At 66.4% G+C, this 54,848-nt stretch carries 57 protein-coding genes and 1 tRNA gene (1 of these 58 running past the window's edge); 24 read left to right on the top strand and 34 right to left on the bottom strand.

What is annotated here, in order from left to right; genetic code table 11:
- The 6 genes from ACW177_RS14075 to ACW177_RS14050 all read right to left on the bottom strand — a co-directional run.
- Nucleotides 1-778 carry the 5' end (the start) of an autotransporter family protein gene (locus ACW177_RS14075; RefSeq protein WP_492026301.1) on the bottom strand. Its footprint begins 2,630 nt before the window's first position, so 778 of the gene's 3,408 nt are visible here — the first part of the coding sequence; its start codon is at nt 776-778; the stop codon falls past the left edge of the window.
- A 144-nt stretch (nt 779-922) separates the two neighbouring features.
- Nucleotides 923-1,129, bottom strand: a complete 207-nt coding sequence (locus ACW177_RS14070) for a hypothetical protein (RefSeq protein ID WP_492026300.1) — start codon at nt 1,127-1,129, stop codon at nt 923-925.
- A complete protein-coding gene (locus ACW177_RS14065) occupies nt 1,098-1,703 on the bottom strand; it encodes an RNA polymerase sigma factor (RefSeq protein WP_492026299.1) in 606 nt (201 codons plus the stop codon). Before ACW177_RS14065 ends, ACW177_RS14070 begins: the two co-directional genes overlap by 32 nt.
- A gap of 107 nt (nt 1,704-1,810) precedes the next feature.
- A complete protein-coding gene (locus tag ACW177_RS14060) occupies nt 1,811-2,227 on the bottom strand; it encodes a flagellar protein FliS (RefSeq protein WP_492026298.1) in 417 nt (138 codons plus the stop codon).
- Nucleotides 2,217-3,908 carry a flagellar filament capping protein FliD gene (gene fliD, locus ACW177_RS14055; protein WP_492026297.1) on the bottom strand — a complete coding sequence of 564 codons (1,692 nt, stop codon included), beginning with the start codon at nt 3,906-3,908 and terminating at the stop codon, nt 2,217-2,219. The genes ACW177_RS14060 and fliD overlap by 11 nt, the downstream gene beginning before the upstream one ends.
- A 66-nt stretch (nt 3,909-3,974) precedes the next feature.
- A complete protein-coding gene (locus ACW177_RS14050; protein ID WP_492026296.1) occupies nt 3,975-4,799 on the bottom strand; it encodes a flagellin in 825 nt (274 codons plus the stop codon).
- A 191-nt stretch (nt 4,800-4,990) separates the two neighbouring features.
- Between ACW177_RS14050 and ACW177_RS14045 the strand changes: the two genes are divergently transcribed.
- From ACW177_RS14045 to ACW177_RS14015, 7 genes are all read left to right on the top strand, one after another.
- Nucleotides 4,991-5,653: a flagellar hook assembly protein FlgD gene (locus ACW177_RS14045; RefSeq protein ID WP_492026295.1), complete on the top strand. Its 663-nt coding sequence runs from the start codon at nt 4,991-4,993 to the stop codon at nt 5,651-5,653.
- Between the two features lie 10 nt (nt 5,654-5,663).
- Nucleotides 5,664-6,929, top strand: a complete 1,266-nt coding sequence (flgE, locus tag ACW177_RS14040) for a flagellar hook protein FlgE (protein WP_492026294.1) — start codon at nt 5,664-5,666, stop codon at nt 6,927-6,929.
- On the top strand, nt 6,929-7,249 hold the full coding sequence (locus tag ACW177_RS14035) for a hypothetical protein (RefSeq protein ID WP_492026293.1): 321 nt from the start codon (nt 6,929-6,931) through the stop codon (nt 7,247-7,249). Before flgE ends, ACW177_RS14035 begins: the two co-directional genes overlap by 1 nt.
- Complete coding sequence (gene flgK, locus ACW177_RS14030) at nt 7,246-8,940, top strand: flagellar hook-associated protein FlgK (protein ID WP_492026292.1); 1,695 nt, start codon at nt 7,246-7,248, stop codon at nt 8,938-8,940. The genes ACW177_RS14035 and flgK overlap by 4 nt, the downstream gene beginning before the upstream one ends.
- Nucleotides 8,937-9,803 (top strand): flagellin, encoded by an 867-nt coding sequence (locus tag ACW177_RS14025; RefSeq protein ID WP_492026291.1) that lies wholly within the window; start codon nt 8,937-8,939, stop codon nt 9,801-9,803. Before flgK ends, ACW177_RS14025 begins: the two co-directional genes overlap by 4 nt.
- Nucleotides 9,804-10,094: 291 nt before the next feature.
- The gene (locus ACW177_RS14020; RefSeq protein WP_492026290.1) at nt 10,095-10,775 is read left to right on the top strand and encodes a response regulator; all 681 of its coding nucleotides are present in this window, start codon (nt 10,095-10,097) and stop codon (nt 10,773-10,775) included.
- Nucleotides 10,776-10,779: 4 nt separating this feature from the next.
- Nucleotides 10,780-12,177, top strand: a complete 1,398-nt coding sequence (locus ACW177_RS14015) for an ATP-binding protein (RefSeq protein WP_492026289.1) — start codon at nt 10,780-10,782, stop codon at nt 12,175-12,177.
- A gap of 56 nt (nt 12,178-12,233) precedes the next feature.
- On the opposite strand, the gene ACW177_RS14010 is transcribed toward ACW177_RS14015, so the two are convergent.
- Nucleotides 12,234-14,339, bottom strand: a complete 2,106-nt coding sequence (locus tag ACW177_RS14010) for a sensor histidine kinase (protein WP_492026288.1) — start codon at nt 14,337-14,339, stop codon at nt 12,234-12,236.
- Between the two features lie 283 nt (nt 14,340-14,622).
- On the opposite strand from ACW177_RS14010, the gene ACW177_RS14005 reads away from it, so the two are divergent.
- Entirely contained in the window at nt 14,623-14,826 is a 204-nt protein-coding gene (locus tag ACW177_RS14005; protein WP_492026287.1) for a hypothetical protein, read from the top strand.
- A gap of 188 nt (nt 14,827-15,014) precedes the next feature.
- Here the strand turns inward: ACW177_RS14005 and ACW177_RS14000 are convergent, their stop codons facing one another.
- The 4 genes from ACW177_RS14000 to ACW177_RS13985 all read right to left on the bottom strand — a co-directional run bounded on the left by ACW177_RS14000 (nt 15,015) and on the right by ACW177_RS13985 (nt 20,174).
- Nucleotides 15,015-15,191, bottom strand: coding sequence for a hypothetical protein (locus tag ACW177_RS14000; protein ID WP_492026286.1), 177 nt, complete (start codon nt 15,189-15,191; stop codon nt 15,015-15,017).
- 100 nt (nt 15,192-15,291) lie between these two features.
- A complete protein-coding gene (locus tag ACW177_RS13995; protein WP_492026285.1) occupies nt 15,292-15,801 on the bottom strand; it encodes a GNAT family N-acetyltransferase in 510 nt (169 codons plus the stop codon).
- On the bottom strand, nt 15,798-17,891 hold the full coding sequence (locus tag ACW177_RS13990; protein ID WP_492026284.1) for a S46 family peptidase: 2,094 nt from the start codon (nt 17,889-17,891) through the stop codon (nt 15,798-15,800). The genes ACW177_RS13995 and ACW177_RS13990 overlap by 4 nt, the downstream gene beginning before the upstream one ends.
- Nucleotides 17,892-18,086: 195 nt before the next feature.
- A complete protein-coding gene (locus tag ACW177_RS13985) occupies nt 18,087-20,174 on the bottom strand; it encodes a S46 family peptidase (protein ID WP_492026283.1) in 2,088 nt (695 codons plus the stop codon).
- A gap of 211 nt (nt 20,175-20,385) precedes the next feature.
- On the opposite strand from ACW177_RS13985, the gene ACW177_RS13980 reads away from it, so the two are divergent.
- From ACW177_RS13980 to ACW177_RS13970, 3 genes are read left to right on the top strand one after another with little or no spacing between them, the layout of a single operon-like run.
- Nucleotides 20,386-21,558, top strand: a complete 1,173-nt coding sequence (locus tag ACW177_RS13980) for an ABC transporter permease (protein ID WP_492026282.1) — start codon at nt 20,386-20,388, stop codon at nt 21,556-21,558.
- Entirely contained in the window at nt 21,555-22,322 is a 768-nt protein-coding gene (locus tag ACW177_RS13975) for an ABC transporter ATP-binding protein (protein WP_492026281.1), read from the top strand. The genes ACW177_RS13980 and ACW177_RS13975 overlap by 4 nt, the downstream gene beginning before the upstream one ends.
- A 35-nt stretch (nt 22,323-22,357) precedes the next feature.
- Nucleotides 22,358-23,362 (top strand): HlyD family secretion protein, encoded by a 1,005-nt coding sequence (locus ACW177_RS13970; RefSeq protein WP_492026280.1) that lies wholly within the window; start codon nt 22,358-22,360, stop codon nt 23,360-23,362.
- 9 nt (nt 23,363-23,371) lie between these two features.
- Here ACW177_RS13970 and ACW177_RS13965 read toward each other — a convergent pair whose 3' ends face one another.
- Together ACW177_RS13965 and ACW177_RS13960 are read right to left on the bottom strand one after the other, a co-directional pair.
- Complete coding sequence (locus tag ACW177_RS13965; protein ID WP_492026279.1) at nt 23,372-24,169, bottom strand: crotonase/enoyl-CoA hydratase family protein; 798 nt, start codon at nt 24,167-24,169, stop codon at nt 23,372-23,374.
- Between the two features lie 115 nt (nt 24,170-24,284).
- Nucleotides 24,285-24,437, bottom strand: a complete 153-nt coding sequence (locus tag ACW177_RS13960) for a hypothetical protein (protein WP_183196055.1) — start codon at nt 24,435-24,437, stop codon at nt 24,285-24,287.
- Nucleotides 24,438-24,651: 214 nt separating this feature from the next.
- Between ACW177_RS13960 and ACW177_RS13955 the strand changes: the two genes are divergently transcribed.
- Together ACW177_RS13955 and ACW177_RS13950 are read left to right on the top strand one after the other, a co-directional pair.
- Complete coding sequence (locus tag ACW177_RS13955) at nt 24,652-24,813, top strand: DUF1289 domain-containing protein (RefSeq protein ID WP_492028125.1); 162 nt, start codon at nt 24,652-24,654, stop codon at nt 24,811-24,813.
- A 69-nt stretch (nt 24,814-24,882) separates the two neighbouring features.
- The gene (locus tag ACW177_RS13950; protein ID WP_492026278.1) at nt 24,883-25,407 is read left to right on the top strand and encodes a retropepsin-like aspartic protease family protein; all 525 of its coding nucleotides are present in this window, start codon (nt 24,883-24,885) and stop codon (nt 25,405-25,407) included.
- 7 nt (nt 25,408-25,414) lie between these two features.
- Here ACW177_RS13950 and pgsA read toward each other — a convergent pair whose 3' ends face one another.
- The 4 genes from pgsA to ACW177_RS13930 are packed head-to-tail and all read right to left on the bottom strand — an operon-like array spanning nt 25,415 to nt 27,462.
- A complete protein-coding gene (gene pgsA, locus ACW177_RS13945; RefSeq protein ID WP_492026277.1) occupies nt 25,415-26,062 on the bottom strand; it encodes a CDP-diacylglycerol--glycerol-3-phosphate 3-phosphatidyltransferase in 648 nt (215 codons plus the stop codon).
- On the bottom strand, nt 26,059-26,514 hold the full coding sequence (locus ACW177_RS13940) for a PIN domain-containing protein (RefSeq protein WP_492026276.1): 456 nt from the start codon (nt 26,512-26,514) through the stop codon (nt 26,059-26,061). Before ACW177_RS13940 ends, pgsA begins: the two co-directional genes overlap by 4 nt.
- On the bottom strand, nt 26,511-26,798 hold the full coding sequence (locus ACW177_RS13935; RefSeq protein WP_492026275.1) for a type II toxin-antitoxin system ParD family antitoxin: 288 nt from the start codon (nt 26,796-26,798) through the stop codon (nt 26,511-26,513). The genes ACW177_RS13940 and ACW177_RS13935 overlap by 4 nt, the downstream gene beginning before the upstream one ends.
- A 43-nt stretch (nt 26,799-26,841) precedes the next feature.
- Complete coding sequence (locus ACW177_RS13930) at nt 26,842-27,462, bottom strand: carbonic anhydrase (RefSeq protein WP_492026274.1); 621 nt, start codon at nt 27,460-27,462, stop codon at nt 26,842-26,844.
- A 68-nt stretch (nt 27,463-27,530) separates the two neighbouring features.
- On the opposite strand from ACW177_RS13930, the gene ACW177_RS13925 reads away from it, so the two are divergent.
- Nucleotides 27,531-27,767 carry an antitoxin gene (locus tag ACW177_RS13925; RefSeq protein WP_492026273.1) on the top strand — a complete coding sequence of 79 codons (237 nt, stop codon included), beginning with the start codon at nt 27,531-27,533 and terminating at the stop codon, nt 27,765-27,767.
- 11 nt (nt 27,768-27,778) lie between these two features.
- Nucleotides 27,779-28,156: a PIN domain-containing protein gene (locus ACW177_RS13920; protein WP_492026272.1), complete on the top strand. Its 378-nt coding sequence runs from the start codon at nt 27,779-27,781 to the stop codon at nt 28,154-28,156.
- 6 nt (nt 28,157-28,162) lie between these two features.
- Here ACW177_RS13920 and uvrC read toward each other — a convergent pair whose 3' ends face one another.
- The 5 genes from uvrC to ACW177_RS13895 all read right to left on the bottom strand — a co-directional run bounded on the left by uvrC (nt 28,163) and on the right by ACW177_RS13895 (nt 32,938).
- Nucleotides 28,163-30,028: an excinuclease ABC subunit UvrC gene (gene uvrC, locus ACW177_RS13915; RefSeq protein ID WP_492026271.1), complete on the bottom strand. Its 1,866-nt coding sequence runs from the start codon at nt 30,026-30,028 to the stop codon at nt 28,163-28,165.
- Between the two features lie 209 nt (nt 30,029-30,237).
- The gene (locus ACW177_RS13910) at nt 30,238-30,684 is read right to left on the bottom strand and encodes a DMT family transporter (protein WP_492026270.1); all 447 of its coding nucleotides are present in this window, start codon (nt 30,682-30,684) and stop codon (nt 30,238-30,240) included.
- 31 nt (nt 30,685-30,715) lie between these two features.
- Complete coding sequence (locus ACW177_RS13905; protein ID WP_492026269.1) at nt 30,716-31,570, bottom strand: alpha/beta hydrolase; 855 nt, start codon at nt 31,568-31,570, stop codon at nt 30,716-30,718.
- 52 nt (nt 31,571-31,622) lie between these two features.
- The gene (locus ACW177_RS13900) at nt 31,623-32,096 is read right to left on the bottom strand and encodes an NUDIX domain-containing protein (RefSeq protein WP_492026268.1); all 474 of its coding nucleotides are present in this window, start codon (nt 32,094-32,096) and stop codon (nt 31,623-31,625) included.
- 29 nt (nt 32,097-32,125) lie between these two features.
- Complete coding sequence (locus tag ACW177_RS13895) at nt 32,126-32,938, bottom strand: sulfotransferase (protein WP_492026267.1); 813 nt, start codon at nt 32,936-32,938, stop codon at nt 32,126-32,128.
- Nucleotides 32,939-33,200: 262 nt separating this feature from the next.
- On the opposite strand from ACW177_RS13895, the gene ACW177_RS13890 reads away from it, so the two are divergent.
- From ACW177_RS13890 to ACW177_RS13870, 5 genes are all read left to right on the top strand, one after another.
- A complete protein-coding gene (locus ACW177_RS13890; protein WP_492026266.1) occupies nt 33,201-33,962 on the top strand; it encodes an SDR family oxidoreductase in 762 nt (253 codons plus the stop codon).
- Nucleotides 33,963-33,966: 4 nt separating this feature from the next.
- Nucleotides 33,967-34,365: a dihydroneopterin aldolase gene (gene folB, locus ACW177_RS13885; protein WP_492026265.1), complete on the top strand. Its 399-nt coding sequence runs from the start codon at nt 33,967-33,969 to the stop codon at nt 34,363-34,365.
- 308 nt (nt 34,366-34,673) lie between these two features.
- Nucleotides 34,674-35,114, top strand: coding sequence for a hypothetical protein (locus ACW177_RS13880; RefSeq protein ID WP_492026264.1), 441 nt, complete (start codon nt 34,674-34,676; stop codon nt 35,112-35,114).
- A 10-nt stretch (nt 35,115-35,124) separates the two neighbouring features.
- Nucleotides 35,125-35,508 carry a hypothetical protein gene (locus tag ACW177_RS13875; RefSeq protein ID WP_492026263.1) on the top strand — a complete coding sequence of 128 codons (384 nt, stop codon included), beginning with the start codon at nt 35,125-35,127 and terminating at the stop codon, nt 35,506-35,508.
- Nucleotides 35,509-35,568: 60 nt separating this feature from the next.
- Nucleotides 35,569-35,853, top strand: coding sequence for a GNAT family N-acetyltransferase (locus tag ACW177_RS13870; RefSeq protein WP_492026262.1), 285 nt, complete (start codon nt 35,569-35,571; stop codon nt 35,851-35,853).
- Between the two features lie 129 nt (nt 35,854-35,982).
- Here the strand turns inward: ACW177_RS13870 and ACW177_RS13865 are convergent, their stop codons facing one another.
- The 8 genes from ACW177_RS13865 to msrA form a co-directional block, all read right to left on the bottom strand.
- On the bottom strand, nt 35,983-36,969 hold the full coding sequence (locus ACW177_RS13865) for an SDR family oxidoreductase (protein WP_492026261.1): 987 nt from the start codon (nt 36,967-36,969) through the stop codon (nt 35,983-35,985).
- Between the two features lie 67 nt (nt 36,970-37,036).
- Complete coding sequence (locus ACW177_RS13860) at nt 37,037-37,354, bottom strand: hypothetical protein (RefSeq protein WP_492026260.1); 318 nt, start codon at nt 37,352-37,354, stop codon at nt 37,037-37,039.
- Nucleotides 37,355-37,472: 118 nt separating this feature from the next.
- Nucleotides 37,473-39,437 (bottom strand): glucans biosynthesis glucosyltransferase MdoH, encoded by a 1,965-nt coding sequence (gene mdoH / locus ACW177_RS13855; protein ID WP_492026259.1) that lies wholly within the window; start codon nt 39,435-39,437, stop codon nt 37,473-37,475.
- Between the two features lie 151 nt (nt 39,438-39,588).
- Nucleotides 39,589-41,436 carry an acyltransferase family protein gene (locus ACW177_RS13850; protein WP_492026258.1) on the bottom strand — a complete coding sequence of 616 codons (1,848 nt, stop codon included), beginning with the start codon at nt 41,434-41,436 and terminating at the stop codon, nt 39,589-39,591.
- Nucleotides 41,437-41,499: 63 nt separating this feature from the next.
- Nucleotides 41,500-41,799 (bottom strand): HigA family addiction module antitoxin, encoded by a 300-nt coding sequence (locus ACW177_RS13845; RefSeq protein WP_492026257.1) that lies wholly within the window; start codon nt 41,797-41,799, stop codon nt 41,500-41,502.
- Nucleotides 41,799-42,086 (bottom strand): type II toxin-antitoxin system RelE/ParE family toxin, encoded by a 288-nt coding sequence (locus ACW177_RS13840; RefSeq protein WP_492026256.1) that lies wholly within the window; start codon nt 42,084-42,086, stop codon nt 41,799-41,801. Before ACW177_RS13840 ends, ACW177_RS13845 begins: the two co-directional genes overlap by 1 nt.
- A gap of 58 nt (nt 42,087-42,144) precedes the next feature.
- On the bottom strand, nt 42,145-43,467 hold the full coding sequence (locus ACW177_RS13835) for a 2-oxoadipate dioxygenase/decarboxylase family protein (RefSeq protein ID WP_492026255.1): 1,323 nt from the start codon (nt 43,465-43,467) through the stop codon (nt 42,145-42,147).
- 94 nt (nt 43,468-43,561) lie between these two features.
- Nucleotides 43,562-44,212, bottom strand: a complete 651-nt coding sequence (msrA, locus tag ACW177_RS13830) for a peptide-methionine (S)-S-oxide reductase MsrA (protein WP_492026254.1) — start codon at nt 44,210-44,212, stop codon at nt 43,562-43,564.
- 140 nt (nt 44,213-44,352) lie between these two features.
- Between msrA and ACW177_RS13825 the strand changes: the two genes are divergently transcribed.
- The 4 genes from ACW177_RS13825 (at nt 44,353) to ACW177_RS13810 (ending at nt 50,428) form a co-directional block, all read left to right on the top strand.
- Nucleotides 44,353-44,442, top strand: a tRNA-Ser gene (locus ACW177_RS13825).
- Between the two features lie 341 nt (nt 44,443-44,783).
- Nucleotides 44,784-46,952 (top strand): TonB-dependent receptor, encoded by a 2,169-nt coding sequence (locus ACW177_RS13820; RefSeq protein WP_492026253.1) that lies wholly within the window; start codon nt 44,784-44,786, stop codon nt 46,950-46,952.
- Between the two features lie 73 nt (nt 46,953-47,025).
- Nucleotides 47,026-48,372, top strand: coding sequence for an MFS transporter (locus tag ACW177_RS13815; protein WP_492026252.1), 1,347 nt, complete (start codon nt 47,026-47,028; stop codon nt 48,370-48,372).
- A gap of 97 nt (nt 48,373-48,469) precedes the next feature.
- Entirely contained in the window at nt 48,470-50,428 is a 1,959-nt protein-coding gene (locus ACW177_RS13810; RefSeq protein ID WP_492026251.1) for a cellulase family glycosylhydrolase, read from the top strand.
- A gap of 16 nt (nt 50,429-50,444) precedes the next feature.
- Here ACW177_RS13810 and ACW177_RS13805 read toward each other — a convergent pair whose 3' ends face one another.
- The 4 genes from ACW177_RS13805 to ACW177_RS13790 all read right to left on the bottom strand — a co-directional run bounded on the left by ACW177_RS13805 (nt 50,445) and on the right by ACW177_RS13790 (nt 54,756).
- On the bottom strand, nt 50,445-51,680 hold the full coding sequence (locus ACW177_RS13805; RefSeq protein ID WP_492026250.1) for an amidohydrolase: 1,236 nt from the start codon (nt 51,678-51,680) through the stop codon (nt 50,445-50,447).
- Nucleotides 51,670-52,377, bottom strand: a complete 708-nt coding sequence (locus tag ACW177_RS13800) for a TetR/AcrR family transcriptional regulator (RefSeq protein WP_492026249.1) — start codon at nt 52,375-52,377, stop codon at nt 51,670-51,672. The genes ACW177_RS13805 and ACW177_RS13800 overlap by 11 nt, the downstream gene beginning before the upstream one ends.
- Nucleotides 52,374-53,936, bottom strand: a complete 1,563-nt coding sequence (locus ACW177_RS13795; protein ID WP_492026248.1) for a carboxylesterase/lipase family protein — start codon at nt 53,934-53,936, stop codon at nt 52,374-52,376. The genes ACW177_RS13800 and ACW177_RS13795 overlap by 4 nt, the downstream gene beginning before the upstream one ends.
- Before the next feature lie 211 nt (nt 53,937-54,147).
- The gene (locus ACW177_RS13790; protein WP_492026247.1) at nt 54,148-54,756 is read right to left on the bottom strand and encodes a hypothetical protein; all 609 of its coding nucleotides are present in this window, start codon (nt 54,754-54,756) and stop codon (nt 54,148-54,150) included.
- Nucleotides 54,757-54,848: the final 92 nt, after the last annotated feature.

The raw sequence follows: 54,848 nt of genomic DNA, 5'->3' as shown, positions 1-54,848 counted from the left end.
TGGCGTCGTCCTCGTCCAGATCCGCAACCGCGGTCGGTTGGTAGGTGTATCGGTAGCCGTTGCTGGTGACGGTGGACTGGATCTGGAGGGCGCCGGAGACCGCGTTCTCGACCGACACGCCGACCGAGTCTTCGCCGGTCACCGAAATCGAGCTGCCGCTCAGCAGGATGTCGCCATCGACGTCGCCCGCGATCCGTACGCCGACGCCACGGTCGCCCGTGACGGACACCGAACCGAGGACGGTCAGGTCGCCGGCCAGGGCGCTCTCGATCGAAATGCCGGCGGAGTCGTCGCCTTGCACCGCGATGCTGCCCGTGTCCTCGACCAGGATGTCTCCGGTGCGGACCCCGTTGCCGGTGAGGCGGATGCCGTAGCGGTCGCTGCCGCTGGCGTAGGGACCGTCGTAGTCGCCGTCGTCGTCCTCGTCCTCGTAGCTGTCGATGTCGTCGGTGATCGAGATGCCGCCGCCCATCGTCAGGTCGCCCGTTTGACCCGCCTTGAGGAGAATGCCGGTGTCGCCGTCCTCGGCCTCATCCATCGTGATCAAGGAGCCTTCCTCCAGCACGATGTCATTGTCCGAATCGCCCGTGATCGCCACGCCGCCTGTCATCACGACCGAGCCGTCCTCGGACACGGTCAGGTCGGCTGCGGAACCGTTGGAGACCGTCGAGGTCAGTACGGGGGCGGTCTTTTTGGACCCGATGTCGACCTGGGCATGGGCGGCCGAAGCCAGCACGAGCGGCGCAATGGCGGCCGCTGTGGCGAACCTTGAAAGCATGTTGAGCAAATATCCCGACGACGACATTGTCGGGGCGCACACTTCTTGGTCCCGGTGGCGGTTGTGCGGTGAACTTGTTTCGGCAGTGAAGCGCAGGCGTTCAGGCCTGCGCCGTCGTGTTTCGGAACTGACGCAACCGGCGTTTTAGGGCGCAGCCGTGGCCGTCGTCTCCCAACGCAGCGCAGGCGTGGTGCTGGCGCGCTGCGACGCCTCGGTTGCAGCGGCGAACAGATCCTTGGCGGCGTCGGAGACCGAGATCAGATCCAGCGCCGGTTCGGCCAGGGGCGATGGCCAGGCGCTGATGTCGGGGCCTAGTCGGTCAAGCGTGGCGTGCAGTTCGGTCAAGGTCATGGGTCCAGATCTTCTTCTGTTTCCGTAGGTCTTCCCGGAGCGCTACCTTGCCTCTTTTAAGCAAGGAACGCACCGAGTTTTCAGTGGCCGCCAACCGCGCCATGATCTCCGGCACGTCGGCGTCCTCGAAATAGTGCAGGCTCAGCACCCGTTGCTGGGCCGTGGGTAGGCGAAGCAGCGCAGCGCGGAGGCGATCGGCCGTCTCCTGGCGCGTGATCAGTTCCTCTGCGTCAGGCCCGTTGTCGCCGAAATCCTCGACCGCGTTGCTCAGTACGTCGGCCTCGGTCGGCGTATCGCGACGCCGTCTGCGATGGTCGATCGAGCGGTTGATCAGCACCCGGTGCAGCCAGGTCGTGAAGCGCACATCGCCGGGGGTCCAGCCGCCCCGCTTCCACAGCGAGAAGAAGACTTCCTGCACCACGTCGTCCGCCTCGACCTCGTCGCCGAGGATGTTGCGGCAGACGGCATGGGCCATTCCCCGGTGCCGCTCCATCAGCGTTCGCAAGCAAAGATCATCACCGGCGCGCATGGCCTCATAGAGTTCCTGGTCGGACGCGACGGCGCGATCGACCATCGGTGCGATGTCTTGGTGGTTGAAGGTGTGAAGCGCGTACGAGTGCATGATCAATACCTGCGTTAGGTCGATCAGTGAAAAGCAACGTGCGTGCCAACGAGAAATTATTACTGTATTGTATTATTCGGCGTTAGTTGTTGCGGTCGGGATATATTTATAATCGAACGTACCATGTTTTGAATTGGATCGGTTACGATTGACCACTCTCTGTTGCGCTTTGGTAGCATTCCGATGCGTCGGACAGAGCGATGGGTCTGGGCGTAGAACCGCCGCAGATCAGCGCCTGCAGGGCCAGCAGCGGCAAAATCCATATGGAGTTTCAACGCGCTAATGATCTGGTTGGCGACGCCGAGGTGGAAAACCATCTCGTCCAGCCGATTTTGCTCATCGGCAGATCTTGCCGAGGCCACGGCGGAGTAGAGTTTCTGGTGCAGGGCCAGGGCGATATCGGTGGGACTGAGCGCCAACTGGCTGCTGGCGCGGTAGCCGGCGATGGCGCGGGAATAGGCGGCGTTACTCATCATCGTCACTCGTGCCGAGGATGGCCTCGATCTGCTCTTGCAGCAGACGGGCGGCCTCCAGTTCGGCTTCCATGTTGGCGTATTTGGTCACAAGCTTGGTGCGGTAGGTCTCGGCGTCCTCGCGGATCTTGTCCGAGCGGTCCGAAAGGTCGGTGTTGAGATCGGTCAGGGTGTCGATCCGTTGCTGGATCTGGCTGGTCGAACTGTCGTCGTACTGCTTCAGGGTCTGGACCATCAGATTGGCGAAGCCCTGCTGGATCGAGACAGAGATATCGCCTGCGGTCGCGGGCGACAGGGTGAAGGTAAGGCCCTCGTAAATGCTCCCTTCGGCGCCCACGAGGCGCGAGCCCGAGACGGTGAAGGCGGCGCTGTCGCCGTCGGCGGCGGCGCTGGTGATGGCGCCCGTTTCGTCCGTGACTATGGTGAGGGTGAACGACAGCGAGCTGGTCGTGTTGTTGGCCAGCATTTTGAGGTTGCTGTCCGAGGCGGAGAAGTCGGTCTCGAAGAAGCTCTCGACCGCATCGAGGTTGGAAAGAATGGCGTCGTTCAGCGCCGTCTCGTCGCTGAGCTCCAGAAGGCCTTCCGACGTCCAGGTGATGCCCATGTCGCTGAACAGGGTGATGTCGTCGTCGGCGGCGTCGCTGCCGGAGTTGATCATGGTCTGCAGGGTGGAGTTCAACATCCGCAGGGTTGAGTCGGCGAACAGGACGGCGTCTTCGTCTGCTCCCCCGTCTGAAGAGACGGCCGACTGGTCCAGCATATATTGCTTCAGCGCATTATAGGCTTCGATGAAATCGGTGATCGCCGTCTTCACCGCCGAAGAGTCGGTGGAGACCGTCAGGGTGGCGGCGCCGTCTGTGACCCCCGATAACGACAGGCTGACGCCTTCGATGACATCGGTCAGTTCGTTGGTGTCGCGCGTCACCGTGGCCCCGTCCACGGTGATGATGGACGGTTGGGCCTCGCGCAGGACATTGGCGAAGGCGCCGGTTTCGTCGGTCAATCCGATGGCCTGGGCGACGTCATCGCCCGAAACGGAGGAGGTGACGATGGTCTGATTGGTGTCGGTCGCCGACAACACGAGTTGGACGGTCGATGAGTCCAGGGTGATAAGGGATGCTTGGACGCCGGTCGTGTCGCTCTGGGCGTTGATCGCCTTGGCGAGATCACTCAGGGTCGTGGTTGCGGTTACGGTGATTTCAACCGACTCTCCGCCCTCGACGCCCAGCGACATTACGCCTGCCACGCCGATGGCGTTGGTGGAGGAGCCTGACGAAGCGCTGACCTTCATCGCCTGGGCCAGTTGAAGCACCTCGATCTCGTAGTCGCCGTTGATGGCCTCGCTGGTCACATCAACGGCCAGGCCGGTGACGGACCCGCCGGAACTGCTGCTCAGCGCCGCGCTGCGAGAGTCGAACGAATTCTCGGACCCCAGGCTGGAATAGGCCGGCAGGGCCAGGCCTTCGATCGCGTCGGATACGGCGGTGACCAGGGTCTGTACTTCCTCGTAGGCGGCGATCTCGGCCTCGTTAGCCGTGATCTTCGCGTCGAGGGTGTCGGCGCGCGCGGTCTTTTGCGCTACGGCCGTCTCGATCAGAGCGTCGGTGTCGAGTCCGGACGCTGTCGAGGTGATGTAGCTGGCGCCGCTGCTGGTGGAGACGCCGGCGGTTGAAGCTGTGCTCATGAGATTGTCCGGGCGCGGTCCTGGAGATCAAAGGGAACGGGCGGAGGCGAGCCCCCGCCCGCGCTGTCATTGCAGGATCTTGAGCAACTGCGACGACATGCTGTTCGCCTGGCCCAGGGCTGCGATAGCGGCCTGCGTCAGGGTGGACAGGTTCGTGTAGTTGGTCTGTTCCTTAGCCAGATCGACGTCCGAGATGGCCGACTTGGAGGCCTCAAGGTTTTCGAGCGAAGTGTCGATGACGCTTGCCCGATACTCGAAGCGCGACAGGCTTGCGCCCACATTCGCCCGAGCCGTCGAGATGGTGTTGATCGCCGCGTCGACCGCGTCCATCGCCTCGGTGGCATTTTCCGAGGTGGTGACGTCGGTGTCATTGACAGCCAAGTCTTCCGCCGTCGCGCCATCTATGGTGATCGTCAGCGTATCGGTGCTGGCGGTGCCCAGGAGGAATGAGACGCCGGAGGCGAAATCGCCTTCACCACTGAGCAGAGCTGAGCCGTTAAAGTTAGTCGACTCCGCGATGTCGTCGATTTCTTCAACCAGCTGCTGGTACTCTGCGTCGATGTTCGCCCGCCCATCGTCATCGACCGAGCCCGATTGGGACTGGGCCGTCAGAGCCTTCATCCGTTGCAGGATGTCGCTGATCTGAGACAGGGCGCCGTCGGCCGTCTGAAGCACGGCGGTTCCCTGTTGGGCGTTGATGGCGGCCTGTTCCATCACCACCACGTCAGCGGAGATGTTGGTCGAGGTGGCGAGGCCAGCTGCATCGTCCTTTGCGCTCTGGATGCGTTGTCCGCTGGACAGTTTCGCCAGGGAGGCGGACTGGGCGTCGGAGTTGGCGTTCAGATAACGCAGGGCGGTGTTGGCGGCGGTATTGGTTGAGATACTAGGCATTCTTTCCTCATTCTCTCCAGACTGAACACCGTCGGGCGAACGCTCGACGGGAAGGGCGTGGCGCTTCTGGCCCAGACCTTCGACAGAGAAACGGAGCGGCGCCGCCAAATGGGGCGCTGAAATTTTGTGCGCCCCATCGGCGCCAGTCGCCTCGTTGAAGCCGTGACATCCACCGGCTTCGGCGGCGACCCATGACCTCGGTTAACGTAACGACAACAACGGCCACGGCGCCTGCGACGACTTCGTCTTCGTCGGCGTCCACGACCATCGATATGCAGGAATTCCTGCAGCTCATGACGACGCAGCTGCAGAATCAGGATCCGCTCGAACCTACTGACGTCAACGAATATACTAATCAGATCGTCAGCTATGCACAGCTGGGTCAGCAGACTGAGAGCAACGAGACGCTGCAAAGCCTCTCGTCATCGCTGACTTCGATGATGACCACTCAGAACGCCGGCTATGTCGGTCAGAAGGTCGAGTACGACGGCGCCATGGCGCCGGTGCAGGACGGCTCCGCCAGCTGGACCTACACCGTGGACGGCGCGCAGGCCTCGACCGCCCTGGTGGTCACCAATCAGGACGGCGACGTCGTCTGGAGCGGGACCGGCGAGACCGGCGACGGCGAGCACGGGCTGTCTCTGAGCCTGTCCGACATGAGCGGCGTCGCCGAGGGCGACATCCTGACCCTGACCTCGGTCTCCACCGACGCGGACAGTGCTTCCACGTCCAACGCCGTCACCGCATTCGCCACCCTGGACGCCGTCGTCTTCGACGAAGGCGTGACGACCTACCAGGCGGGCGACGCGGTCATCGATCCAGCCGCCGTCCTCGCCTTCTACGGCCAGGCCTGAGGAACATTCCATGAGCCTTTCCGCCTCTCTTTCTTCGGCCGTTTCGGGCCTGACCGCGCAGAGCGCGGCTCTGTCGGCGATCTCCGAGAACATCGCCAACTCCTCCACCACCGGCTACAAGACCAAGGAGACCTCGTTCGAGGCCCTGGTCAGCGCCAGCATGAAGTCCAGCGCCGCCGCCGGCGGGGTGACCACTTCGATGAGCCGCGCCATGTCGGTTCAGGGCACGATTTCGACCAGCGCGACCGAGACCAACCTCGCGATCAACGGCTCGGGTTATTTTATCGTCGCGGACAACACCTCCGGCGCGACTTCCGACCTGGCCTATACGCGCAACGGCAGCTTCTCCACCGACGCCTCCGGCTATCTGGTCAACTCCGAGGGCTACTATCTGCAGGGCTACCCGACCGACGAGGACGGTAATGTCGTCGGCGGCGGCAGCTCGGGGCTGGAGACGATCAACCTCTCGAACCTGACCAGCCCGGCCGAGGCCACCTCTACCGTGAGCGTTTCCGCCATCCTTCCGGCCGAGGCGGCAGTGGGCGACACCTTCACCTCCACCGCTTCCGTCGTCGACAGTCTCGGCGCCACCAATATCGTCGATCAGACCTGGACCAAGACCGCCACCAACACCTGGACCTTATCGACGGGCGACCCCTATTCGGCGGCGACGGGCGAGAAGACAGGCACGGCCAGCGCCACGACGATCTCGATCACCTTCGACACTAGCGGGCTTCCCGCCACCATCAGCCCGGATCCGGCGGATGTGACCTTCAGCTTCACCAATGGCGCTGCGGACGCCACGGTGGAAATGGATCTGGGCGAAATCGGCTCATCCTCAGGCGTCACCCAGTCCGACTCCGGCGGTAACGAGCCCACCCTCACCGTCAACAGCATTTCCAACGACGGTATCGTCGCCGGATCTTTGACCAGCGTCGCCATAAATGACGGGGGCCAGGTAGAGGCGACCTTCAGCAATGGCCTGACGAAGACCATTTATCAGGTTCCGGTCGCGACCTTCGCCAATTCGGAAGGCCTGACCCAGGTTTCCGGCACGACCTTCAAGTCCACGAACCTCAGCGGATCGGCGACGATCAACCTGTCGGGCGTCGGCGCCTCGGGCAGTATCGTGGCCAGCGCCCTGGAAGGCTCGACCTCGGACACCGCGACCGAGTTCAATAAGATGATTGTGGCCCAGCAGGCCTATTCCGCCGCGTCCCAGGTCGTCGGCAGCGTCAAGGACATGTTCGACACCCTGATCTCCGTGGTGCGTTGATGGACGAGATCGGCCGTATCGTCGAACGGGCCGGGCGCTCGCGGCGCACCGGCTTCGATCGCCCCATCGTCGAAAGCTACGAACAGGCCGCTGCGATCGCGCGCGACCTGGCCGACCGGTTGGCGACCCTGCCTTGGTCTGACAAGGCCTTGCTGATCAGTGATGTCCGGCTGCTTGAAACCGCGTTGAAGCGACGGGCCGAAACCCTGCGGGCCGGCATGATCGAAACCTCGGCGGAGATTGTGCGGCTGAATCGCGGGACTGGAGCGGCGGGCGCCTATGCGGCCGGCGGACGGCTGGGCGCGCGGAGGCGGAAATGAGCCTGACCGGAGCCCTCGCCAACGCTTCAGCCGCGCTGACGACGTCTCAGTATCAGATTGCTCTGAGCAATACCAATGTCGCCAACGCCAGCACTGACGGCTACACGACCAAGACCTATTCGGCGACGACCCAGACGACGACCCTGGCGCTCAGCACGGGCGAGGTGTCGCGCGTCACCGACACCTATATGCAGAAGTCGTTGATCACCAGCAGCGCCTCGGCCGGTTACGCCGAGACGGTCGACAGCTATCTTGCGCGTTACGACACCGTCCTGGGCGACACCTCCAGCGGCGGCGACATCGCCAGCCTGACTTCGGCGCTGGTGACCGATCTCACCAGCCTGTCCGCAGGCACGGGCGACACCGACGCCGCCGCCGTAGTCAGCGCCGCGACCGAACTCGCCGACGGCCTGCGCACCTTGTCGACCGGCGTGCAGGATCTTCGATCAGACGCCGACGCAGCGATCGCGACGACGGTCGATGAGGTGAATGGTCTGTTGCAGGAGATCGACAGCCTGAACGATCAGATCGTATCGGGGCAGGGCGATCAGGCCAGCCTTGCGGATTCGCGCGATACGGCCTTGCAGACGCTGTCGGGCCTGATCGGCGTCACCAGCTATACGGACACCACGGGCCGACTGAATGTCTATGCCGGAGGGCAGATGCTGGTCGGAACGACCGTCAGCACCCTGTCGTTCACCGCGTCCGGGACCGTGACCTCCGAGTCCACCTATCCGACGAGCCTTTCCGGCGTCAGCGTCAACGGGCGGGACGTGACCTCCAGCCTGAGCGGGGGCGAGCTTGGAGCCCTGATCGATCTGCGCGACGAGATACTGCCGGCTGAGCAGGACGCACTGGACAGTCTGGCGACGAACCTGATCTCGGCCCTCAACACGGCCGCCTCCACCGGCTCCGCCTCACCGCCCGGAAGCCTGACCTCGACGACCGCCGTCACGGCGGACACGCCCCTTTCGCTGACCGGAACCCTGGGCGTGGTGCAATCGACCACAGGCGGCGTCGCCACCGCCATCGACCAGATCGACCTGTCGTCCGTCACCACCGTTGGGGAACTGGTGGATGCGTTGAATGGCGTCAGCGGGGTGAGCGCGAGCATAACCGACGGCAAGCTGACCATCTCGAGCAGTTCGGGCGGCGTCGTTCTGGACTCCTCCGTCGCCCTGACCGACACGGGCGAGACCCTATCCGACTGGATGGGCTTCAACGACGTCTTTTCCGGCGACGACGCCTCCAATATTCGCGTCTCGTCCGCCCTTTCGGCGAACCCCAGCCTTCTGGCGACGTCGAGCCTGGATACCACCGCCACAGTCGGTCAGACGGCCGTGGCCTCGGGCGGGACCGGCGGCAGCACGGCCCTGCTGACGGCCATGACCGAAGACAGGTCCTTCGCGAAATCCGGAAACCTGTCTGCGCGCAGCCGCAGCCTGTCGGATTATGCGACGGATGTCTTGTCCAGCGCCGCGACGACCGTATCGACCGCGGCCAGCACCGCCACCAGCGCCACGGCCCTGCGGGACGGCTACGCCAACAGTTTGAGTAACACGACAGGCGTGAACCTGGACGAGCAGACCGCCTTGGTCAGCCTGTATCAGCAACAGTACGAAGTCACGGCCCAGCTGATGTCGGCCATCCAGGACATGTACGACGCCTTGATCAGCATGGTGGCGTCATGATCGGGCGGGTCTCCACCTTCAGTCAGACGTTGTATGCTCTGGACCGGACCATGGTCAGTCAGGCGCGGCTGGCGGATGTTCAGGCGCAGACGGCGTCGGGGCTGAAGAGCGACACCTTTGGCGGTTATGGGGCGGCGACCAGTTCCATCGCGCGCTACGAGGGCGAGATCGCTGCGGCGGACGTCGAGTCCGCCAGCGCCACCAGCGCCCTCAATGTGGTCGAGGAGTCCTATTCGGCGCTTGGATCGATCTCTGATCTGACCCAGGATATTCTGTCCTCGCTGGCCACCTACGGCGAGGAAAGCACCACTCTGTCTTCGCTCGCCAGTGGTTGGCTCGATGATCTGGAAAGCGTGCTGAACACCACATATGGCGATCAGGCCCTGTTCGCCGGCGACGCCTTGGACGCGCAGGCCGTGGATCTGGACGCCTGGGATGCGGCGGATGCGGACGCCTATTACACGGGCTCCGGGACAACGCGCGCCTATACGACCTCGGACGGTCAGGTTCTGTCGCTGTCGGTTAAAGCCTCCGACCCGGCGATAAGCTCCCTGATCGACACCTTGAAGGGTTTGGAGGCTGGAACCATGTCCAGCGCGGACGCCCTCGACGCCGTTCAGGCCTCGGGGTCCGACATCGGCGTGATGCGCGCCTCCCTCTCTTCCACCGCCTCACGTCTGGAACGGATTTCCGAACAGGCCACGGCCCGCAGCGACTCTCTGACCACCGTGGTCAGCACGCTGAAGGAGGCCGATCTCGCCGAGGCCTCGGTCCTCAGCACCCAATACGAGACCCTGCTGCAAACCTCCTATTCGACCCTGAACATCCTGATGTCCGTCAAGTTGTCCGACTATCTGAGGTAGGGTCGCTCTTTTGCCCTGTCAGGCGCTCGAGCAATGTAGCGATAGACACTACAGATCTGCAGTCGATTGGTTGGGCTTTACAAAACAGGTCGGGCGGCGGATTTATTCGCCGCCCCTTTTTCGTGTCCCGAGCGCACGAAAGGATGTGTTTGGCGGGGTTTGGAACATAAATTCGCTCTTAGTGACCGCTAGTAAAGTGTTTACGAGGCAGTTTTGTTTCCATTCTGAAACAAACGGCCATTCAGACGAGGGTCATTGATGTTGGAAAGCAGCGCCTCCCGGATATTGGTCGTGGACGATGACGCGGGTATTCGCGATGTCCTGGGCGACTATCTCTCGCAGCACGGATTCATCGCCTACCAGGCCGGCTCGGCCAGCGAGATGGATGAGGTCCTGGCCAGCACGCCGGTCGATCTGATCGTTCTGGACATGATGATGCCGGGCGAGGACGGTCTGTCCGTCTGTCGCCGGATGTCGGGCAAGGGCGCGCCGATCCTGATGCTGAGCGCCATGAGCGAGGAGACCGATCGGATCGTCGGTCTGGAGCTGGGCGCCGCCGACTATATCGGCAAGCCTTGCAACCCCCGTGAACTTCTGGCCCGCGTCCGCGCCGTCTTGCGGCGTCAGGATACAGCGCAATCGCCGATGTCCGGCACGGTCGTGACCTTCCTGGGCTGGCGTCTTGACCGGGTCCGTCGCGAGATCACGACGCCGAGCGGGCAGGAAGTCACCCTGTCGCGCAGCGAGTTCGTCATGCTGGAGATGCTGGTCGAGAACGCCGGCCGCATCGTGCGTCGCGAACAGCTTCTGGCCCACGCCCGCGCCGCCGGTCGTGACGTGAACGAACGCGCCATGGACGTGCAGATCAGCCGGCTGCGCCGCAAGCTGAACGAGGAAGACAGCAAGGAGCTGATCGTCACCGTGCGGGGCGAGGGCTATCTGTTCGACGCCGTGGTCGAAAACGACCACTGACGCCATGAGGCGCCTGCGGCCACCGACTGTCCTGCTGCAGGTGGCCTTGCTGGCTGTCGTGGCGGTGATCGCCACGCAGTTGGTCACGCTCACTCTTGTCTTCTTGGCGCCGGCGCCTCAGCCGGCCGGCTATACGTTGGCGGCCGCATCGAACGCCCTGCGCGGTTTGGCGGCCAAGACTTCGGATGGTCGGACGCTGCTACGCCGGCTTGAACCGGATGCGCCGTTCGCGCAGGAGCGAGACCCGCTCTCCGAGGCCATCGCCCGCTCCCTGGCCAGCGAGTTGCGGCGCGATGTCTCGGCGGTGCATGTGCGAATGGACCGGGGCGGCCGCCCTTGGATCCCCCGACTTCCGCCGCCTCAGGACCGCCGCGCCCCAGGGCGTCCGCCGTCGCATCTCGGTAACGATGAATGGCTGGGCGGGGTGCGGATCGGGGTGCTTTCGGATCAGATCGCCTTCCCGCCTTTCCTGGCCACGGTTCGGATGGACGATGGGCGATGGGCCACCATCGCGCCGCCCAAGGGATGGCTGGCGCCTTGGCAGGTCGCGCTGCTGGTCAGCATGCTGCTCAGTCTGATCCTGCTGTCGCCGTTGATCTGGTGGATGGCTCAAAGGCTGGCGCGTCCGATCCGGCGGTTCGCCCAGGCCGCAGAACGGCTCGGCGCCGATCCCGATGCGGCGCCGTTGTCGGCCAACGGCCCCAACGAGGTGCGGTTGGCGATTTCGGCCTTCAACGACATGCAGGCCAAGCTGCGGGAACATATCGCACGGCGCACCCATACGGTGGCCGCGATCGCGCATGATCTGCGCACGCCCCTGACCCGGCTGCGATTCCGCATCGAGATGATGCCGCCTGAACAGCAGCGCCAGGCCATTCGCGACATCGAGGAGATGGACGTCCTGATCGCCCAGGCGATGCAGTTCGTCAAAGGCCAGTTCGACGTCGGGCATACCGAGACGCTGGATTTCGGCGACCTGGTGCAGGACATGGCCGCGCTTTACCTCGACACCGGGGCGGAGGTCGTCGTCGTTGCAGACGCCGGGCTGGAGGTTCGCGGCGATCCGGGCGTTCTCAGACGCGGGCTGTCGAACCTGATGGACAATGCGATCGGACATGCCGGCGCGGTGTCGGTGCGGGTCAGCGCCGAGGACGGGCGGGCGGTGGCGTGGATCCAGGACAGAGGCCCCGGCATACCTGAGGATCAGCTGGAGCGGGTGTTCGATCCCTTCTTCCGCCTGGAGGCGTCGCGCAATCGCAAGACGGGCGGGGCGGGCCTGGGCCTGTCGATCGCCCGTCACGCAGTGCGCGCCCATGGCGGCGATCTGACCCTGGCCAATGCGCCAGGGGGCGGCCTGATCGCCACCCTGTCGCTGCCCTTGATCGCGACCGAAGCGGCTTAGGCCCGCCTTCGCTTCGAGGTCCGTCTTCGCTTCGAGGTCCGGTCTTCGCTTCGAAGTCAGGCCGCCGCCGGGAGGCGGACTTCGGCGGTTAGGCCTTCATGCGACTTCAGCCGGATCGTGCCGCCATGGGCCAGAACGATTGAGCGGCTGTTGGCCAGGCCCAGACCCATGCCCGACGCGTCGCTGGCGACCGCATGGGGCGCCCGGTAGAAGGGCTTGAACACCCGTTCCAGTTCGCTGTCCGGCAGGCCCGGCCCAAAGTCGCGAACGGTGGCGATGGCTTCACCGCCGTCCTTGTCCAACCGGACCACCGCCCGACCGCCGTACTTGACCGCATTGTCCAGCAGGTTGGCGAACACCCGGTTCAGGGCGACGGCGTCGGCCTGAACCTCGATCGCCTCGCCGGGTTCGATGGCGACGTCGGCGCCGCCGGCGATGGCGTTCTTCACGGCCTCGTCAAGCAGGGTGCGCAGGTCGAGGCGCTCGCGCGCGCCGCCTTCGGCCTGGTCGCGCATGAAGGCCAGGACCGAGCTGATCATGGCCTCCATCTGGTCCATGTCGCTTTCGAAGCCGGGCTTCAGCTTGTCGGGGGCGGCCTCCAGCCGGAACCGCATCCGGGTCAGGGGGGTGCGCAGGTCGTGGGAGATGGCGCCGATCATGGCGGTGCGATCCTCCACATAGCGTTTCAGCCGGGCCTGCATCAGGTTGAAGGCGGCGGCGGCGCGGGCGATCTCGGCGGAGCCGCCTTCGACGGTGGCGGGGGCGGATGGATCGCGGCCGAGACGTTCGGCGGCGTCGGCGAAGCTGCGCAAGGGGGCGGCCAGGCGGCGGACGAACAGCCAGCCCAGAGGCGCCACCAGGACGAAGGACAACAGGAACCACAGCATGACGCGGCTCTGCCAGGCGGTGGGGAAGGCCTCAGGCCGTGGCTTGACCACGATCCAGCGGTCTCCGATCCGTTGAGCGGCGATGAAGTCGCCTTCGACATAGCCTGCGGGGGCGGGAGCGAAGAGACCGCGGCGCACGGGCGCCGGGGCTGAGGCCACGTCCGCCGGCATCATATCTGCGGCTTCGGCGGTTTCGACGGTCTGCGGCGACTCGGCCGCGAGAGCCGGCAGGGCGGAAGGCGCGGCGGCGGGGCGGGCTGATGCGACCGCCACCGGCGCAGGCATGGAGGCGGCTTCAGACGGGGGAGGCGCCGGCGTCCGGTCGAGGCTCGGAGCGTGGGCGTCAGGAGTCGCTGACGGAGCGGTGTAGGTGGTCGAGACCCCGACCGTCGTCATCGTCCCAGAGGACGGGGTGATGTTGCGGCGACGGGCCGCGAGGGCGGCCGCCATGGCGCGGCCCATGCCGACGCCCCCCGGCGTCAGCGTCGCGCCGTCGTTGGGCTGACCTGCGGGACGCAGCCGGTCCGCGGCGCCGGTCGGCGGCAGGTTGACACGTGAGGCCGTTGGACGGGCCAGCCGGTTCTGAGCCCCGGCCCAGGGCGGGGTTCGTGCGCCGCCCGCCGCCCGATCAGCCGCCATACGTGCCGCCTGGCCTGCGGTCTGGCGCGCAGTCTGGCCGCCCAGCGCCCCCCGTCGGGCCGCCTCGTTGAAGCCGTTCTGAGAGAAACCCGAGGGCGGGAAACCCGCGCCGGGAGCGCCGAGAAAGGGTGCGGTCGGGCGCCCCGACTGGCGCGCGCGGATCAGCAGGGGGTTGCTGGCGCCGACCGGTATGAAGGAGGCGGCGACGATGGTGGGAGGCGCCGCGGCCGGGGGGGCAGCCTTGGGCGAGGGCCCATCCTTGGGCAGTCGCGGCGTCATCGGCTGAGCGCCGGCGGGAAGCGGCACATAGAACATCAGGACGACGTCGGACGGGGCGGCGTCCAGCAGGGCGGCGAGGCGGTCGCGGGGGCCGACGGCGCTAAGCCAGCCTGGACCTTCGGCGCGCGGGGCCTGGTAGGCGATCTGGCGCAACAGGGGGCGGGCGTCATGGGCCTGGACCGACTGGCCGCGCATGGCCTTGGCGATGTCCTCCAGGCTGTGCTGAGCCGGGGGCTGGGGCGGGAAGGTCAGGGTCAGGACCAGGGTGACGCCTTGGGCGACGATCAGAACAACGACCACCAGCAACATGACGTGGCCGGCGATGGGCATCGGAGGCAGGCGGAACCTGTCCTTCATCCGCAAACCCATACGAACCGGTTTCGGTCTGTCTGCCATCCCCTGACCTTCACTATGGCGCTCTCATCGACTCAAACGAAACAGCCGAGCCTGTAGCATTGCAGGAAAGCGGGGTCTTGCGTCGCGGCTAAGGCGAGTTTGATGCGATATTGCAATGAAGCGGGGCCGTTGTGCGGCGCACCAAGGCGCAGGAGTCATCCACAAGGTCGAGGACGATGCGTGTTCCGCATTTGTTCGCTGTGTGATTTAAGGCCTGGCGGTCGGCGGCGTGACGGAGGATCAGATGAACGACGGAATCCTGGCCGATATGATGGCCGAGCTGGATGCGGAACTGGCGCGGGCGGAAATGTTCCTGCCGGAACATCCCGAACAGACGCGGCAGACGGAGGTGATGCGCGCTTTGGCCCTGGGTCTGGGCAATTTCGAACGGATGCGGGCGCACGAGGTGCATCTGCTGGCGGCGCGGCTGTCGCCCCGTCGGGGGTGAGGGAAGTCGGGGGTGAGGGAAGTCGGGGATTATAGACCCGCCCTGACCGGCGCCGGGTTCGGGGCCGATTTTATTTTCAAGGTCTGGAAAAGGCCGGGGTTTGTTTTCCGAATTGCGCGCGGATGGTTGGCGCGCGGCGCATCCGGCGTGGGCCCTCCGGTCGAACCGGAGGGCGACATGGAGGGCGCTTAGGGCTGACGCTTGAAGGTGTCGCCGACTTCGGTTGCGTCCGGCCCGTCCGGTCCGGCGCTGCGCCGTTCCTGTTCGCCCACCTTCTTGACGTCGGCCTCTGGCGTCAGGGCGTCCGGCTTGCCCAAGGGTTCGGCGCCGTTTTTCTTTCGGCCCTCGGTTTGAATACGGTCCATGTGGATCTCCCTTTCCGAGACGGAGCGCGGGGGATGGGAGAGGGTTCCGAATCTTCGACCCGAGCGATTGTCAGGCCTTAAAGACAAGACAAGCGTTGGGTTACAGCCCCTTTTCCAACACCACGAAGTCCAGCTCCGGCCGGGGCGGATCGACGGGGAAGGGGCGGGTTTCGCCGGTGGGGCGGTAGCCGCGGCGTTGGTACCAGGCGATCAGTTCGGCGCGGCGGTGGATGACGGTCATCTCCATGCGGCGGGCGGCGAAGCGGGCGACGGCCTCGGTCTCGGCGGCGGCCAGCAGGCGGCGGCCCAGGCCGGAGGCCTGAAGGGTCGGCTCGACGGTCAGCAGGCCGAGATAGGTCCGGTCGTCGCCGACGCGGGCGACCTGGACGCAGCCGACCAGGGCTGTGTCCCGATGGGCCAGCAGGATGACCCGGTCGGGATCGGCGATCAGGGCCGACAATTCTTCTGCGCTGGTGCGGGTGTCGAACAGCAGATCGGCCTCGTGCGTCCAGCCGGCCTTGGCCGTCTCGCCGCGATAGGCGCGTTCGATCAGGGGATGAAGCGCGGCGACGTCGTCAGGCGTCGCCGCGCGGAAGGCGATGTCGCTCACCGCTCCCGGTCTGGGGAAACGCCCAGCTCCCGCACCAGATGGTCCATGCCGTAGACGTCGCGCAGGGCCACGGTGACGGCCTGGGTGGTGACGATGACGCTGCGGTTGACGGCGCGGTCGTAGCCGTAGGCGTTGCGCTGGGTCAGGACGGTGGAGTCGAAATTGGCGCCGATGATCTCGCCCTTCGCATTGATGGCGGGCGAACCCGACGAGCCGCCGATGGTGTCGGTCGAGACGGCCATGTCCATGACGGCGGTCGGGTCGATCCGGTCCTTGGCCGCGAGAAGTTTGGGCGCGACGGCGAAGGGCTCGGCGCCGGTGGCGCGGTCCCACAGGCCGGCGAAGGTGGTGAAGGCGGCGAACCGCTGACCCGGCACGTCCGAGCCTTCGACCTGGCCATAGGTCAGGCGAAGCGTGCCGGTGGCGTCGGGATAGACGGCGTCGCCATAGGCGGCGAAGCGGGCGGCGGCCAACTGTTCCGAGGCGCGGTCGGTCGGGGCCTGGACCCGCGTCTCCCAGGCGTCGCGAACGGCGCGGGCGTCGGCGTCGATCGCCAGGGCGTATTGGATCATCGGATCGGTCGAGGCCTGGATCGCGGCGAGACCGCCGGTCCACAGGGCGCGGCGCACAGCCGGGTCGGCCAGGGTCGTGCCGGCGACGACGCGGGCCGACAGGGTCTCGGGGCTTTCCTTGCCCAGCAGGGTGCGGACCGAAGGGTTGTCGACCGTCAGCCATTCGCGGGTCTTGGACAGCCACCATTCCAGCCGGATCTGCTCAAGCTCGGGATAGGTGGGGCGTTCGGCGAACAGGCGGGACTCGACGCCCGACAGACGGCTGTCGGCGAACTCGGGCAGGCGCTGGTCTGACGGCTTGGCCCGCTCCTGGGCGCCGCGCACCAGGGTGCGGGCATAGGCGAACAGTTGCGACCCGCCGGCGACCGAGGTCGTGCCCAGGCCGGTCCCGCCCTCGAGCAGGGCCATGGACGGATAGAGTTCACGGGCGACGGGCTGGACCGTGCTGAGCGTGGACCAGGGATCGACGCCGGATGAGGCGGCGCGGGCGCGGAAGTCGGTTTCCTGCGCCGCCTTGGTGGCCATGAAGGCCGGATCGATCAGGGCGGCCATCCGGCCGCGGCCGCGCTTGTAGGTGTTCTCAAGGCCGACGATGGGGTCCATGGCGATGAAGGCCTGCTCCTCGCCCTCTTCCGAATAGCGGATCAGCCGGCCGCGCAGTTCGGAGGCGATCAGCTGGTCCAGAGGCAGGACCACGTCGCGGATGGTGGTCAGCTGGTCCATGGTCAGCAGGCGCTGGGTCGAGCCGGGATTGCCGGAGATGAAGACGGCCTCGCCCTGCGTCGGCTTGTTCGGGTTCCAGGCGAAATGGGTCGATGTGACCGCAGGCTCGCCGTCCTCGTACAGGCGGATGAAGGCCGCATCGATGGCGAAGCGCGGGAAGGAGAAGTTGTCCAGATCGCCGCCGAAGGTGGCGGCGCGATCCTCGGGCGCCCAGGCCAGGCGGACGTCGGAATATTTGCGGTACTTGTAGAGTTTGAACTGGCCGCCCCGGTAAAGGCTGACGACCTGGCAGCGGATCTTGGGATCATTGCCGCAGGCTTGGCTTTCGATCCGGCCGGCCTCGGCGTCGCGGGCCTGGGTGAAGGCCTGGCCTTCAAGGCCGGCGCCGGCCTTGTGCATCCGCTCGGTCACGTCGCTGATGTCGGTCAGGATTTCAGCCGTGGCGCCGGGGCATTTCAGCTCCTCCTCGCGCGACTTCGGCGTGAAGCCGGTCTCGGCATAGTTGACCTGGGGCGTGGACAGGTTGGCGACGCAGGTGGCGACGCAGTGGTTGTTGGTCATCACCAGGCCCTGGCCCGAGACCACGCCCGCCGAACAGCCGCCGAACTTCACCGAGGACAGACGGACACGGTCCAGGAAGGCCTGGTCGATGTCGGTTCCCAGCGCCTGGTTGGCGCGGGCAATGGGGAAGTTGTCGTAGGTCCACATGCCTTCTTCGGCGCTGGCCGATGAGGCGAAAGCGAGGACGGCGGCGGAGGCGAGAAGGGCGGCGGAGGCGAGGAGGGCGAGGCGCATGGGGTGGTCCTTGAAGTCTCCTCCCCATCGCTCCGCGATGGGGAGGTGGCGCGGCGCTTCTTCAGCGCCGTGACGGAGGGGCTCTGCGATACATGACAGGCGCCGGCGGGGTGGTGAAGAGCCCCTCCACCCCCGGCTTCGCCGGCGGTCCCCCTCCCCATTCGCAAGAGGCGAATGGGGAGGAGACGTTGGGTCTTACCGCCGAACGCCCAGTTCACGCAGCAGGCGGGGCTGGTTGTAGACGGTGCGGAGGGCCTCGGTGATGGCGGCGGTCGAGACCGTGACGGTGCGGTTCAGTTCGCCGTCGTAGCCGAAGCTGCCGCCCAGCGAGTGGATGTTGCCGTCGAAGGCCGCGCCGATGACTTCACCCTTGGCGTTGATCACGGGCGAGCCCGAGTTGCCGCCGATGATGTCGTTGGTCGAGACGAAGTCATAGACGGTCGACTTGTTGACCTTGCCCTCGGCCGCCAGCCAGTCTTCGGCCGCGTTGAAGGGCTCGGCGCCGGTGTTGCGCTCGTACAGACCCCCGATCTCGGTGAAGGGCGTCACCGTCACGCCGCGATAGGTCCAGCCCTTCACCTGGCCGTAGGACAGGCGCAGGCTGAAGGTGGCGTCGGGGTACAGGTTGGTCCCGTAAACCGCGAACCGGGCCTGGGCGATCTTTTCGGCCGCGCGGCCGGTCGGCGCCGAGACGGCGGACTCCCACTGGGTGCGGATCGCCTGGGCGGCGTCGTCGTTGGCGAGGACAAACGCGATCATCGGATCGCCCGAGGCGGCCAGTTGTTCGGGCGTCATGGCCAGATAGGCGGCGCGGGCCTGCGGATCGGCCAGGTTGGTGCCTTCGACCAGGCGCTGAGCGATCTGTTCCGGGCTTTCCTTGCCCAGCAGGGCCTTAACATTGGCGTTGTCCACGGTCAGATATTCGCGCGTCTTGGACAGCCAGAAGTCCACATAGATCTTCTCGATGTCTTTCGAGATCGGGGCGTCCTGGGTCAGGCGGCGGCCCAGGGCGGCGATGTCGGCCTCCGAATAGCCGGCGCGGCGTTCGGCCGCCGGCTTGGCCCGTTCCTTGGAGGCGCGAACAATGGCCTTGGCGTAGCTGTACAGCTGCGAGCGGGGGCCGGATTCCAGCTGGCGATAGGGCAGATAGAGGTCGCGTTGGGCGGCGACGGCGCGCTCCAGCTCGGCCCACGGATCGCCGATGCGTGCGGCCAGGGCCGGATCGGCGGCGACGCGTTGACGCAGTTCCTGCTCTTCGGCGCGCTTCTTGGCCATGAAGGCCGGGTCGGTCAGGGCGCCCTGCTGGCCGTAGGAGACCTTGAAGCCGTTCTCAAGGCCGAAGATCGGATCGACCGAGACGCGCTTGGCCTCTTCACCGGTGGTCGCATATTCCAGCAGGCGGCCGCGCAGTTCGGAGGTCTGGATCAGGCTGATCGGCAGCTGCTGGTCGCGCAGCGCTTCCAGCTGGGCCATGGTCAGCAGGCGCGAGGTCGAGCCGGGGTTGCCGGCGACGAAGGTGACGTCGCCTTCCTTGGGCGCATTGGGGTTCCAGACCAGGTGGTTCGGGGTGGCGACCGGCTTGCCATCCTCGTAGATGCGCAGGAAACCGCTATCCAGCGCATAGCGCGGGAAGTTGAAATTGTCCGGATCGCCGCCGAAGAAGGCCGCCTGGAACTCGGGCGCGAAGACCAGGCGCACGTCGTCATATTTGCGGAACTTGTACAGTTTGTACTGGCCGCCGCGGTACAGGCTGATCACCTGGCAGGTCAGCTTCTGGTCGTCGCCGCAGACTTCCTTCTGGATCTTGTCGATCTCGGCGGCGCGCGCGCGGACGAAGGCGGCGCCCTCAAGCCCGGCGCCGGCGCCGACGACCCGGTCGGTGACGTCGGTGATGTCGGTCAGGATCTCGGCCGTCTGGCCGGGGCATTTCTTCTCTTCCTCACGGGTGGCGGGCATCCAGCCGTTCTTGACGTAGTCGTTCTGGGCGTCCGACAGATCCTGGACGCAACCGACGACGCAGTGGTGGTTGGTCAGGATCAGACCTTCGCCCGAAACCAGCGAGGCCGAGCAGCCTTGCAGGCGGACGGCGGCGTTGCGCACGCGGTCCAGCCAGGCCTGGTCGATGTTCGTGCCGTACTTCTCGTTCACCGTCGCGATGGGGAAGTTGTCGAAGGTCCACATGCCCTCGTCGGCGCGGGCCGGGGTCGCGGGGGCGGACAGGACGACGGTCGCGGCGCCCAGGGCGGCCAGCGAGGCGGTGAGACGAAGGGACGGCAACGACATTGAGGGGTTCCTACAGAGGACGGAACGCGGCGCTCCGTCTGTTATCTTGTAACTAGCGCCGTTTCGGCGGCGTCGCCAAGAGGGCGAGACGGCCTAAGTGGCTCGGCCGATCACCTGCACTGCGGCGCGCGACAAGCTTACCCCGATTTAACTTGGCGGTGAGGCGGCGCGCGCTCAGATAGGCAGACGTATCGGGGGTTTATCGACGACCATGTCGCTTGCGCTATCTACGCTGCTGTTCGAGTGGCGCCGCTATATGGCGGCGGTCATGGCCCTGGCCCTGTCGGGTTTGCTGGTCCTGGCGATGACGGGTGTCTTTATCGGTATCGGCAAGGGGTTCACCGCGACCATCGAACGGTCGGGCGCGGACATCTTCATCTTGCAGCCGGGCGCCAAGAGCCTGATCAACGGGCCGTCGGGCGTGCCACGCCGGTTCATTCCGCTGGCCTATAATCATCCCGAGGTGATCGAGGTCATGCCGCTGGACGGCGCCGGCGGCACCTTCCAGAACATCAAGGACGTCGATCCGACCAAGAGCCAGGCCGACAACGCCAGCCAGGGCGCCCCGCGTCAGAAGTTCGTCCAGGCCAGCATCATCGATACCCGTCCGGGGTCGGTGACCATTCCGACCGACTATTCCCAGGAACTGGTCGACGCCCTGCGCCAGCCCTACACGGTGGCGGTGGATGAAACAGCGTTGTCGACCCTGGGCGTCAAGCTGGGGGACAAGGCGCTGTACAACGGCCAGACGGTCACCATCGTCGGCGTGACCCGCGGCTATCCCAACATGATGCAGCCCGGCGTGGTGATGTCGCGCGACACCCTGCGGATGCTGGGTCAGGCGGACACCGGTCCGCGCGTCGGCCCGCTGATGATCAAGCTTCGCGACCCGGCCCGCGCGCCGATCGTCGTGGCCCAACTGAATGAAATAGGCGCCGGCCAGTGGAAGGCCTGGACCAAACAGCAACTGGCCGAGGCCAATGCGGGCGCCATGTTCGAGGAAGGCATTCTGGTCATCATCATCGGCGGCTGCGTCGTGCTGGGGATCATCATCGGCGTGGCCATCACCTGGCAGACGCTGCGCGGGGCCATCATGGCCAATATCAAGGAGTTCGCCTCGCTGCGAGCCTTGGGCGTGGGCATGGGCTCGCTGCGTCGGATCGTGGTCGAACTCAGCTTCTGGGTCGGGGTGGTGGGCGTGTTCGCCGCCATCTTCCTGACCTGGCTGGTGTCGCTGCTGGCCCAGGCCGGTGCGGTGATCATCGCCCTGCCGTTCAGTCTGCTGCTGGTCGTCGGGATCGGCTTGATCCTGATAGCCATGGTGTCCGGCCTGTTGTCGCTGGGCATTCTCAAGAACAGCCAACCGGCGGACCTGCTGCGATGAACGACATGTCATTCGGTCACACCAAGGTTCACGGCAAGCATGGCGACTTCGCCATCGAGGCCAAGGGTCTGGTCAAACGGTTCAAGTCCGGCAAGTCATGGGTCGAGGTGCTGAAGGGCGTCGATTTCGACGCACGGCACGGTGATCTGACCATGGTCATGGGACCGTCGGGTTCCGGCAAGTCGACCCTGATCGCGGCCCTGTCCGGCCTGCTGCGCCCCGAAGAGGGGCGGGTCGATGCACTGGATGTCGACGACCTGTGGAAATATTCGTCAGGTCGGATCGATCGGTTCCGGCTGGATAACTGCGGCTTCATCTTCCAGGGCTTCAACCTGTTCCCGGCCTTGACGGCGCTGCAGCAGGTCGAGACCGTGCTGAAGTTCCAGGGGCTGAGCTCGGGCCAGGCGAAGAAGCGCGCCACGACGGCTCTGGAAGAAGTCGGCCTGGGTCATCGTTTGCACCAGCGGCCCGCGGCCCTGTCGGGCGGCGAGAAGCAGCGGGTCGCCATCGCCCGCGCCCTGGCCAAGGATCCCAAGATCCTGTTCGCCGATGAACCGACCTCGGCCCTGGACGGCGAGAATGGCCAGGTGGTGATCAAGCTGTTGCGTCGCGCCGCCACCGAACACGGCGCCGCCGTGATCTGCGTGACCCACGACCCGCGCCTGGAGGCCTGGGCCGACCGGGTCATCCATATCGAGGACGGCAAGATCTTGGACGACCAGCGCCGCATACCCGATCCGAACGCCATCCTGGCGTCGCACTGAACAACAAGACAAATTTCTCCTAGGACGACACGCCCATGCCCGGCTTTCTGAAGAAAAAACGCACCTGGTTCGGCCTGCTGCTGGTCATCGTGGTGGTGGTCGGCTTCATGCTGTTCCAATCCTCGGCCAAGACCAAGAAGGCCGAACAGGAGAAGGCGGCCGCGACCAAGGTCGAGAGCCCGTATGCGGCCATCGCCAACGGCAAGGTCGATGTCGAGGGCGGCATCATCCAGATCGCGGCCCGTCGCGGCGGCATCGTCCGCGAGGTGCTGGTGCAGGAGGGCGACGCCGTCGTCGCCGGTCAGATCCTGGCCCGCCAGGAGGATGATGAACCGCGGCTGGCGGTGCAGAGCGCGGCCGCAGCGGTGGCCCAGGCCGAGAGCCAGTTGGCCCAGATCCGCGTCGATATCCGCACCGCCCAGCGCGAGCGTGACCGTCTGCAACGGCTGGTCGCCACCAACTTTGTCGCGGCCCAACGCATCGATCAGGCCGACGACCAGATCGCCGTGGCTCAGGCGCGTCTGGGGTCGCAGGCGGCGGCTGTGCAAACCGCGCGGGCCCAGTTGGAAGAGGCGCGCTATAATCAGGAGCTGACCATCATCCGCGCGCCCACCAACGGTCGAATCGTGCGCCGTTACGCCAACCCGGGCGCGGGCGCTTCGACCCTCAACGTCTCCAACATGTTCGATCTGGAGCCGGATGCGCCGCGCATCGTCCGCGCCGAGGTGGTCGAAAGCGATCTGCCCAACCTGCGCGACGGTCAGGCGGTCGAGATCACGCCGGAAGGCGACACCTCCAAGGTCTATATCGGCGCTGTGATGCGCCGGGCGGCGGTGTTCGGCGCCCGCAAACTGGCCTCGGACGATCCGTCGCAGCGCACCGATGAGCGGGTGGTCGAGGTCGTGGCCTCGGCCGGCGACGCGCCGCTGCTGATCGGCCAGCGCGTTCTGGTCAAGTTCATGAAGCCGGGCGAGACCGCCGGCGCCAAGCGCGCGGTCGCGGCCGGCGTCGGACCCAACCAGGCGATGCGCGCCCAGTAAGGAAACGGATCAGCGGCCGGTGAAATCTCCCGGCCGCTTGTCCAGCACGGCGGCGACGCCTTCCAGATGGTCGTCGGTCATATGGGCCAGAGCCTGCATTGCGGCCGACAGCTCCAGGATCTGTTCGAAGGTCTGGTCGCGACCCTGACGCATCAGGGTCTTGGCCATGCGCAGGGCCTGGGGCGGCTGGGCGGCGATCTGGCTGGCGGTGATCAGGGCCTCGTCCATCAGCTGATCGTGCGGCACGACGCGATTGACCAGGCCCCAGCGCTCGGCCGTCTCGGCGTCGATGCTGCGGCCGGTGAACAGCATTTCGGCGGCGCGGGCGTAGCCGACGTCGCGCGGCAGGCGCCAGGCCCCGCCGTCGCCGGGGATGATGCCCAACTTCAGGAAGGGCACGCCGAAGCTGGCGCGCTCCGACGCGATACGGATGTCGGCGGTGGCCGCGATGCCGCAGCCCAGGCCCATGGCCGGGCCGTTGACGGCCGAGACCAGCGGAATCTCTAGATCATACAGGCTGCGGACGATCCGGTGGACGACGCGGCGATAGCGGGCGCGGATGTCTGCGCCGGAGCCTTCGAACAGATCGCGCCGGTCGCGCATCGCGGTCAGGTCGCCGCCGGCGGAGAAGGCGCGACCTGCGCCCGTCAGGACCACGCATTTGACCGTCATGTCCGCATTGGCGCGGGCGCAGGCCTCGGCGAAGTCGTCGCCGTCTGTCAGGTCGGGCAGGGCGTTCAGCCGGGCCTCGCGGTCCAGCGTCCAGATCAGGATCGCGCCCTGGCGGGTTTCGGCGATCAGGCCCATGCTCGTCTCCTTGGTTCGTCCCGTCATCGGACGCCGACGCCGCGTCACGCAAGCCCGGAATTGCAAAAGCCCCGGCGAAGGGCCGGGGCTGCTGCACGTCAGGCTTTCGAGGCCGTCAGCGTTTCTTGGGCGTATAGGGTACGAAGTTGGACGGGTGGCTGACCACACGTCCCGAGTTCGACGGCATATGCCGACTGTTGACCAGCATCCCGCCCCATAGAGCAAAGGACATCATGGCGTGTTGGAGGTTACGCTCCTTATCGTTCATCTTGGCGTCTCCTTTCCCAGAACGATGAAAAGAGACGCGTCGTACCTATGGGAATCTCACCCTCAGTCGTTTCGCGTCAGAGGCCAACATAGTCGATTTTCGGTTAATTGCAAATTTTTCGATCAGCAAGCGGAGTATATTTTGTGACGGTGTCACATTGAGCGAGGCCTCGCGTCCTGTCGGGCCGCCCAAGGCGATCGCGACCCCCTGCGTCATGGTGTGTGCTGTGGACGGGGCCAGCGGCCTTTGCCTGGGGTGTTTTCGTACCCTGAAGGAGATCGCCGGCTGGCGGGGCTTGAGCGATGCGGAAAGGGCGGCGGTGATGGCGGATCTGCCGTCCCGGCGTGACCGGATCGATCCCGCCAAGCTGGGCTAGGCGCGGATTAAGGTTTTGTCAGCCAAGTCGGTTCACGCCATTCCAACCTGGGTCCGATAGGCAGGGTCCATGATCCGCATCGACCTTCAGTCCGCCGCCGTGCTGGGCGTCGCCCTTGTGGCGTCGTTCGCGACGGCCCTGACGATCCGCCATCTGGACGGGGGCGAGGCCGCCATGGCCGCTTCGACGGGGGGCGTCTCGACCGAGGTCGCCGCGCCGGCGTCGGGGACCGCGACCCAGGTGGTGAAAGGGCCGGACGGCCACTATTGGGCCCAGGCCAAGATCGACGGCCGGGCGGTGCAGGTGCTGGTCGATACCGGCGCCAGCGTCGTGGCCCTGACCCGCGCCGACGCGCGCCGGCTGGGCGTCGATCCCGCGCCCGACGATTTCACCGGCAAGGTTCAGACCGCCTCGGGCGTCGTTCGCGCTGCGCCTGTCGAACTGAAGTCGATCTCGGTCGCCGGGGTCCGGGTGGACAATGTCGAGGCTTTGGTGGTCGAGGAAGGCCTGGCCTATTCGCTGCTGGGCATGAGCTATCTGGGCCGTCTGTCGGCGTTCGAGGCGACGCCGGCCGGGCTGACGCTGCGCCCCTGATACGGCTTCAGAGGTCCCGCATCTGGCGGCGGGCTTCGTGGAAATACTGCCAGCCGGTCCATAGGGTGATCACGGCGGCGAACCAGATCAGGAAGACGGCGAAGGACTCAAACGCCGGCTGCCAGGCCAGGGGCGAACCGTCGAGGTTCTGAAGTCCGAAGGCGCTCCACAACAGGGTCAGCTGAAGCGCGGCCAGGGCCACCATCTGCACCGTCGTCTTCCACTTGGCGGCCAGGGTGACGGGCAGTTCGATCCGCCCTGCCATGGTCTCGCGCAGGGCCGAGACCGCGAACTCACGGAACAGGATCAGGCCGCAGGGCAGGGCGATGCCCGGCAGGGAGCCGGACGCCAAGACGCCCAGGATGGCCCCGGTGATCAGCACCTTGTCCGCGATCGGGTCCAGAATGGCGCCCCAGCGTGTGGTCGAGTTCCAACGCCGAGCCAGGAAGCCGTCGACCCAGTCGGTCGAGGCGGCGATGACGAAGATCCAGAAGGCCCAGACCCCGAACTTCAGCTGAACCTCCGGCGACAACCAGGCGTCCAGCGCGCCCGGCGCTGCGCCGGCCAGCATGGCGAACATCACCACCCCCGCGAACAGGCGGATGCCGGTCAGGATGTTCGGAATGGGATTGGCGCGATGCGTGGCGGCGGTCATGACGGGGTCTCCAGCAGGGACGCAAGCAGGGGGTGGAGCGTCTCCGCGAACGGATTGGCGACGGTGACGCCTCGATAGACGAAGCCGTCCTGCATGTCTTCGGAAAGCAGAAGGCCGCATCCGGCTTCGGCGGCGGCGCAAAGGATGATGGCGTCCCAGATCTGATGCGGGTGCGCCGCAATCAATTCGAATGCAGAAAAGAGTATGTTCTCGCTGGTCGGGGGAATGACTGCGAGACGTCGCCAACTGTCTGCGATTTCCGCCGCCATGGCAGCCGTCATTCGCGCCTTTCCAGTAAGAACACGATGGAGCTCGCCCAGGCATTGGGCGGGTACAACCACCTGATGGTTGGCATGGAGCCGATCCACCACGCGCCGCGCCGCCGCCTCACGGTCAGGGCCGTTCACACCCTCTGCATACACCATGACATTGGTGTCGAGGGCGACCTTCAATCGTACAACTCGTCACGGGTCCACGGGCCAATGTCGATGGTGGGCATGGCGCTCCAACGATCCAGCATGGCCTTAAAGGCTAGTTGCCGACGCGCGCTTTCCTCCTTCTGGAGGCGATCTTCCTCGATACGCGCGGCGTCTGCGCTGCGGCGCGCCTGTTCCTGGTCCTGAAGCAGGCGCAGACCGTCCCGCACCACTTCACTGACGCTGGAATAACGACCTGAATTCACGCGGTCGCGCGCGAAATGTTCCAGCTCAGGCGTCAGATGAACATTGGTAGCCATGACGGGAACATAACAAGAATTGGGCGGTCTGGAAAGCAGACGCTTACGCCAACGGTTCGAACCTCGACTTGTTCGTCAGGGCGCGCAGGACGCCGTCGGCGATGCCGAAATGCAGGCCGGTCAGGGTCAGTTCACCGGCCGCCTCGCGCTCGGCGATCCAGGGGAAGGTGCGCAGGTTTTCGATGGACAGGCGGACGACGGCTTCTTCGGCGGCGCCTTCAACCTGGTCTTCGGACACTTCTTCAGCCACGCGGCGGACGACGGCCGCCCCTTGCGCCACCCAGGGGGCGACGAAATCGGCGCAGATGTCGGGGGCGCCGTTCAGCATGGCGTTGACCCCGCCGCAGTGAGCGTGACCCATGACGACGATCCGCTTGACGTTCAGCACCTTGACCCCGAACTCCAGCGCTGCAGACACACCGTGCAGCAGGCCGTCGGGCTCATAGGGCGGGACCAGATTGGCGACGTTGCGCACCACGAACAGCTGGCCGGGGGCCGCGTCGAAGATCAGGGCGGGGTCCGCGCGGCTGTCGGAACAGGCGACGATCAGGGTGTGCGGCTTCTGGCCCTGGGCCAGGGCTTCATACTCGGCGCGGGCGGCGGGCCAATGCTCGGTGCGGAACCGGCGGTAGCCTGCGGTCAGTTCGTCGTCGATGTCGTTCATGAGGCGCCTGTAGCGCTTTGAGCGGCGCTGATAAATCGTGTATACGTGTGTATACAGAGGAGCGCGCCATGCCCGTCACCAGTCGAACATTCCGTAGCGGCAACAGTGAAGCCGTGCGCCTGCCGAAGGAGTTTGCGTTCGGGCCGGGCGTCGAGGTCGAGATCGATCGCAAGGGCGACGTCGTGACCATTTCGCCCAAGAGAAAACCTGTCAAAGAGATGCTGGCCAAGCTTCGTAACCTGCCCAAGCCAGCCAGCATCGGTATCCGCCACGAGGTCGAGATTCCAGAACGTCCGGGTCTCTAGGCGTGGCCTATATGCTCGACACGAATGTCGCCATTCATCTACGGGATGGCGACACGCTGATCGACGAGCGGGTGGATGCCCTCGACCCGCCGCTTCTGTTGTCCGTGATCAGCCGTGTGGAGTTGGAAGCAGATCTTGGCCGGTTGGACGCAAGCACCGCAGAACGGCGGGCGAGGTTGGACGCCCTGCTGGAGGCCGTGCCGGTGCTTCCATTCGGATCTGACGAGGCGCAGGCTTACCGGTTTATCGTCGAAACCTGCGGCTTCTCACGACGCAAGGTGCTGGATCGGATGATCGCGGCGCAGGCGATCACTGCGGGCGCGACCCTGGTGACCCGTAACGGCGAAGACTTTCGCGACATTCCCGGCCTGACCCTGCTGGAGTGGTGAGGCGGTCTACGGCTGCCTGAAGAAGGCGTGGATGCGTTCGGCCAGGGCTTGGCTGACGCCGTCCACCTTGACCAGATCCGACACCGAGGCCCGGCCGACGCCCTTGGCGGAGCCGAAGGCGTGGAGCAGGGCCTTCTTGCGGCCGGGGCCGACGCCTTCGATCTCGTCCAGCGGGTTCTTCTTGATATCCATCGAGCGGCGCTTGGCGTGGGCGCCGTTGGCGAAACGGTGGGCCTCGTCGCGCAGCCGCTGGAGGTAATAGAGGGCCGGCGACTTCAGCGGCAGCATGAAGGGCGGTTTGCCGGGCATGAAGAACTTCTCCATGCCTGCGTCGCGGTCCGGCCCCTTGGCGACGCCGACCACGGCGATGTCGTCCAGGCCCAGGTCGGCCAAGACCGCCAGCACCTCGGCCAGCTGGCCCGCGCCGCCGTCGATCAGCAGCAGGTCGGGACGGACGGCGTCCTCGCCCTCTTCCTCGTCCTTGACCAGGCGGGCGAAGCGGCGGCGCATCACCTCGCGCATCATGCCGTAGTCGTCTCCGGGCGTCAGGTCCTCGCCGCGGATGTTGAACTTGCGATACTGCGACTTCTGGAAGCCGTCGGGACCGGCGACGACCATGCCGCCTACCGCATTGGTGCCCTGGATATGGGCGTTGTCGTAGATCTCGATCCGCTCGGGCCGGGTCTCCAGGCCAAAGGCTTCGCAGACCTCGTCGAGGATTTTCCCTTGCGCCGAGCTTTCCGCAAGGCGGCGGCCCAGGGCCTCGCGGGCATTGGTCAGGGCGTGACCGACCAGGGCCAGCTTCTCGCCGCGCATGGGGCGGACGATCTCGATCTTACGATCCGCCTTCATCGAGAAGGCTTCTTCCAGCAGTTCCAGCTCGTGCGGGCGGATGTTGGACAGGATCAGGCGCGGGATCGGCTTGTCCTCGTAGAACTGCCCCAGGAAAGCGGCCAGGATCTCGGGATCGGTGTCGGTCTTGTCCACGCGCGGGAAATAGGCGCGGCCGCCCCAGTTCTGACCGGCGCGATAGAAGAAGACCTGGACGCAGGCCTGGCCGCCGTCGGAGTGCAGGGCGAAGACGTCGCCCTCGGCCACGCTGTCGGCGCTGACGGAGTTCTCCATCGAGATGGCGGACAGGGCCCGGATGCGGTCGCGGACGCGGGCGGCCTGTTCGAAGTCCATCTCGTCGGAGGCGGCCTGCATCTCTTGCGACAGGCGGCCGATGACGGCGCGCGACTTGCCGCGCAGGAACTGTTCGGCCTCGGTGACCAGTTCGCCATAGTCCTCGAGCGAGATCAGGCCGGTGCAGGGGGCCGAGCAGCGCTTGATCTGGTGCAGCATACAGGGGCGGGTGCGGGTCTCGTAGACGCTGTCCGAACAGGACCGCAGCAGGAAGGCCTTCTGAAGGGTGTTCAGGGTCCGGTTCACCGCCCAGGTCGAGGCGAAGGGGCCGAAATAGTGGCCGGGCGTCGTGTGGGCTCCCCGATGTTTCTTCACCTGGGGCGCGCGGTGGTCGCTGCGGATCATCAGCTCGGCGAAGGACTTGTCGTCGCGCAGCAGGACGTTGAAGCGCGGCTTCAGCTTCTTGATGAAGTTGGATTCAAGCAGCAGGGCCTCGGTCTCCGACGCCGTGACGACCAGCTCCATCGACCGGGTCTGGGCCACCATCAGGCCGATGCGCTGGGTGTGGAACCTTCCTTGCGCGTACTGGACGATGCGCTTCTTCAGCGACTTGGCCTTGCCGACATAGAGGCAGGACCCGTCCTCGCCATACATGCGATAGACGCCCGGCTTATCGGGCGCCCGACGCGCCTCGTCGGCGATCAGGGCCGCAGCCGTCAGGTTCGAATCGAGCGTCTCCTCGGTCATCCGGGTGGATATAGGGGCGCGACGGCGTCTGCGTCACCTCTCCGCGCGCGAAGGCGCGGGGGGAGGACAGATCGCGTAGCGATCAGGAGGGGGCGACTCGGGCAGTGGTGATGACCTCGCCGGCTTCAGACACCGGGTCGCCCCCTCCTGGCGCTCGCTGACGCGATCGCCGGTCCTCCCCTTCGCCTTCGCGAAGGGGAGGTGAGATTTTACGACCGGCGTACCAGCAGCACGCCGGCCAGAACCAGACCCACGCCGGCGATGCGGCCCAGGTTCAGCGGCTGGCGCGGCACGCCCAGGGCGCCGAAATGGTCGAGGATCAGGCTGAGCAACAGCTGGCCGCCCACCATCAGGGTGATGGTCATGGCCACGCCCAGGCGCGGCACGCCCCAGGCGGCGGCGACGACGAAACAGGCGCCGTAGGCCCCGCCCAACCAGGCGTACCAGGGCAGGGCGCGGGCGGCGTCGAAGTCAGGCCTGGTCTGCATCAGGGCCGCCATGATCCCCAGCACCGTCGTTCCGACGGCGAAGGAGATGAAGGCCGCATTGACCGGCGAGGCGACGGCTGTGGCCAGCTTGGCGTTGGTCGGCGCCTGGAGGGCGGTGGCGCCCCCGGCCAGGACGACGACGATAATGGCGAGGAGCGAGGGGTTCATACGCCTTGGCTAGCACGCCCCTGGCCGTTTGCTAGCCCGAGATGAAGTGGGCGGCGCGTTCACCCTCGGGGTCGCCGGCGACGCCGAAGCCGCGGTTGATGGTCATATGGCTGTCGTCAGGGGCGGCGACGACATCGGCGCGGCCGCCGGCGCGGGTCAGGGCCTCGGCCAGGCCGCGGCTCTGGACGGCCGAATCCTGACGCCGGGCGACGTGGAAGATCAGGAAGGGCGGATAGGCGACGCCGGGTCGGACGCGCAGCGTCGGCGAAAGGGCGGCGGCCTGGTCGCCGAAAGCCTGGTCGTAGGTCTGGCCCAGCCACTGGTCGAGCCGGCCGTCCCCGCGCGGGGCGGTGGCGTCATAGCCGGCGCCGTCGAGCAGGATGACTCCCGCCAGATCCGACGGTCTCAGCCCCACCGCGCCCAGATAATCGGAGTCGATCCCGACCAGGGCGGCCAGATGGGCACCGGCCGAATGGCCCAGCAGATAGAGGGGGCGACCCGGCAGGCGGCGTTTCAGATCGGCGATGGCGGCGGCGACGTCCATGGCCGATTCGCGAGCGCTGACGGCGGGGGCCAGGCGATAGCTGGTCGAGGCCAGGGTCAAACCATGGCGTTGGGCGTAGGCGGGCAGTTCGCTGACCATCGCCCGTTCGCCGCGCGACCAGCCGCCGCCATGGATGAACATCAGGATCGGCCCGGTTCCACGGTCCGCATAGACGTCATAGGCCTGGAGCGGATCGGGGCCGAAGGTCCAGGTGTGGGCGGGGGCGACGGAACTGCGGCCGGAGTCGGTTCGCCGCCGCGCGAGGCGGCGCTGGGCCAGGGCTGGGGTCGACAGGGCGGCGAGGGTTAGGCCCAGCAGGGCCGCGCGGCGGGTGACGGGCATGGGATGTCCTTTCGTGGTCCCCAGAATAACGCCGTCCCGCAGGCGATCCGTCTCACCAATTTGTATCGGTTTGTACGCCGTCGAAGATTTCGGCCAGCCGCGCCCGCGTTCCTCGGTTCACATCCTCGGGCAGGGCGGAGGGATGGAACCAGCCGATCTCCGCGATCTCGCCCTCGCTGGACCGCTCGCCCAGGTCGAAGGCGTCGATGCGGAAGACCACCACATGATCGCCGGGGAAGAAGCGCTCGTTGGAATGGATGGAGATCAGGCGCGGCGGGGTGCGGGCGATCAGACCGGCTTCTTCCCTCAGTTCACGCACCACGGCGTCCTGGGTGGTCTCGCCCTTGTCCACCCCGCCGCCGGGCAGCCACCAGCCGGCCAGATAGGTGTGTTTGACCAACAGCACCCGCCCGCCCGCATCGACCGCCACGCCACGCACCCCGAGGGTCTTGCCGCGCGTCAGTCGCGACCAGACGAAGAAGAGGGGGCGGGTGAAGGGTTCGATGCGGGTTCGCCAGGTGCTCATGTCGCGATCTATGGCATCAGGGATCACCGCTAGGTCAAGGACCGCGCCGCAGCGCCCCGGTTGCGCATCAGATAGAGGGCCATGTCGCGCAGGCGGGGGAGGTGTTCCTTCAGGCGGCGACGCAGCGACGGGGTCTCTGTGTTGATGCTGGGTGTCAGGTCGGGCTCGACCTCGTCCAGAAGCTGCATCCAGGCGCGGTCAGGCTCATAGCCCAGGGCGATCAGCTCGTCGCCGAGATCGCCGTGACGATGCAATTGACCCTGGAGCCGGGGCAGGTGACGGCGCCAGGCGCCCAGGCTGGACGGACTGACGGGACGGATCAGCCGCATGGCCGGAACCCATTCCGCATTCGGCCTAACCACGCCGAGATGATAGTCCGAGAAGCGACGGACCGGTCGCAGCCAGGGCATGACGGTCATCAGCTCGGCCTGTACGAGGTCCGGCTCGGTCACCAATCGGCGATAATCGACGACATGAAAGCGCGGATGGCCCTGGGCGCGCGCGGCGGCCCGCGCGGCGCGGCGCCAGACCCGCAGATTGGTGAAATAGCGGCCGGGGTAGGCGGCGTGCTGGCTGGTGATGACCTCGCGCGGATCGCGGGCCAGGTAGATAACGTCCAGGCGGCGGTCCAGCTTCAGGATGGCGACGGCGGCATCCACCTCGCCCGGACATTTGGTGCAGATCAGGCGGCGGTCGCGCGGGACGGGACGGCGCAGTCGCTGTTCCGCCTCGACCGGTCCGTCGATGTCGAAACAGGTCAGGATCATGACGTGGAGCAGGGTGGTGCCGCTGCGGGGCGCGCCGGTGATGTGCAGGCGTCTCGGGCGGGGGGCGTCGTGCATTCTGGTCCTCTTGAAAGCGAGGCGCCAGTGAAGCGGAGCATTGCGGGCGTCGTTTGGTCATCCGGTATCGATGGTGTTTCGGTCCGGAGGCGGATGTTTCCCTAATGTGACGCGGGCAGGGATGACGGAAGGGACGCTTGAACCCCGGCGCCACTCGCTCTAATCCTGAAGGGCAACAGGAGCATAAACATGCTGGCGCTCGGCATTATCTTCGGCTTCATCGCCGTCATCGCCCTCATGAACCTGGTCGAGTTCGGCCGGGTTGACTGATCAGGCCCCCAGCGCCGTGCGGGGCGTCGCCCTGGTCACGGGCGGGGCGCGACGGATCGGGCGGGCCATTTGCCTGACCCTGGCCAAGGCCGGGTATGACGTGGCCGTGCATCACCACGCGTCAGGCGAAGACGCCCGGAAACTGGTGGACGAGATCGCGGGCCTGGGGCGGCGGTCGTGTCTGTTGCAGGCGGATCTGAAGGACGAGGCCAAGGTGCGCGCCCTGGTTCCGGCGGCGGCCGAGGCTCTGGGGCGGGTCACGGTTCTGGTCAACAACGCCTCGGTGTTTGAGGACGACCGGATCGGCGGCCTGACCCGCGAAAGCTGGGACCGGCATCTGGAGACCAATCTGCGGGCGCCGATCGTGCTGGCCGAGGCCTTTGCAGCCCAGACTGTCGAGGGCGTGATCGTCAATCTGCTGGATCAGAAGGTGTTGAAGCCGGATCCGCGCTTCTTCTCCTATAGCCTGTCGCGCAACGGTCTGTGGTGGGCGACCCGGACCCTGGCCCAGGCCCTGGCGCCGGGCATCCGGGTCAATGCCGTGGGGCCGGGGCCGACCCTGCCGTCGATCCACCAGACCCCCGAGGAATTCGCCGCCGAGGCGCGCGGCACCCTGTTGCAGACCCCCGGCAGTCCCGAGGCGGTGGCCGAGGCGGTGCTGTGGCTCATTGACGCGCGGATGGTCACGGGCCAGATGATCGCCGTCGATGGGGGCCAGCATCTGGCCTGGCGCACCCCGGACATCCAGGAGTAGTCGCGTGGTCCAGTCGTCGTCGGTGTCGCCGTTTCCGGCGGACGAGCCGCTGCGCTACGAGCGGCTGAGCGTCTTTGTGCGCGGGCTGGAGGTCGAGGCCGGGATCGGGGTCTATGACCACGAACTGGGGCGGTTGCAGCGGCTGGTCATCGACGTCACCCTGGAGCTGGCGCCCAAGTCCATCGAACGTCTGGGCGACACCATCAACTACGAGACCGTGGCCAATGCGGCGCGGGCCATCGCGGCCGAGGGGCATGTGGGCCTGGTCGAGACCTTCGCCGAACGTCTGGCGCGGGCCTGTCTGGAGGACCGGCGGGTGCAGCGGGCGACGGTGCGGATCGAGAAGCCGGGCGCCCTTCAGGCCGTTATCGCGCCGGGCTGCGAGATCGTGCTGGGGCGATAGGTTGCGTCGGGCCTTCCGCGCGGCCATTGTTGGTTAATAGTCCGGCCGTTTCGACGGCGTGAGAAAAAGCGTTCGATATCATGGCCGAACCCGGCGATCCGAAGGGCCCCCACGCCCAAGACGACGATCACGATCATGACGCCCATGTCGGTTTCGTCTCGCCCGCCTGCCTGGTCGGCGTGCCGCGGACGCCAGAGCCTAAGCCAGAGCCTAAGCCAGAGCCTAAGCCAGAGCCTAAGCCCGAGCCCGAACCAGAGGCCCGGCCTGACGCTCAACCCGAACCGGCGTTTGAACCCAGGATCGAGCCCATGGCGGCGCGTCCGCCGGAGCCGGAGCGCGATCTGTTCGACCCGCCGGAGCCGGCGCCCGTGACCCCCGCCTTCACTGCGGCGGCGACGCCTCGCTTCGCCCCCGCCGCACGACCGGCCCCGATGAGCCTGTACGCCGTCTATGTGCTGATCCTGCTGGCGGTGCCGACCCTGGGCCTGTCCGCCTTGCTGGCCCTGCTGGCGGTGACGGGCCGCGACGCGCCGGACGAGCCGCTGGCGGGCAGCCACTTCGTCTATCAGCAGCGCACCCTTTGGAGCGCAGCGGTGGCGGCGGTGCTGGGCGGGCTTCTGGTGATCGTCAATATCGGGGTCTTCGCCCTGTTCCTGCTGGCCCTGTGGGTGCTGGCGCGCGGCGCCTTCGGCGTCCTGCGGCTGAAGGCCGGGCGGCCGATCGACAATCCTCGCAGTTGGCTGTTCTGAAAGGGCGACCATGACGACCGAACCCAACTTCTCCGCCGGCCAGGAGCCGGAAGGCAAGGTCGCCGCCCTGATCGCCTGGGCCCTGTTCATCCTGTCGATCCCCAGCGCCAATGTGCTGGTGCTGGTCGGGCTGGTCGTGTCCTATGTGGCGCGTGCGACGGCGGTGGGCGTGGCCCGCCAGCATATCGACAGCCAAATCCGGCTTTTCTGGTCGGTCATCTGGTGGACGGTCGCGCTGTGGATCGGCGTCATCATCAGCATCCCTCTCGCCGCGATCGGCATAGGCATAATCACCGGCTTGCTATGCGGGCTGGCTCTGTTCCTGCTCAGCGTCTGGTTCACGGTGAAGAGCGTGCTGGGCTTGATCAATCTGCTGCAAGACAAGCCGATCTGACGCACCGTACCGATGGAACATCTCACCCCTCAAGCTGTTGAAGCGAAAAGGGAGTTGAGTATGGGACCGTTCACCGACGCCACAGAAGAGAACCGCTTCGAACAGGAGTTCGACAGCGAGGCCGGGCACGGTCGGGTCTGGGCCGACTACGCCGTGCGCGGCGGAGCCCGGATGATCCTGCACGTCGAGGCGGAACAGGGGCTGCGCGGTTCGGGCGCCGCCAGCCGGTTTATGCAGTCGATGGCCGAATACGCGCGTGAAAAGGGGCTGAAGCTGTTTCCCCGCTGCAGCTACGCCGTCGTTTGGCACAAGCGGCATCCCGACTACGACGACGTGCTGGCGTAAGGCAACGCGACCCATCTAAGGCCGTCATCCTCGCCCTTGTGGCGAGGATCCATACTCCCGATGTCCGACGTCAGAGACCGGGAGTATGGATCCTAGGGACGAGCCCTAGGATGACGAGGGGGGGGGGGCTTATCCCCCCGAATATCCGCCCAGGATCGGCAGGATCTCGCCGGTGATGAAGCTCGACATCTGGGGCGAGGCTAGGAAGACGTAGGCTGGAGCGATCTCTTCCGGCTGGGCCGGGCGTTTCATCACGGTCTCGGCGCCGAACTGGGCCGTCTTGTCAGCGTCCTTGTCCGCCGGGTTCAGCGGGGTCCAGACCGGGCCGGGGGCGACCACGTTTACCCGGATGCCGCGCGGCGCCAGATGCGTGCCCAGCGAGCGGGCGTAGGCGTGGATGCCGCCCTTGGTCAGGGAATAGTCCAGCAGGTCCTTGTTGCCCATCAGGCCCGTGACCGAGCCGGTCATGACGATGGCGCCGCCGGACTTCATGTGCGGGACCGCGGCCTTGGTCATGTTGAAATAGCCGTAGAGATTGGTCTTCAGCGTGCGGTCGAAATGCTCGTAGGTCAGGTCCTCGAAGGCGTTGACGTGTTCCTGGAAGGCGGCGTTGGGCACCAGGACGTCCAGACGGCCGAAGGCGTCCAGCGTGGCCTTGACCGCCGCCTCGGCGAAGGCCGGATCGGCGACGTCGCCCTTCAGCACCACGGCCCGGCGGCCCTCGGCCTCGACGGCGGCCTTGGTGGTCTCGGCGTCATTGTCCTCGTCCAGATGGCAGATGACGACGTCGCAGCCCTCGCGGGCGAACAGGACGGCCACCGAACGGCCGATGCCGGAATCGGCGCCGGCGATCAGGGCGGCGAAGCCCTCAAGCTTGCCCGATCCCTTCCAAAAGGGGGCGTCGTACATCGGGGCGGGGTCCAGGGCGCCCTCGTCGCCGGGCTTGGTCTGGTGCTGTTTGGGGAAGGGCGGCGCGGGATAGGTGCGGGCGCCGGCCTGGACGGCGTCAGAGGATTCGTCGCCGCCGGACTGCTGGTCCTTGGCGTCTATGTCGCGCTGGATGGCGCGTTCCTGGTCGGCGGTGTCGTTGGCGCGGGCGTCGAAGCGGTCGTCCATGACGGGTCTCCTGAAGACTGTTGGGGTCTTCAGGAAAGCGGTCGAGGCGGCGAGCCGTTCCCCGTTGTCAGCCGACCCGGCCGACGATGGTGCGGATGGTCTCGGCCCGGTTCGGAAGGTCGGCGGCGAGGCGCGCCGCGATTTCGCGCACCCCGACGGGATAGGCGTCGCCGCCCGAGGCGATGTCTTTCGCCTTTTCCGCCGCCTGGGTCAGGAGTTTTTCGAACTGTTCGATTTCTTCCAGCGCCAGGGCGTGGGCTTCGAGCTGGAGGCGTTTGACCCGTTCGCCCGTGGTCTCGGGCGCGCGCATCAGATCATAGACGGCGGCCTCGGCGCCGACGAGCCGCAGGTCGGGTTTGGAGTCTGCGCCGGTCTTCTTGGTCATGGAATCGGGTCCCCAGCAGTGCTGAGGCTGGAAGGTGAGGTTTGCGCGGCGTTACGTCGAGCTTGACCGTAGCGGTTATGGCGACGCTGTGGCCGCCATGCATCGGTTTCGCCTGGCTTTACAGCTCTGGCGCGCGGGCCGGGACCATGGCCGGGGCCGCGACCGGGGCCAGGACGCCGCCGGCGACCGCGCGCAGCGGCGAGCGCGGCGTGTGCAGGACGGCCGGATTGACGCTGACGCCGTCCTGGGCCGGGGTGACCAGGAAACCCTTGGCGGCCAGCTTGTCGCCCGAGCGGACGCGCGAGGTCCAGACGGTGATCGGGGCGGCCAGCAGCAGGGGCAGGACGATCGGGGCGAACCAGGTGGCCAGGTCGGGGCGGACGCACAGCGGGACCAGGAAGCCGACGCCGGCGATCATCTGCCAGCGCATGGCGCGGAAGGCGTCGGACCAGGCCAGGCCGTCCGCCTCGCGCTGCTGGGTGGTCCAGCCGGTGTCGTGGCCGGACAGGATCTGGATGAAGGCCTTGGTGTTGGCGACCATCAGGATGGGGGCCAGGATGGCCGACAGGGCGATCTCGGCGGCCATGCCCTTGGCGATGGCGCGACGCCCGCCGAAGGCGCGCAACTCGGCCGGTCGGCTGAGGACCAAGGCGGCGCCCATGAACTTGGGCCCGATCAGAAGCACGCCCGACAGGAAGGAGGCCAGCATGAAGGGGGTGAACTGGGGGTTCAGGATGTAGAAGAAGCTGGTCCAGTCGACCGGATAGAACATCTGGATGAACAGGCCGACCATCAGCGACGCCAGCCACAGGGGCGAGGACAGATAGGCCATGCAGCCCATGGCCAGCTGCAGGCGGCTCATCGGCGACAGCCCCTTGGCGCCGATCAGGCCCAGGTGCTGCAGATTGCCCTGGAACCAGCGGTGGTCGCGGCGGATGAAGTCGGTGATCGACGGCGGGGTCTCTTCCCAGGATCCGTCCAGGGCGGCGCTGACGTGGACGGCCCAGCCGGCGCGGCGCATCAGGGCGGCCTCGACCACGTCGTGGCTCATGATATGGCCGCCGAAGGGCTTGCGACCCGGCAGGTGGGGCAGGCCGCAGCAGGCGGCGAAGGCGCGCGTGCGGATGATGGCGTTATGGCCCCAGTAGCTGGATTCCGAACCGGTCCAGTAGGCCAGGCCCGCCGCGGCGACGCGGCCGTACAGGCGCACCGAATACTGCGACACGCGGGCGAAGATGGTGCGGGCCTTGATGATGACCGGGGCGGTCTGGATCAGGCCGATGCCGGGATTGCGCTCCATGGCGTCGACCATGCGCAGCAGGGTCTCGCCGGCCATGGTGCTGTCGGCGTCCAGGACGATCATATTCTCATAGGCGCCGCCGAAACGACGGATCCATTCGGCCAGGTTGCCGGCCTTGCGTTCGGCGTTGTCCGAACGGCGGCGATAGAAGGACCTGCAGCCGGCGGTCAGGCGGAAGGCCTGGAAGACCGAGCGTTCGGAGGCGGCGGCTTCTTCCTTGGTCGAGTCGCTCAGCACGAAGATGTCGAAGGCCGCAGCGGCGCCCAGGCGGGTCAGCGACTGGTCGATCATCGCCAGACGGGCGAAGGAGGCGCGAGCGTCCTCGTTGTACAACGGCATCAGCAGGGCCGTGCGGGTGCGCGGCAGGGCCGGGTGGGGGGCGAAGGCCAGGTCGGCCTGGTCCTTGCCGCGCAGCATGACGAACAGACCCATCAGGCCGCTGACGAACCAGCAGGAGATGGCGGTGATCAGCAGCATGAAGATGCCGAAGGCCAGGATCTCGGTGCCGTCCCAGCCCTTGCGGGCGTAAAGGTAGAAGGGGGTGATGGCTGACAGGCCGGTCAGGACCACGGTGCCGGCCAGCAGCATCAGACGGCGCAGGGCGACCGTGTGCGGCGAGGTGGCGGGGATCGCCTCTGCGACGGCGTCAGGCGCGGCCAACGACTGCACCGGCATGGCCAGCGGGGCTTCATCCGGCAGCCAGGACCAGGCCGGCCCTTGCGGAGCCGAGTTGATCGTCTCGAATTCAGCCTGTTCGACAGGCCGGATCGCCAGCTTGTTCATGCCGCTCTAGACGCCCCCGTGTTGACCGACCGCACTCCCGAAGGCAGGGAAGCAGTGGCGCGCTGCATTGCAGCACGACCCCTATAGTCGATCACATTCACGCGATTTTCAATCACGCAATGTTGATATAGCCAAAAAATATGGGGGATTTTTACCCTGGGCGTGTCGCAGGGTCGGCCACAGGCCCCGCAGAAGGCGAATCCGCTGCGTCTTGCAACAGTTTACGGTCCAGAACCCAGGCTGCAATCCCTACCCAGCAGACTAGGACAATGGCGTAGGCGCGCTCCCACCAGCCGACATTCGCATCGTTGACCGTGCCGGGGAAGACCAGGTGTTTTGTAACAACCGTCAGAATCGCCATGATGACAAAAGTGGCGGCGAGGAAGATTTTTAGCCGAGGCAGATCCCGTCGTGACGCCAGTCCCCACAGCAGCAGAACTGGGGCCAATTGGATGCCCAGGGCTAGGTTGATGACCATGTGGCGCGGGTCCGGCCAAGGATAGAGGGTCGAGGCGGACATGCCTGCTCCGGCCAGGACAAAGACCACGGCGATCACGGCGCCGGCGACCCGCTTTTCCGTCAGGGCGTAGACGGCCAGGCCAAAGCCGATCCCGGCCAGAGCCGCCATCACCCCGGCGACGAAGACCCCCCCGTTGAAGATGATCGGCGCCTGGGCCGTCGCCCCGCCCAGTTCGCTGAGATACTGGGTGGCGTTGTCGAAACCGGGATAGGCGGCGATGGCGGCGGCCACCACTGTCAGCGCCAGGAGTGGCGCGGCCACGCCGATGGCCAACAGGCGACGGCGGCGGTGATAGCGGGCGGGCGGGCGTCGCAGCGCCTCGAGGTCCAGCGGCCAGGGTCGGCCGTCCAGCGGTTTCAATCCCCACAGCGGCCGGATGGCGGGAATCCGCTTCACGACTTCATAGACGGCGAAACTGCCCAGGAAGGTGATCAGCAGCAGGGACAGGGCCTCCAGCCCCACCGGCAGACGGGCGGGGCGGATGATCCAGACCGCCGCGACCAGGATCGTCTGGTGCGCCAGATACAGGGGGAAGGTGGCCTCGGTCAGATAGGTCAGCACCGGCCCGCCGCGCGACCGCAGATGCCGGCTGCCGAAGCCCAGGATGGCGACGATCACCGCCCACTGGTCCAGGCCATAGACCATGGCCTTGGGCACGCCCCAGAAGGCCCGCCCGCCCGGATGCCAGACCTGGGCCATCATGATCGGCAGGGCGACCGCCGCCAGCCCCAGGGCGACCCAGCGATACCGCTCCATATCGCGCCAGATCGTCTCGCGCCCCACGATGCTGAAGCCGAAGACGAAGGCCCCCAGCGACAGGGCGTGATTGTACCAGTCCCAGTGCAGGACGTTCGTCACCCCGAACCAGGGAAACAGCAGGATGCGGATGGCGATCAGATAGAGGACCGGCAAGATCAGGACGCGCGGTCCCGCCAGCGCCTTCTCCAGCCACCCGCCGATGCGGTCGATCAGGCCCGGCCGGCGCCACAGCAGGACGGTGACGATACTGTAGGCGGCGATATAGACGATGAACCACAGGTGGTTGACCGGCACGCCGTCGGCCAGACCGCTGAAACTGAACTCATGCACCATCCAGGCGGCGAAACCGGCGAGCCCGCCGGGCCAGCCGGCCTTGTCCATCGCCTCGATCCACGACTGGATCGGCACCAGGATCACCGCGCCGAACAGCAGGGGCGGGACCAGCCGTTCGAACCGGGCGCGCGCCACCTCGCGCGGACTGCGCCGGAAGGTCATGAACCGCAGCGCCGCCCCGGACACCAGGAACAACAGGGTTAGCCGCCAGGGATTGGTGATCAGTATGGCTTCGCGCATCCACTCGAAGGTGTGGACGCTGTGCACGTGCCATCCATAGACCCCGTACACCAGGCCGACATGGTACAGGATCAGCAGGCCAAAGGCCCCGACCCGGATCCAATCCAGATCATAACGGCGCGTGGACGAGGGAGCGGAGGGGGGCACGGCCGCGTCTATGATCCGGTGCGCGGCGTCAGGCAATACAGGGACGATCTGGATAAGGGTTCGTCAAGCTGCGGCCAGCGGACGCACCTGGATATCCTGCTCGTGGGCGCGGGCCTTGGCGAGGTCATGCTTGGCCTGCATGCGCACCAGGGTGTCGGCGCTGACGCCGAACAGTTTTTCGAAGCGGATGGCCATTTCGGCGGACACCCCCGACCGGCCGTTCAGCAGATTGCTGGCGGCCTGACGCGTTACGCCGAGCGCGTCGGCCAAGGCCGTGACGCTCAAATTCCGGGGCGTCACGAGCTCGTCGCGAAGCCAGGCGCCGGGGTGAACCGCGAATGCGGAATGAAGTCGGACAGTCATCAGTGATAATCCTCCAAGTCCATGTCCTCGACCGCGAGGGCTTCGTTGATTCGGAAGGTGAGACGCCAGTTTTTGGTGAGGGTCAGGGACCAGGTTCCCGCACGATCGCCCGTCAACCGGTGTGCGCCAAAGTTGGGCGGCGCCAGCAACTCATCTTCCGTGGCGATGGCGTCGAGATAGGCGAGGATATTGGTGATCCGGCCTACCAGCGCGGCGGGCAGGCCCTTGGCTTTTCCCGTTTCCGCGAAATGCCGCAAGGCCTTGTGCCTGATGCTTTCGATTTCCACGCCGCCAACTTCACGCCTATCATGACAACTGTCAAGTGACGGTTGACAGGCTTCGAGGTTAGGCGGCCGCCGTGTTCAAACCCAAGGCCTTCAGCGTCGCGGCGGCTGCCCCCTCCTGCTCCGCCTGATACAGCGCCATTTCGTCCAGCACCGAACGGCCCAGGGCCTGTTCGAAATCGGCCTTGGCCGGATCGACGGCATAGGCTTCGCGCACCTCGGCGCCGAGGTTGGACTGGAAGATCCCGGCCGCGCTGACGGGCAGGAAGTCCTCATAGGTGATCGGTTCCGCGACGACGTGTCCCAGGACGATCAGGGCCTCCAGGTCGGTCGTCTCCGCGCGCCCGGCCAGGCCTTGCGGCGTCGCGCGATAGCGGAACCAGGCCAGGCCGTTGCGGCGCAGCGCCGTCCAGTCGTCGGGCAGGGCCGAGAAGTCTTTGCTCGCCAAGGCCGCGTCATACAAGGCGCGTCCGGCGGGGGTCAGGGCGCAGCCGCGCTGCTCGATCTCGCCGAAGCGGGCGGTGTGGACCCCCTGGACGGCGCCGTCCGCGCCGGGGAAGGCGATGGCCTCCTGCAGGGCCTTGAAACTGGTCTGGCGCAGCAGGATGGGGCAGGCGCGGGCGGGCGGACCCTCGATCGTCTCCTTGGGCGTGATGCCGCGTTCGGGCATGGCCGCCTGGGCGGCGTCGATGTCCAGGGTGCGCGGCGTCAGGTGGTTGATGTGCGGGCCCTTGAAGCTGACCACATCGGCGATCAGCCGGTGGGCCGCGACCAGGCGCTCATAGGTGGCGGCGCTGACCGTGGCCTCGGCGTGCCAGCGGAAGGTCTCCAGCAGTTCGGACACGAAAAGGTCGGCCTGATCCTCCTCCAGTCCGCCGGCGGTCTCGGCCGTCTCGATCAGGGCGCGAGCGCCGGGGGTGAAGATGTCGCGCCGGGCCAGGGCTGCGGCGGCCTCCTGACGCAGGCCTTCGTCTTCGATCAGCTCCAGCCGCAGCAGGGAGCAGAAGACCCGGAACGGATTGCGCGCCAGGGCCGCCGGATCGACCGGGCGGAAGGCGGTCGAATGCACCGGCACCCCTGCTGGGGCCAAGTTGTAATAGCTGACGGGCGCCATGCCCATGACCGCAAAGGCGCGGGCGATGGTGGCTAGTTCGTCCGCCGTGCCGACGCGGATGGCGCCGTGACGCTCTTCCGACAGGCGGGCCAGTTCGCCGGCAGCGGCCAGACGCTCCGCTCCGGCCGGATCGGCCTTCAGCACCTGCGAATTCACCTCCGACACCAGGGCCAGCAGCTCGCCGTACTGGGGCACCTCCGCCCGGTACATGGCGGACAGGGCGGCCGAGAAACGGCTGCGGATCTCATCGGGGTGGACGAAGGCGGACATGAGCGGCTCCCTGGACCTTTTCGCCGTTCCCTACGCCTGTCGGCCGCCGACGCCTAGCCGGCGGCCAAAGGACATTTCGCCCGATACCGGGTGATCAGGCCTCGACGCCGACTCCGATGGGGCAGACCACGCCGGTCCCGCCGATGCCGCAATAGCCGGCCGGGTTCTTGGCCAGATAGCCCTGGTGATAGGCCTCGGCGTAGAAATACTCGCCCGCCGGTTCGATCTCGGTGGTGATCGTTCCCCGTCCCGCCTTGGTCAGGGCCGCCTGATAGGCGTCGCGCGACGCCTCGGCTTCGGCCTGCTGTTCGGCGTTCAGGGTGTAGATGGCGGAGCGGTAGGTGGTGCCCACGTCATTGCCTTGGCGCATGCCCTGGGTCGGGTCGTGATTCTCCCAGAAGGCCTTCAGCAGTTCGGCATAGGTGATCACCTGGGGGTCGAACACCACCTTGACCACCTCGGTATGGCCGGTGCGGCCGGTGCAGGTCTCCTCATAGGTCGGATTGGGCGTGATCCCGCCCGAATAGCCGGCCGAGGTCACCCAGACGCCCGGCGCCGACCAGAAGATCCGTTCAACGCCCCAGAAACACCCCATGCCGAAGATCGCCGTCTGGAACCCCTCGGGATAGGGGCCCTTCAGCGGATTGCCGCTGACATAATGGATGGTGTCGGTCGCCAGCGGCTCTGCGCGGCCGGGCAGCGCGGTCTCGGCGGTGGGCAGTTCGGCGCTCTTCTTGAACAGCATCGGGGTGGCTTTCGTAAGGAAAATGACGTCAGCGCCTATATGGGGATGTCAGAGGCGCTTGCCGAGGGGGCCATGGTGTTCTATCAGGCCCGCCTCCCGCCGGATCGACCTCCGGCGGCGCGCAAGACGTGGCGTGAAACGGACAGGTGGCGGAGTGGTCGATCGCGCACGCTTGGAAAGCGTGTGTAGGTGAAAGCCTACCGAGGGTTCGAATCCCTCTCTGTCCGCCACGCGGCAAAAATAATCGTCTAAATCCGCCGACCTGCGCTTCCGTCCCCTTCTTGGTCCAGTTCCCGAAGCCTTTTTCCTCATATGGCTCGCCGGCCTTCCGGCCTTCGGCAGGACGCGCCGCTTTGAGGCTGGCGCACTCATTCGCATCGGGAACGACCGATCCTCGCAGGCGTGACGCCGTGCCGGGCTCCCTGCAACCGAGCGGCCTCACAGCGGTCGTGGGTGTCAAAGATGTTCATTCTTTCATGAATGATCGTTGACGAAGCCGGCCTTCGGTGAAACACCTTTGTTTATGGCGACGGAGATCGCCCGGGAAACACCAGCGAGAAGGGGGCCTTTCATGGGTCGCAGCATTTGGATTTCGAGCTCAGCCTTGGCACTGATCTGGTGCGGGGCGGCTCAGGCGCAGCAGGCGGTTCCGGAACCGGACACGAGTCCGGCGCTGGAGGAGGTCGTGGTCACGGCCGAGCGCCGCACCAGCAACCTGCAGCAGACGCCGATCGCGGCGACGGTCTTCGGTGGCGAGCAACTGCAGAACAAGGGTGTGACCAACATCGAATCTCTGCAGTTCGCCGCACCGTCGGTGACCGTCCAGAACTCGGGTATGGGCAACAGCTTCAACATCCGCGGGATCGGCAAGACCGAGAACTCCTCGAGCATCGGCGTGGGGGTCATCACCTACCGCGACGGCGTCGCGGTCTTTCCGGCCTATCTGCAAAACGAACCCCTCTACGACATCGCAAGCCTGGAGCTGCTCCGCGGTCCCCAGGGGACGTTCGCCGGCCAGAACGCGACCGGCGGAGCGGTCTTCATCACCGAGAAGAACCCTGATCTGGCGGGCGTCGGCGGCTATTTCACCGGTCAGTTCGGCAACTACGACCACGTCCGCCTGCAAGGCGCATTGAATGTGCCGGTCACCGACACCCTTGCGGTGAGACTGGCTTTCAACACGGACCAGCGAGACAGCTTCTATAATGTCGTGGAGGGCGCCCCCACCGAAGGCGAGCCTGGCGCGGTGGACAACCAGAGCTACCGCGTCAGCGTCTTGTGGCAGCCGACCGACGCTCTGCGCGTCCTGTTCAAGACCGACTATAGCAAGCTGGATCTCGGGGGCTATCCCACCACCCCCGTCGGCTCGACGGACGGTCTGTTCGACATCCGCACTAACGGGCCGTTCGCGGCGCAGGACGAGATGCTCCGGTCCGTTCTGAACATCAGCTATACGTTCGACAACGGCATGATCCTGCGGTCGATCTCGGGCTATCAGGACGGGAGTTCGCTGGTCGATTCCGATACGGACGGAACCGCGACCCTGCCGTTCACCTCCCACATCGATGTGAGCCAGAGGCTCTGGTCACAGGAGTTCAACCTGATCTCGCCCGACACCGGCTCGCTGCGCTGGATCATCGGGGCCTATTATCAGGATGATCTGATCACCTTCCCCGAGGGCGGGTACATCACCACCCAGTATCTGTCGTCGACCATGCCGCTTCTGATTGCGACCACTCTTGAGGGCCGCAATCCGAAGACGACCGCGGCCGCCTTCGGCCAGGTGAGTTATGATCTCACAGACCGGCTGGAGCTTCAGGTGGGGGCGCGTTTCTCGCGCTCGACGGTCGAGAACGAGGCCGTCAGCGCCATCCCGGCCCTGGGGCTTTCGATTACCCAGGACGACCGGGTCGTGGACGAGAAGGTCACCGGCAAGGTCGCGCTGAACTGGACGCTGGATGAGGACAACTTCCTCTATGGCTTCGTGGCGACCGGCTACAAGGCCGGCGGGCTGAACGGCCCCAACATCCTGGGCGTCACCCCGGGCGCTTTCGAGGGCGAGGAGGTCGTCGACTTCGAGGCGGGCTGGAAGGCCACCATGCTGGGCGGACGCCTGCGGACCCAAATCGGCGGCTACTACAACATCTACGAGAACTTCCAGGTCATCATCGGCGATCCGACCACCCCGACCATCACCACCATTTCCAACGTGGCCGGAGAGACGAAGATCTATGGTCTCGAAGCCTCGGCCCAGGGGCGTTTCGGCGCGCTCGGCATCGACGCCGGATTGTCGCTGTCGCACTCGGAGCTGGGGGACTTCTTCGCCATTGACCAACGGGGCTCGCTGACTGGCGGGTGTGACCCGGACACCGGTCCGGCCTCGGCGAACTGCGTCAATGTCGGCGGCAACGCCCAGACCTATGCGCCGGAGATGACGGTCAATCTGGGCCTCGAATACGACTTCGCCGTCGCCGGCGGCGTACTGACGCCTCGCGTCGATTACAGCCACATCTCCGAGACCTTCGGCACCATCTTCGCCAATGAGGCCCTTGGCGACCGGCTGGAACCTCGCAACATCGTCAACGCCCAGCTGACGTTCGAACCCGCAGGAGGCGCCTGGAAGCTGCAGGCCTACGGCACCAATGTCTTCGACGAGGAATACATCGGCGCCGTGAAGAGCGGACAGCGCTACGCGGGACCACCGCGCCAGTATGGCGTCCGCATTACGCGCAGCTTCTAGACGCCAAGGCGGGAGCGACCTTCAGGGCGCTCCCGCCGCCCAGCCAACCGTGCCGGTACCGGGTAGATCAGAGATGACCACATCGTCCTTGGAGGCGGCCGATCCGGTCGCGTCTCCGCCTTCGACCGGCAGGTTTCGCAAGACCGGCTGGAGCGTCATCTGGCTGCTGACTCTCACCACCTTTTCGGCCCTGACCGTCGGTGGGCTTCTGGCTCCCCTGCAGGAGGCCGCCAAGCTTGAGCTGGGGCTTACGGACCTTCAGCTCGGCATGATCGTCGGCACGGCGACGGCGGTTCCGGTGGCCGTCCTGTCACTGCCGATCGCCTGGATGGTGGATCACGGGACGCGCACCCGGCTTCTGATCGGGCTCGCCACGCTCTGGGCCGTCGGGACCATCGGCACGGCCTTCGTGCAGGACTTCTACAGCCTGTTCGCCGCCCGGCTGGTCGCCGGCATCGGCGCCGGCACCGTCTTTCCTGTCGTCGTCTCCATTCTCGCCGACGTCTGTATGCCCGAGCGCCGGGGACGGTCGATGCTGCTGGTCTCGATCGGGGCCTGGGCCGGGGCCGCCGCCGCCTTTGCCCTCGGCGGGACGCTGTTCGGCTATCTCTCCGCCCATCCCGGGGCCGGCCTGCTGGGCCTTGCGCCCTGGCGTGAGAGCCACCTGCTGGTCGGCATAGGCGCCGCCCTGCTGGTCCTGCCCCTGTTCCTGATAAAGGAGCCGGCGCGGCACGAGGTCGAGCAGACGAGCCCGGCGCTGGGCGCGACGCTTCGCGCCTTCTGGAAACGCCGCCGGTTCCTCGGGCCGTTGTTCGTGGGCCAGTTTTCCGGATCGCTCGCAGAGGGCGCAGCCGCGCTCTGGGTCGGCTCGGTCCTGATCCGCCAGTATGGCCAGGGCCCCGCCGAGTTCGGAACCTGGATCGGACTGGTCATCCTGGGGTCGGGGGTCCTCGGGTCCCTGATCGGGGGGTATACGGCCGACGCCGGCCAGAAGCTCAGGATGCGTGGCGGCATTCTGCTGCCAGCCTTGATCGCCACCGCCATCAGCATACCGGCCAGCCTGTATCCGGTCATGCCGACGGTGGGCGGCTTCGCCCTGGTCCTGTTCGTCCTGCTGGTGGGGGGGACCATCGTCAATCTGGTCAACGCCGCCGCCATCGCCGTGCTCATCCCCAATGAGGAGCGCGCCACCAGCCTGGCTGCGTTGAAGATCATCGGTACGCTCGTGGCCGGGCTGGTGGTCCCGCCGGTCATCGCAGGAATGACCACCCTCCTGCCGGGGCCGTCGGGCCTTGGCCAGGCCCTCGCCTGGCTGGGCGCCGTGACCGGCGTGATCTCGCTGGTCGGCTACTGGCTGGCCATGGTCAACGCGCCCGAGTCTGTCACGCCTGAGCCCGTCGGGCTCAGGACCAGCGCCTGATCCCCGGCTGTGGCCTGCGTCGCACCGCGACCGAGCACCGGATATCCCCCTGCCGGGGACGCCCCCGCGCATTTCTCCTCTTCAGTGGCTGAAACACATGTCTGAACGCGACGACAATGCGAGGGCGGCGGCCCTCGCCCCACTGACCCGGGTCAGCTTCGGGGAGCGCGCCTTTCGGGATGAACGGGGACGCGATCTGATACTGCGCGGCGTCAACTTCGGCGGCGACAGCAAGGTCCCGTTCAGCCCGAACCAGCCGACCTATCTGCCGACGGACTTCGCGGACCACAGAACGGTCAGTTTCATCGGACGGCCGGCCCCCCTGGCCGAGATCGACAGCCATTTCGCCAGAATGCGGCGCTGGGGCTTCAACTGCCTGCGGCTGCTGACGACCTGGGAGGCGGTCGAGCACGCGGGGCCGGGCGTGTATGACGAGGCCTATCTCGACTACTATGCCGAGGTCTGTCGCCGGGCCGGCGCCCACGGCCTGTATGTTCTGGTCGATTTCCATCAGGACGCCTGGGCCCGGATGTCCGGGGGCGACGGCGCACCCGGCTGGACCTTCGAGGCTGCGGGGCTCGATTTCACCCGTTTCCATGCCTCTGGCGCTGCTCATGTCATGCAACACGCCTATGATCCGCTGCTCGGCGGACGCCAGGACAGCTACCCGGTCATGAGTTGGAGCGGGAACTACGCCCGGCCCGCCAATGGCGTGATGTGGACCCTGTTCTTCGCAGGTCGAGACCTGGCCCCCGATGCGAAGGTCGCAGGCGTCCATCTGCAGGACATGTTCCAGAACCACTATCTCGGAGCCATGCAGGCGCTGGCCGCGAGGCTGGTCGACATGGATCATGTCCTGGGCTTCGACACCCTGAACGAGCCGGGCGCCGGCTATATTGGCAAGGGCCTGTCGGACCCCATCGTCCGCTATCGGGGGCCGATCTGGTCGGCGCTCGACGGTCTGGCCCTTCTGTCGGGTCTCACCCGCACCCTGCCGGTCGTGGCGCCCGGTCAGGGGATCTGCGGCGAGACCCGCCTCAACACCGACGGGGTCTCCGTCTGGCTGCCGGGACGCGAGGATCCGTTCCGCGCCGCCGGCGTCTGGGACATCCGCGAGGGGCAGGCCGTCGCGCTGAAGGAGGACCATTTCAAACTTAGGTCCGGCCAGCCCATCGACATGGGCCGGGATTGTATGGCGCCCTTCTTCCACCGTGTCGCCGGGGCCGTGCGGGCGCTTCGTTCGGATTGGCTGCTGTTCGCGGAGGTCGATCCGTTCGAAGCCTTCATGGGCCATGGCTTCCCCGACGGGTGTCCGCCCAATACGGTCAACGCCAGCCACTGGTATGATCTGACAACCTTGGTGACCAAGACGTTCGACCTAAAGGGCAAGCACGTCCTCACCGGCGAGCCGCGCGACACGTGCGCTGCAATCGAACAGAACTATGTCGCCGAGATGAGCCGTATTCGGGCCGCAGGGGACCGTCTCGAGGGCGGGGCGCCGACCCTGCTCGGCGAATGCGGGATTCCGTTCGACATGAACGATGGGCAGGCCTACCGGCGCTGGGCCGAAGGGGAACGTGGCCCGCAGCTATGGGAGGCTCAGACTTCGGCCCTCGACATGATGTACAATGCGATCGACCAGTTGGGCCTGTCCTCGACCCAGTGGAACTACACGGCGTCCAATCGCAACGATTCAATGATCGGCGACGGCTGGAACCAGGAGGACCTCTCGATCTGGTCCGCGGATCAGGCGACGACGCCGGGCGACCCGGACGCTGGCGGACGCGCGGTGGAAGGCTTCTGCCGCCCGTTTGTCCGCGCCGCCCAGGGGCGACTGGTTCGGCAGAGTTTTGATCGCGAAAGCGGTGTGTTTGAAGCCAGGATCGCGGTGCGCGCGACCGCGACAGGTCCGACGGAAATCTATGTGCCGTCAGTCCAGTATCCGAACGGCTATGATCTCGCCGTGAGCGGCGGACAGGTGGTTCGAAACGACGCCCAGATCGTCAGCATTGTCGCGGACGGCGAAACCCTGGTCGTGAGGGTCACGCGCCGCTGACCGGCGCGCGGCCTCTTCACCGCTGCGGCTCGGGTCCTCCGGCCAGGTGCGCCTCCTCAAAGAAGGTCTCGACCAGGGCGGTCCAGAAGGCGACGCCCGATTCCAGAGCGCCGTCGTTGAAATCGTATCGGGGATTGTGGAGCAGGCATCCGCCCTCGCCAGGGCCGTTTCCGAACCCGAGGTAGGCCCCCGGCACATGTTCCAGCATAAAGGCGAAGTCTTCGGATCCCATGACGGGTGCGATGTCCGTCGCGACGCGCTCATCTCCCACAGCGCGCCGGGCGGCGCGGGCGGCAAGCTCCATAGCGTCCGCATCGTTCAAAAGTGCGGGATACCGCTCGCGATAGGTCATGGCGATCCGTACGCCATAGGCGGTGGCGACCCCATGGCGATGGGCCTCCATCCGGCGCCGGATCTCCTCGATCACCGGGCGTTCGAACCAGCGCAAGGACCCGCCCAGCGTCACCGCGTCCGGCAGGATATTGTGCGCGGTCCCGCCTGAAACCATCGTCACGGCCAGCAGCGCGGCCGAACTCGCCGGCGTCTGGCGCGGAACTATGGTCTGAAAGCCCATGATCAGGGCCGCCGCCGCGACCACGGCGTCGCCGCCATCGGCGGGGTTGGCCGCATGTCCGCCCTCCGCCTCGATCCGGATGTCGAAGGTGTCGAAACCCGCAAGCATGGCCCCCGGCCTTGTCACGAACCGGCCCACCTCCAGGCCTGGAAGATTGTGCAGGGCGAAAACCTGGCGAACGGGGAACCGTTCGAACAGGCCTTCCTCGACCATGCGCCGGCCCCCGCCTTCGTTTTCCTCGGCGGGCTGGAAGATGAAGACGACGTCGCCGGCGAGCCGGCCGCGCTCCCGGACCAGATCAACGATCCGGCGCGCCGCTCCCAGGAGCATGGCGGTGTGGCCGTCGTGGCCGCAGGCGTGCATCACGCCGGGCCGTTGCGAGCGGTGGCTGACCCCGGTCGCTTCCTCAATCGGCAGGGCGTCCATGTCCGCCCGCAGCCCGAGGGCGGGCGCGTCCGGCCCTCCCGCTCCGCGCAGGACGCCGACGACCCCGGTCCCGGCGATCCCGGTGTGAACCTCCAGCCCCCAGTACCGTAGGCGTTCTGCGACGAAGGCCGAGGTTCTGTGCTCTTCGAAGGCCAACTCGGGGTGGGCGTGGAGGTCCCGCCTCCAGGCCACGATTTCGGCGCCATGCCGATCAAACCAGGTCCCCAGGTCCGCCATCGATTCAACCGTCACTGCCGTGTTCGCCAACGCCGGAATGCCGCAAGGCTTCAAAGCCCCCGGTGAAGACGACTTCCATAGCCTCGCAGATCGCCAGCATCTCTGACGAGCGGCACTCGCCTCCTGACAGGACGTCGATCCGTCCGGTCTGGGCGAGGGAGAGGGTCAAGGCGCCGGAGAGCAGGTGGTAGAACCAGAAAAGCTGGCGCTGGGGCGCCTCCGGCGCGATACGCCCGAGAAGGGCGATGAAGCGCCGCACGACGGGATCGAAATGCTGGTGCATGGTGTCGCCGCCCCAGACGGGGGTGTTGTTCACCTGCGCCACCAGGGCCGCATAGTTCAGCCAGGCGGGATCCCCCTCTTCCAACAGCATGAACATGGGCTTGAGGAAGGACTCGAGGAGCCCGCGCACGGTCATCGCTTCGCCGTGTTCCGTCTCGTAGCGGTTCAGACTGTCCAGACGCATCTGGTTCACGACCTCGGCGCGGCGGCCGAACGTGATGCTGAAGAGCCGTGTCTTGTCTTCGAAATAGTAGTGAACCAGGGCCGTATCGACGCCGGCTTCCGCCGCGACCGCCTTCAGCGTGACGCCGTGCAGGCCGTCCCGCGCAAACAGGGCTTCGGCCGCATCAAGGATGCGGTTCATCGCCTCCTCGCGCCTTTGCGCCTTGGACTTGATGGGGGGGCGGGGGCGGGCGACGCTGGTTGTCATCGGCTCATCCTAACTGAAAGCAGCTTCCGCAGGCGATCCCTGGCCCGTATCACAAGGATGAGCAGGCGAGCCTTGCGTTCGTGGTGGTCCAGAGACGCCTTCCACCAGCCCGGCCGCATGGCGCCGCCCGGCGTCGCGTCGAAGACGCGCCACGAATCTTGCGTCCGGTCATAGGCGGGCCAGTCCGCTCCAGGGTCCCCATTTCGGGCAAACGCAATCCAGCGCGCATGTATGCCCGCAGCGACAGCGCGATCCGCAGCGGTGGCCGGCGGGGCGCCGTCCGGCCGATGATCCAGCGTCTCGAAGACATGAAAGATCTCGGCGCCGTGGGCCGCCCGGTTCATGGTTTCGCGGCGCCCCTCTTCCACATAGTCGAAGGCATAGAGCCACGCCCTGGACCGGCGGCGCCGGGCGGCGATCCAGCGCGCAGGGCCGGCGAATCCGAAGTCCCGGAACCCCAGCCGGACGATCTGGTCCTCATCGCCCGCAGCCTCGGGGTACAGCCGTGCGAGAGCCGCGTTCGGCTTGATCATCGACCGGAACCGCTTCACGCCGTCGCCATAGTTCAGCAGGGAATCCTCGCCACTATTGACCCCGATCATCAACGGGATGTCGGCGAAGTCTCCGCGAGCGAAGGCGCTGATCGGGTCGCGCACCAGCAGGCGACCGTCGATAACCGGTCCGAAACCGCCTTCGACTGCGGCCAGACGGTCTGCGGGCGCTGCGCGCAGTTCGGCGGCGTCCGTCCCGGCCAGGCCTAGGGCGGTCATGGCGGCCATGCCTCGGGCCTCGGCCGTCTTCAGCGGCGTCGCCGGCAGCCAGCCGCCGCCGGACTGGACGATCGCCTTCTGGAACAATCCCCTCGCGCGGGGCGCCGTCATCAGGGCCAGAATATCCAAGCCCCCGGCAGACTCTCCGAAAAGGGTGACATTGGCCGGGTCGCCCCCGAAGGCGGCGATGTTGTCACGGACCCATTCCAGAGCCGCGATCTGATCCAGCAGGCCCGGAGCGCCGAGGGGCTGGTCGCCCGGAGCTTCCCGCGTCAGAGCAGGGTGCGCAAGGAAGCCGAAATGACCCAGCCGATAGTTGACGGTGACCAGAACCACGCCGTCCCGGGCAAAGGCTTGGCCGTCGTAGAAGGGCAGAGACCCCGCGCCCATGCGGTTGGAGCCGCCGTGCAGCCAGACCATGACGGGCGCCCCGCTCTCGACCTTCGTCGGCGCCCAGATGTTCAGCGTCAGGCAGTCTTCGGACGTGGGGTCAGGCGCGCCCCCGATCGAGACGATGTCGGCGACATCCGATGGACCAGCCTGTGGTCCAGGCAAGCCGAACTGACCGGCGTCACGTTCACCCTGCCAGCCTGGGTGCGGCTGTGGCGGGCGCCAGCGGAGCTGACCGACCGGAGCCGCCGCATAGGGCGCGCCGCGCCACACCCTGGCTTCGCCCTCGCGCCGCCCCCTCAGCAAGCCCGCAGGAGTTTGAACAAGCGGCTGCGCCTCGTCCGTTCTGATCCGATCCACTCTTTCCATCCCGCCGCGATCCGCCAGCGTGTTCGTCATCCGGCCTTTGGACGATCATGGCAGAAGCCTGGGCGGCCTGCATAGGTCATTCATTGTATAATAAACGAATACCTTCCCCAACGCCTCGTCGCCGGTCTGCTACAAACGAACCTTGCCTCTCCAGCCACGCAGGAGGGCAACGGCCAGCTCGCAGAGGTACGGCCGCTTATTCTGCGGTGAATGTCGGGTATATTCGCCGCATGCCTCTCGATCAGGCTGCGAGCTGCCGTAGTCCACAGGGCTGCAATGCGATGGACACGCCTCTCGTTGCGAGCGGACGGTCGACGAGACCCTTCAGTCGGGCGAACGCCGTGGGGCTGGTGCAGAGGATGCGCCGTTCGTCGGGCTCCCATCTGGCGTGATCCAGGTAGCTTACCGCCGCGCCTTCCTCCGCGATCTGGACGACCGCCTGGCGGATATCGGTCTGGGCGAACGGGATGAGCCGCGCCGGCGTTCCGGCGCCGCCATCTGGTCGTCGGCTTTCGGCGGCGCGAAATCTTTTAATGGGTTCATAAAGGTATTGTCGGTCACCGGTGACCGGTTTTCGTGCCGCTGATGTCCGCTTTCTGGCGTTTGATCGGTCGCCGATGACCGATTTTGCGGCGCCTCGGCCGCTTCGTCGGGAACAGTTGCGCGGCAGATATTGGTGCTGCAGCGCTGGCGGGTTTTTCGTGTCCGAGAAACGTCCCGAGGGGTTAGCCAAACGGGAAAAATCCCTAAGGATTTCAATATGCGCCTCACACCCCGTTAGACGGGGCAACGCCTTGAATTCACGAGAAGAAACGACTTCCTCTCTGTCCGCCACCTGCGTTGGTTTCAAATGGCTTTTTTTGGTCAGGATTGGGTTTCATCCAACAAAACGTCGCCAACAGCTTTGCCCCTGAACCTTGCTGCGTAGGGCTGTTCACGGCC

It is taken from the genome of Brevundimonas sp. AVps23W (genome assembly GCF_058681395.1).
Note: the sequence above shows the minus strand (reverse complement) of the source record. Positions and strands in the feature narration are given on the sequence as shown.

Excerpts from the sequence above, each read along its gene's own strand:
- ACW177_RS14010 (WP_492026288.1), bottom strand. The coding sequence starts at position 14,339 with ATGAAGGACAGGTTCCGCCTGCCTCCGATGCCCATCGCCGGCCACGTC.
- ACW177_RS13910 (WP_492026270.1), bottom strand. The coding sequence starts at position 30,684 with ATGAACCCCTCGCTCCTCGCCATTATCGTCGTCGTCCTGGCCGGGGGC.
- mdoH (WP_492026259.1), bottom strand. The coding sequence starts at position 39,437 with ATGAACAAGCTGGCGATCCGGCCTGTCGAACAGGCTGAATTCGAGACG.
- ACW177_RS14065 (WP_492026299.1), bottom strand. The coding sequence starts at position 1,703 with ATGGTCGATCGCGCCGTCGCGTCCGACCAGGAACTCTATGAGGCCATG.
- ACW177_RS13835 (WP_492026255.1), bottom strand. The coding sequence starts at position 43,467 with ATGTCCGCCTTCGTCCACCCCGATGAGATCCGCAGCCGTTTCTCGGCC.
- ACW177_RS13895 (WP_492026267.1), bottom strand. The coding sequence starts at position 32,938 with ATGCACGACGCCCCCCGCCCGAGACGCCTGCACATCACCGGCGCGCCC.
- fliD (WP_492026297.1), bottom strand. The coding sequence starts at position 3,908 with ATGAGCACAGCTTCAACCGCCGGCGTCTCCACCAGCAGCGGCGCCAGC.
- ACW177_RS13950 (WP_492026278.1), top strand. The coding sequence starts at position 24,883 with ATGATCCGCATCGACCTTCAGTCCGCCGCCGTGCTGGGCGTCGCCCTT.
- ACW177_RS13880 (WP_492026264.1), top strand. The coding sequence starts at position 34,674 with ATGGCGGCGCGTCCGCCGGAGCCGGAGCGCGATCTGTTCGACCCGCCG.
- ACW177_RS14060 (WP_492026298.1), bottom strand. The coding sequence starts at position 2,227 with ATGATGAGTAACGCCGCCTATTCCCGCGCCATCGCCGGCTACCGCGCC.
- ACW177_RS13900 (WP_492026268.1), bottom strand. The coding sequence starts at position 32,096 with ATGAGCACCTGGCGAACCCGCATCGAACCCTTCACCCGCCCCCTCTTC.
- msrA (WP_492026254.1), bottom strand. The coding sequence starts at position 44,212 with ATGCTGTTCAAGAAGAGCGCCGAACTGCCCACCGCCGAGACCGCGCTG.
- ACW177_RS13980 (WP_492026282.1), top strand. The coding sequence starts at position 20,386 with ATGTCGCTTGCGCTATCTACGCTGCTGTTCGAGTGGCGCCGCTATATG.
- flgK (WP_492026292.1), top strand. The coding sequence starts at position 7,246 with ATGAGCCTGACCGGAGCCCTCGCCAACGCTTCAGCCGCGCTGACGACG.
- flgE (WP_492026294.1), top strand. The coding sequence starts at position 5,664 with ATGAGCCTTTCCGCCTCTCTTTCTTCGGCCGTTTCGGGCCTGACCGCG.
- ACW177_RS13820 (WP_492026253.1), top strand. The coding sequence starts at position 44,784 with ATGGGTCGCAGCATTTGGATTTCGAGCTCAGCCTTGGCACTGATCTGG.
- ACW177_RS13955 (WP_492028125.1), top strand. The coding sequence starts at position 24,652 with ATGGTGTGTGCTGTGGACGGGGCCAGCGGCCTTTGCCTGGGGTGTTTT.
- ACW177_RS14070 (WP_492026300.1), bottom strand. The coding sequence starts at position 1,129 with ATGACCTTGACCGAACTGCACGCCACGCTTGACCGACTAGGCCCCGAC.
- ACW177_RS13865 (WP_492026261.1), bottom strand. The coding sequence starts at position 36,969 with ATGGACGACCGCTTCGACGCCCGCGCCAACGACACCGCCGACCAGGAA.
- ACW177_RS13905 (WP_492026269.1), bottom strand. The coding sequence starts at position 31,570 with ATGCCCGTCACCCGCCGCGCGGCCCTGCTGGGCCTAACCCTCGCCGCC.
- ACW177_RS14035 (WP_492026293.1), top strand. The coding sequence starts at position 6,929 with ATGGACGAGATCGGCCGTATCGTCGAACGGGCCGGGCGCTCGCGGCGC.
- ACW177_RS13965 (WP_492026279.1), bottom strand. The coding sequence starts at position 24,169 with ATGGGCCTGATCGCCGAAACCCGCCAGGGCGCGATCCTGATCTGGACG.
- ACW177_RS14000 (WP_492026286.1), bottom strand. The coding sequence starts at position 15,191 with ATGGACCGTATTCAAACCGAGGGCCGAAAGAAAAACGGCGCCGAACCC.
- ACW177_RS13920 (WP_492026272.1), top strand. The coding sequence starts at position 27,779 with ATGCTCGACACGAATGTCGCCATTCATCTACGGGATGGCGACACGCTG.
- ACW177_RS13970 (WP_492026280.1), top strand. The coding sequence starts at position 22,358 with ATGCCCGGCTTTCTGAAGAAAAAACGCACCTGGTTCGGCCTGCTGCTG.
- ACW177_RS13925 (WP_492026273.1), top strand. The coding sequence starts at position 27,531 with ATGCCCGTCACCAGTCGAACATTCCGTAGCGGCAACAGTGAAGCCGTG.
- ACW177_RS13860 (WP_492026260.1), bottom strand. The coding sequence starts at position 37,354 with ATGACCAAGAAGACCGGCGCAGACTCCAAACCCGACCTGCGGCTCGTC.
- pgsA (WP_492026277.1), bottom strand. The coding sequence starts at position 26,062 with ATGACCGCCGCCACGCATCGCGCCAATCCCATTCCGAACATCCTGACC.
- ACW177_RS13985 (WP_492026283.1), bottom strand. The coding sequence starts at position 20,174 with ATGTCGTTGCCGTCCCTTCGTCTCACCGCCTCGCTGGCCGCCCTGGGC.
- ACW177_RS14045 (WP_492026295.1), top strand. The coding sequence starts at position 4,991 with ATGACCTCGGTTAACGTAACGACAACAACGGCCACGGCGCCTGCGACG.
- ACW177_RS13960 (WP_183196055.1), bottom strand. The coding sequence starts at position 24,437 with ATGAACGATAAGGAGCGTAACCTCCAACACGCCATGATGTCCTTTGCT.
- ACW177_RS13875 (WP_492026263.1), top strand. The coding sequence starts at position 35,125 with ATGACGACCGAACCCAACTTCTCCGCCGGCCAGGAGCCGGAAGGCAAG.
- ACW177_RS13845 (WP_492026257.1), bottom strand. The coding sequence starts at position 41,799 with ATGACTGTCCGACTTCATTCCGCATTCGCGGTTCACCCCGGCGCCTGG.
- ACW177_RS13810 (WP_492026251.1), top strand. The coding sequence starts at position 48,470 with ATGTCTGAACGCGACGACAATGCGAGGGCGGCGGCCCTCGCCCCACTG.
- ACW177_RS14025 (WP_492026291.1), top strand. The coding sequence starts at position 8,937 with ATGATCGGGCGGGTCTCCACCTTCAGTCAGACGTTGTATGCTCTGGAC.
- ACW177_RS14005 (WP_492026287.1), top strand. The coding sequence starts at position 14,623 with ATGAACGACGGAATCCTGGCCGATATGATGGCCGAGCTGGATGCGGAA.
- uvrC (WP_492026271.1), bottom strand. The coding sequence starts at position 30,028 with ATGACCGAGGAGACGCTCGATTCGAACCTGACGGCTGCGGCCCTGATC.
- ACW177_RS13795 (WP_492026248.1), bottom strand. The coding sequence starts at position 53,936 with ATGACGAACACGCTGGCGGATCGCGGCGGGATGGAAAGAGTGGATCGG.
- ACW177_RS13815 (WP_492026252.1), top strand. The coding sequence starts at position 47,026 with ATGACCACATCGTCCTTGGAGGCGGCCGATCCGGTCGCGTCTCCGCCT.
- ACW177_RS13870 (WP_492026262.1), top strand. The coding sequence starts at position 35,569 with ATGGGACCGTTCACCGACGCCACAGAAGAGAACCGCTTCGAACAGGAG.
- ACW177_RS13935 (WP_492026275.1), bottom strand. The coding sequence starts at position 26,798 with ATGGCTACCAATGTTCATCTGACGCCTGAGCTGGAACATTTCGCGCGC.
- ACW177_RS14015 (WP_492026289.1), top strand. The coding sequence starts at position 10,780 with ATGAGGCGCCTGCGGCCACCGACTGTCCTGCTGCAGGTGGCCTTGCTG.
- ACW177_RS13975 (WP_492026281.1), top strand. The coding sequence starts at position 21,555 with ATGAACGACATGTCATTCGGTCACACCAAGGTTCACGGCAAGCATGGC.
- ACW177_RS14050 (WP_492026296.1), bottom strand. The coding sequence starts at position 4,799 with ATGCCTAGTATCTCAACCAATACCGCCGCCAACACCGCCCTGCGTTAT.
- ACW177_RS13930 (WP_492026274.1), bottom strand. The coding sequence starts at position 27,462 with ATGAACGACATCGACGACGAACTGACCGCAGGCTACCGCCGGTTCCGC.
- ACW177_RS13800 (WP_492026249.1), bottom strand. The coding sequence starts at position 52,377 with ATGACAACCAGCGTCGCCCGCCCCCGCCCCCCCATCAAGTCCAAGGCG.
- ACW177_RS13990 (WP_492026284.1), bottom strand. The coding sequence starts at position 17,891 with ATGCGCCTCGCCCTCCTCGCCTCCGCCGCCCTTCTCGCCTCCGCCGCC.